Origin of the sequence: Gallalistipes aquisgranensis, assembly GCF_014982715.1 — a bacterium.
Classification (GTDB): domain Bacteria; phylum Bacteroidota; class Bacteroidia; order Bacteroidales; family Rikenellaceae; genus Gallalistipes; species Gallalistipes aquisgranensis.
On record NZ_JADCJY010000001.1, the window covers coordinates 1,556,358 to 1,613,271 of the forward strand.

Below are 56,914 nucleotides of genomic sequence, written 5' to 3' on the forward strand. Positions count from 1 at the left end.
ATTGTTCAACCGGTGCAGTCCGTGCCGGGAGAAAAGGGCGTCTTCCCCTCCCGCCAGCACCAGCGAACAGCGGGGGAAAGCGCAGGCGATCCGGTAGAGCAGGTCCGGAGACTGGAGCATGACGCTCAGCGGCGCCGTCATGCCGATCAGCGGACGTGGAATACCGTACAGCGGGGACGGTTTGCGGTAGCGGTGTCCCGGATCGAACCCTTCCAGATCGGTGCCCCGGCCGATGGCGTAGGTATCGTAATTGTAAGCGCGCACCTGTTCGGCCAACATCACGTCTGCCGTCACCACCAGGTCGCTCTTGCGTACGAGCCGGGGCTCGAGCCGTTCGCCGTGCCGCCGCCAGAAATCGACCTGCTGCAAATCGAAGCGGCGGTAATAGACCGTAAGTTCGGGATCGAGGTATTCCTTCAGGTAGAGCCCCCGGTAAAAGTCGTTTTCGATCAGCAGGTAATGCTCTCCCATCCCCAGATGATCCATCGCCCAACGGATCACCTCCGCAAAGCGGCGTCCGTTGCGGCGGTTCAGCAGGTCGAACACCAGATCGGAATAGATTTTCGAAAACGAGGAGACCACCAGCGGGGGTTCGAGCACCCACAGCGAAGAGCCGGCCCGGCGGATGGCCGGTTCGCTGCCCCGCAGCACTCGGTTCTTGCGCTCCGTCTCCCGGTTTCCGCCACCGCCCAGCAGGGCCATCCAGTCGACCGGAGGATTGACGTAAAGCACACGGTTCTCCTGCGCAAGCTCCCGGGCCATCGCCTGACCCGGGGAAGCCTCCGTATCGCTCCACGACCGGAGCGCCGCCACCACGAACGTCTTATCTCGCACCATCTCCTCAGGGATTACCGATACCGCCGCCCGATAAAGACGACACCCGCAGCCGTGGCCGCGGGTGAAGCATAGGTATCAACAATCGTGCAAAGAGGTGCGTCAGCGGGGGAGGAATCGCCCGAGCAGGGTCTCCATCTGGCGCTGCATCTCGGCGGCCTTCGCCCCGGCCGCCTCGGCAAACCGCTCCGTGCGGTCGGCATAGATGATTCCGCGCGAGGAGTTGACCAGCAGGCCGCACCGCTTGTTCATCCCGAACTCGGCCACCTCGGCCAGGCTTCCGCCCTGCGCACCCACCCCGGGCACCAGAAGGAAGTGATGCGGCACGATCTTGCGGATGCTCCGCAGCATCCGGGCCTGCGTAGCCCCCACCACGTACATCGTGTCATCCGTCGTACCCCAGCTGCGCGACACCTTGAGCACCTGCTCGTAAAGGTAATCGCCGTTCTCCAGCCGCAGCATCTCGAAATCGGAGGCACTCGGATTGGAGGTCAGGGCCAGGATCACGGCCCAGCGGCCGGGATAGTTGTAAAACGGCTCCACCGTGTCGCGCCCCATATAGGGCGACAGGGTCACGGCGTCCACCAGCCCCTCGTCGAAAAAGGCACGCGCATACATCTGCGACGTATTGCCTATGTCGCCCCGTTTGGCATCGGCGATGACGAACATCTCCGGATAACGCTCCCGCAGATAGCGGCACGTCTTCTCGAAACTGGCCAGCCCGGCCGGTCCGTTCTCCTCGTAGAAGGCGAGGTTCGGCTTGTAGCACACGGTATAGGGAGCCGTCGCGTCTATTACGGCCCGGTTGAACTCGAACTGGGGATCGTCCGCCCCGGAGAGGCACTCGGGAGTCTTTTTCAGGTCGGTATCCAGACCCACGCAGAGGAAACTGCGTTTTTTCTCGATCTGCTCGAAAAGCTGATTGGCGTTCATCGTATGTCGGTTGGATTCTCTTTCGTTTCCTTCCCCTACTCCTCGCTGGCACGCAGGCGCTCGGCATTCTCGGCCACGATCAGATGGTCGATGCAGTCCTGGATGTCGCCGTCCATGAAAGCGGAAAGGTTGTAAATCGTGTAGTTGATCCGGTGGTCGGTGATCCGGCCCTGCGGATAGTTGTAGGTGCGGATCTTGGCGCTCCGGTCGCCCGTCGAGACCATCGTCTTCCGCTTGGAGGCGATCTCCTCCAGATACTTCGCGTATTCGAGGTTGAAGATACGCGTACGCAACTCCTCCAGCGCCTTGTCGAAATTCTTGAGCTGCGACTTCTGGTCCTGGCACTGCACCACGATCCCCGTGGGGATATGGGTCAGCCGGATGGCCGAATAGGTCGTATTGACCGACTGTCCGCCGGGTCCCGACGCACAGAAGGTATCCTTGCGGATGTCGTTCATGTTGAGGTCGATGTCGAACTCCTCGGCCTCGGGCAGCACGGCCACCGATGCGGCGGAGGTGTGGACGCGCCCCTGCGTCTCGGTCTGCGGCACGCGCTGTACGCGGTGCACGCCCGACTCATACTTGAGCGTTCCGTACACACTGTCTCCCGTCACCTTCAGCACCACCTCCTTGAAGCCTCCGGCGGCCCCCTCGCTCATGCTGTTGACCTCGTATTTCCAGCCTTTCCGCTCGATATATTTGGTGTACATGCGGAACAGGTCGCCCGCGAAGATGGCAGCCTCGTCGCCGCCCGTACCGCCGCGGATTTCGAGGATGGCATTCTTCTCGTCCTGGGGGTCCTTCGGGATGAGCAGCAGTTTGATCTCCTCCTCGAGGGCCCCGATGCGGGGTTCGAGTTCGGCGATCTCCTGGCGGGCCATCTCACGCATCTCCTCGTCCTTCTCGGTGGCATAGAGGTCCTTGGCCTCCTGCAGATTGGCCACGGCCGTACGGTAGCGGCCGCCAGCCTCGACGACGGGCTGCAACTCCTTGTACTCCTTGTTGAGGGCCACGAATCTCTTCATGTCGGCGATCACCTCGGGGTCGGTCATCTGCTGTCCGATCTCCTCGAACTTCAGTTTCAGTCCCTCCAGACGGGAAAGCAAGCTGTTCTCTGCCATAATCCTGTTTTTTTAGGCGACAAAGATAATCAAAAAAAATCAATCCGGCCGCCTTTTACCGGTTCGCCGCAAGATTCCTCCGTTCCGCGGGCCAGAGGACGACTTCCCGGGCTTTCCGCTGATTCTCTTCGGCCAGTTTCAGAATATGCTCCATGACGTATGCTCTTACCGGACAAAGGTAAGCAAAATCCGGCCACGGAACAATCGCCCGGGGAGAGGCGTGCCCGATTTCATAATTCGGATTAATAATTGTACCTTTGTCCGGTCAATCCTCCCCCGGGCGGCACCGCCCGGAAGAACATTCAGAGCCATGTCCGAAACCAGACACCTCACCCTGCAACAACTCCAGGCCCGGATCAAGGAGAGCCTCGACGGGGCGTTCCCGCTGCCCGTGTGGGTCGTGGCAGAGATCAGCGAACTGAAGGTGAACTACTCGGGCCACTGCTACATGGAGCTGGTCGAGAAGGGTGGCGACAACCAGGTGCCCCGCGCCAAATGCAGCGCCATCGTGTGGCGTTCGACATGGGGCGCCCTTTCCTCCTATTTCGCATCGGCCACCGGAAGCCCGCTGGGCGCAGGGATGAAGGTACTGCTGAAGGTCTCGGTCAACTATCACGAACTGTACGGACTCTCGCTCACCGTAAGCGACATCGACCCGCTCTACACCCTCGGCGACATGGAACGCCAGCGGCAGGAGACCATCCTGCGTCTGCAGGAAGAGGGGGTTTACGACATGAACCGGAGCCTCGACATGCCGCCCGTCATCCAGCGGATCGCCGTGGTCTCCTCGCGCAACGCGGCCGGTTTCCAGGACTTCATGAAGGAGCTGGGACGCAGTCCCTATGCCTTCGACGTGACGCTCTTCGACGCCTTCATGCAGGGAAACGAGGCCGAAGCCTCGATCATCGCCGCATTGGAACGTGTGGCGGACGAGGCCGACCGCTTCGACGTGGCAGTGGTGATCCGGGGAGGCGGTTCGCAGAGCGACCTGGCCTGCTTCAACTCCTACCGTCTGTGCAGCCACCTGGCCCAGTTCCCGCTGCCGGTGCTCACGGGCATCGGCCATGACAAGGACCAGAGCGTGGCCGATCTGGTGGCGGCCCTCGCCCTGAAGACCCCGACCGCCGTGGCGGCCCATCTGGCCGACGGCCTGGCCCGGTTCGACACGTGGCTCGACACGCTCCGCGACGAAGTGACGGGGCAGACCGTCACCATGCTCGACCAGGCCCGCCGCTCCCTTCAGGAATACGGCTTCTCCCTCTCCCGGACGGCCACGGAACTGACCCGTTCGCTGGAACTGCGCCTGGAGCGCCTTTCCGGAGAGGTGGTCCGCCGCAGCGAAGCGCTTCTCACGGCAGGCCGCACCCGCACGGACGGCTTCCGGACGCTGCTCGCCGAACGGACGCACACGCTGCTCACCGCACGTGGACGCCACATCGCCATGCTGGAATCCCTGACCGAAAGCCGCAGGCCGGAGAAAATCCTCGCGCTGGGTTTTTCCGTGGTACGCAGCGGAGGGAAAGCCGTCAAGGACGGTGCAGCGCTCCGGGAAGGCGACCCCGTGCGGATCACCTTCGCACGCGGCGAAAAAGAGGCGATCATACGATAGAACGAAAAAACGAAATACGTCAATGGAAAGCAAAGAGACGAAACCCACTTACAGCGAGGCGATCCGCGAGATCGAGACGATCCTCGACCGGTTCAGCCGGGAGGAGTTCGACGTGGACGCGCTGGCCGCACAGGTGAAACGGGCGACGGAGCTGATCCGGCTCTGCAAGAAAAAGCTGAAAAAGGCCGAGGACGACGTGGCCAAGGTGCTGAAAGAGGAATAGGGCGATGAAACGAGCGATCCGATACGTACTGAACCACGTTCCGCGCCGCCACATCCAGCGGGTAGTCCACCTGGTGACCCCGGTGCTGGGGCTGGCCTATGCAGGACGGGGCTCGGAGTGTCCCGTGTGCGGGGCGCATTACCGCAGATTCCTGCCTTACGGATATGTCACGCCACGCGCCAATGCGCTCTGTCCCCGCTGTCTCGCGCTGGAGAGACACCGGCTCATGTGGCTCTATCTGGTGCGGGAGACCGACTTTTTCACCGCCCGTCCCCGGGTGCTGCACGTGGCTCCGGAACACTGTTTCATCAAAAGGTTCGAGCGGGCGCTGGGCGACCGGTACGTGACGGCCGACCTGGAGTCGCCGCTGGCCAAGGTAAAAATGGACATTCAGCGGATTCCCTTTCCGGACGACAGTTTCGACGTCATCTTCTGCAACCACATTCTGGAACACGTGGAGGACGACCGGCTGGCTCTGCGCGAAATGTTCCGGGTGATGCGCCCCGGCGGGTGGGGCATCCTGCTCTCACCGGTCAATTACGAACGGGAGGTCACCTACGAAGACCCCTCGATCACCGACGAGGCGGGCCGAGAACGGGCTTTCGGCCAGAAAGACCACGTGCGCGACTACGGCAGGGACTACCCCGACCGGCTGGCCGAAGCGGGTTTCTCCGTCGAGTCGATCGACTACGCCGCCACCCTCACCCCCGAAGAGGTCGCCCGGTACGCCCTGCGCCACGAAATCGTCTACCTCGTGCGCAAACACAAATAACAAGGACAACGACGGCTCAATATTTCGAACGTTCATCCACCGGAACCCCTTCAGCTCTCAACTCCGCAGCAATCCGAGGGATCTCACCGGCATCTACCAGGTAGAGTCTCCATAACTTGGTATTGTCAATACCTCCGATCTTCCATGTCAATTCGAGACCGAGAGCGTTCGGCGACAATTTTCTCAATCCGACCCGGACAATATCTCCGTACAAAACTTCCTCGGACTGTTTAAACACGCCGTTCGACACACATAGCCGATCATTTCCAATCGACAAATACCATGCACAGGCAAGACCGTAAAGCATCGCACAAAAAGCAGGCACACCTCCCAGCAGACATGACAGAATCGGCCTCAACGGCTCCCGGAATCCCGGCAATATCTGGCTTGCGAAGCATCCGACCACCAGCAACACGCCGCTCAACAAAAAAGAATCTCCTGCATTGCGGCGAGCGAAATATCTTCATCTTATACACCATTCCGCACACATTATCGTCGTGACTTCAATTTCAAGAAAGATTCCATATTCCGGGCTTCCACTTTCACGCCCCGTTCCTGCAGATCGAGCATCAAAGGCCGTAGCCGGTCGGGAGCAACCAATTCGATAAAATAACGCCGGGTGCGCCCTCCGTTCGTGTAGATTCGCATATAAGGATACCCCATTTGTCCCGTCCGATTCACAAATTCGATCTTTCGGATCTCCGAATATTCGTAACTATCATTGACAAACCGATAGAACACTCCCCTTACAGTGAACCCTTTATCCCGGACGATCACATAGTTGTAATATGAAAAGCCGTACAATACTACCGCCAAACACAAACCCGCCAGAAACATGGATATCACACCGCCCACCGGCGACATGCTCCAATGTTTCACCGCATACGGAATCATCCATATTTCCCAAGCTATAATAGGAACGATATGAAACCATGTCTTTTCCAATCCCCACGGATTACGCCAGTACTTTTTCAGCATCTCCTGCACAAACATTAAATATATACTAGGGTGTGTTCAGGGACGATGATTCTGCTCCCGGAAGTCCCGGTCCAGATAGCGTTTCCGGGCCCGGTTCACCGCGGCGACCAGAGCGTCGGGATCGGGGCAGCTCACCACGTACTTCTGTTCGTAGATGTCCTCGACCTGCACGAAATCGTCCCATCGTTTGGCATACACCTTGATCGTCTGCCACTCCCGCAGGTCGTAATAATAACCGTAATAGCCGAAAAAGCCGTAACTGCCCAGCAGGGGGAAAGCGTAGCGCATGGCGTCGGCATCGAGCCGGACCGCCGACTTCACATCCCCGATATGGATGCGGGTCAGCTCCACCACGCAGTGTATCTCGAACGCTTCGTCATCCACCCTCACGTATCGCGGAATGGAAAGGATATAGAGCGCCGCCACCGCCAGCACGAAAAAGAGGAACCACGCAGAGAGGTAGCCCCCCACACCGAACCACAGGATCACGCAGAAAGCGGCCGTCACCGCCACGATCACCGCTGCGGTGATGCGCTTGCTGCGCCTGTCGAACTTATATCTGAAAATCTCTTCCATAGCATCGTCTTTTTCCGGGCCGCCGAGCCTATGGCTCCGTACGGCCGATCCAGGCCCCGGCGACCACCATGTCGAACGGCGTGGTGATCTTGATATTGCTCCGCTCGCCCTCGCACAGGGCGATCCGTACTCCGGCACGCTCCACGACCGTCGCATCGTCCGTGAAGGCGGCACACCACGGCTGCCGATAGGCCTGCCGGAGCAGTTCCCCGCGAAAACCCTGCGGAGTCTGCACGGACCTCAGCGAAGAGCGGTCCACGGCCGCGGAAACACCCTCCGCATCCACCCGACGGAACGAATCGGCCGGTTCGGCCACAGGAACGGCAGCTCCCGTCCGGCGTGCCGTATCGAGCACACGGCGGATCAGCTCTCCGCTCGCCAGCGGCCGCACGCCGTCCTGCACCAGGACGAAATCCGCATCGGGAACCATCGCCAGCCCGGCCTTCACCGAAAGGAAACGGTTCTCCCCGCCCGGACATACCCGGTGTGTTCCCTCCAGGGCGTACTCCCGGCAGATCGCCTCCCAGCGGGTCGTCTCCCCGGCAGGAAGCACCACCACGACATCGGCCCGCGGAAGCGTTGCGAGAAACCGCTCCAGCGTGTGCACCAGCACCGGACGTCCCGCCAGCGGCAGGAACTGTTTGGGAACCTCCGATCCCATACGGGTACCGGAACCTCCGGCCACGATGATGACCGCCGTCTTTTCCATACTATCTCTTTTTTCTGTCTTCTCTGTACAAGGCCACCAGCCGGGCGACGCTCCGCTCCGGAGACGTATAAACGAACGAAGGAAGATAACGGCCGATTTTACTGCCGTCGTAGCGACAGCTGCGGGAGAGAATATCCGCCAGCTCCTGCGAAAGGAGAGCCCTTCCTCCGAATATCCGGGCCGTTTTCACCGCCGCAGCCAGCAACTTCGGGCCCGCCTTCATCTTCGGTCCCCTCCGGCCGGCGGCCCGGGCTCCGGCTTCGAGCAGCTCCCGGTAGGAGAGATTGCCTCCGCAGAGGATGAAACGCTCTCCGACAGCTCCCCCGCATCCGGCCAGATCGGCCAGCGCCCGAGCCACATCGTGCACGTCAACGAATCCGGTCGCCCCCTGCGGGTAGAAAAAGGAACCGCCGGCGAGCACGGGAACGATCGCGGGACTGCCCGTACGCCAGTCGCCGGCCCCGAGAATCACGGCCGGGTTGACCACCACGGCCCGCAATCCCTCGGTCACGCCCCGCCAGACTTCGTTTTCGGCGAAAAACTTGCCGATTCCGTAGGGGGAGGTTCCTGCCAGACTCTCCAGCGTCGCGGTCTCATCCGTCAGGCCGCCGTCGGGCGCCGTGCCGAGTGCCGCGATCGAACTCACATGCATGAAACGCCTCACCCCGCACGTCAGCGCGGCATTGACCAGGTGGGCCGTCATCTCCACGTTGGTCTCGATCATCTCCTCCGCCCCGCCGCCGTCCAGCGACACCCGGGCCGCACAATGGAACACGGTGTCCGTACCTTCCAGCAGTCCGGCCAGTTCGAGCGGATTGTTCAGCGCAGCCTCCACGATACGCAACGCCCCCGACGAAGAGATCACCCCTTCGCGCTCCAGCGTGGCGTACAGCCGTTCCGCCCGCGCCGGATTCCGGACGGGCAGCACCAACTGCGAACAACCCCGCCGCAACAGTTCCGCCACCAGATGACTGCCCACCATGCCGGTCGCCCCGGTCACGATGATTTTCGCCCCGGGAGCGAAAACGTCCCCGGCGGCATCTTCCGCTCTACTCTGCATATCCGAACGATCCATCTCCCCATTCCGGCCGTACGAGGCCGCCCCTTTGTTCTGCATCCTACTTCTCCTCCCCGGCGGACGCGACCGGAACCGCCCGGTAGACATCCAGCGAATCGAGCTGGGTGACCACCCTCGCCGAATCGGCCGAAGCCCCGTTCAACTCGGCCAGCACGAGCTGCCGGATCATGTCGAAATCGGCCCGGTTCTCCGCCGAGATCGGCTCCGTCGGCTCCGACGGCACCTTCAGCGGGTCGATCGGCTGGCCGTTGCGCCACAATCGGAAATCGAGGTGCGGCCCCGTGGAGATACCCGTAGAGCCCACATATCCGATCAGGTCGCCCTGCGCCACACGTTTGCCCGAGACCAGTCCCTTGGCGTATCCCCTCAGGTGGAGATAACCCGACATCAGCCCTCCGGCATGTTTGATCTTGACCATATTGCCGTTTCCGCCCTTGTAACCTTTATAGACCACCACCCCGTCGGCCACGGCATGCACCGGTGTCCCCGAAGGGGCGGCGTAGTCCACCCCGTAGTGCGGACGGCGTATCTTCAGCACGGGATGCAGCCTCGAACGCGAAAAACGGGAACTGATCCGGGAGAATTTCAGCGGGGCCTTGAGCAGGTTTTTCCGCAGGGAGTTGCCCTGTTCGTCCCAGTAGGTGATCTTGGTTCCCTGTTTGAAGGGGATGGCGTAATAACTCTTTCCCGCATGGTTGAAAATGGCCCCCCAGATACGGCCCACGCCCACCGACACGGAATCGACATACCGCTCGTCGTAAACCACCGTAAAGCCGTCGCCTTCCTGCAGGCCGAAGAAGTCGATCGTCCAGGCGAAAATATCCGACAGGTCCATCGCCAGTGCCGGGCTCAGGTCGTTGTCTACCATGCAGTTCCACAGCGAACTGGAGATCGTCGCCGTACAGCGCCGCCGCTCCACCCGCACCTCCTTGCTGCCGGAAGTCACCCTCACCGAGTCGCCGTCGAGCGAAATGACCACGAAATCGGTCAGACTTTTCTCATAGGCGAAATGCTCCAGCGCGCGGGTCGAATCGGCCCGCAGGAAAGCCGTATAGGCATGTCCGGCCCGCATGTTGCGCAGGGGGAAGACCTCTTCCGCCGCCCGCGCCACGCGATCGACCACGACGGGCCCGATTCCGTAGCGGGCGAAAATCGTGGATAGCGTCTGCCCGCTCTCCACCTCGCCCTCTTCGATGATATATTGCCCCTTGTCGATACCGTACAGCAGCTCGGCCGAAGCCACCTCCCCGGGCTCCGCCTCCTCGGAGGCCGTCCCGCCGCGGTCCGCCACGACGCTCCACACCGCGGCGATTACGACCAGCGCCGCCACGGCGGCGGCGCCCCAGATAATCCATTGTTTCTTTCCCATGACCTCAAAGTTACATTTTTCTTCTTTCAGAAAAAAACCCGCACCCCTCACTTTTATTGTATTTTTATCAACATTCCCATTCCGAACGGTCCGAATCGTCACCCGAACCGCTTTCCGGGACACAATCGCACTTGCGTTTCCGGGATTAGTTTTTAACTTTGCCCGTCGTACCCAACTGTCAAACATACGGACTCTATGAAAAAAACCTTGACCCTTCTCGTGTCGGCGCTCCTGCTCTCGGCCACCGGCCTCAACGCCCAGACCACCCTGAGAGCCAACCTGCCCGGATGGGCGATCGCCATCGGCAACCTCGGCGTGGAAACCGCCCTGGCCAGACACTTCACGCTGGCGGCCGAAGGATACTATTCGCCGTTCTGGAACGTGAAGAACTTCCGGATGCGGGGTTACATGCTTACGCCCGAAATCCGTTATTATTTCTGCGAAAAGTTCAACAAGCACTACCTCGGTCTGCACGGCAACTACGCCAACTACGACCGCCTGCAGCCCAGCAAGCTCCAGAACATCCGCCAGGGACACGCCTGGGCGCTGGGTCTGAGCTACGGACACCAGTGGATTTTCAACCACCACTGGTATTTCGACCTGTTTATCGGCGCGGGCTGGTGGCGCTTCGACAACGACGTCTACTGCAAGCACGAGCCCGACTACAAGATCCGGGAACACGTGAAAGAAAACAAATTCGGCATCACCCGCGGCGGAGCCTCGTTCGCCTATCGTTTTTAGCCATGAAAAAGACCCTGTTCATTCTGGCGGCTGCCGCCGCACTCCTGAGCTCCTGCAAAGAGGAGACATGCGACATCTCGTTCTGCGACATGACCTTCCGCTTCACCGCCGCGGGCGACGGCACGGGGGAATTCCCGGTCGGGAAACTCCAGCTTTTCCTGAAAGACAACGTCGGGGGACGCATTTCGGGTCCGGTGACCTTCGACCCCGAAACACTGAAGGCGTCCGCCGTGGAGGAGGCCGACGGCTCCTTCCGTTTCTCCGCCACGCAACGCATTCCGCGGGGCGACTACACGCTCTGGTGCTGGGCCAACGTACACGACGAGTCGGTCTATTCGTTCGACCGTTATTCCATCTCGATGAAGGACAACATCACCGGGTCCGGCTATCTGCTGGGCAAGTCCGCCGGGATGCAGATCGGAAGCCGGCTCATGGAGACCTCCTTCGACCTGGTCCCCGTCACCGCCCGGGTCCCCGTCACGGTACACCCGGACTTCGACCAGGCCGTTTCGCTCTACATCGCAGACGTGGCCCGCAGGGTCGATGCCGACGGCAACTATTCCGAACCGGGAACGATAGCATTCGAAGCCGACCGTTTCGAAAACATGCCCCCGTCGCTGATCTACCTCTTCCCGACCCTGTCCGACGGATCGGCCGGCACCCCGGCCCGCCCCAGCGAATTCACCCTGACCTACCGGATCGGCACGACCGACTACGTGGAGCGCGCCGAAGCGCTCCTTCTGGCCGGAGAAACCGTCCCGGTCACATTCGGAGCGCCGTAACCAACACTACGATCCAACGCTTACGAAATAATCTCCCCGCAGAACGGATTACCGCAGCAGGAATAATCGGTCATCACGGAAACCGTTTTTCCCAAAACATCATTACCTTTGCGGCAAATTAGATGTTTCGTATGACGCAAGACCGTCTGGTTACGCCGAGCTACTGCTTCATCCTCTCGGCGAATTTTCTGCTCTATTTCGGGTTCTACCTGCTGATGCCCGTCCTGCCGTTCTACCTCACCGAAGTGTTCCGTACGGGCAACGCTACGGCGGGAATCGTGCTCAGCTGCTATACTGTCGCGGCGCTTACCGTCCGCCCATTTTCGGGCTACCTGCTCGACACGTTCGCCCGCAAGCCGCTCTACCTGTTCGCCTTCTTCATCTTCACGGCGATCTTCGCGGGATACCTGCTGGCCGGATCGCTCACGCTGTTCATCATCCTGCGCGTGCTGCACGGAGTGGCTTTCGGCACGGTCACCGTGTCGGGCAACACCATCGTGATCGACATCACCCCCTCCTCGCGCCGGGGCACGGCGGTGGGTTACTACGGTCTCTCGAACAACATAGCCATGTCGATCGGCCCGATGGTGGGGCTTTTCCTGCACGACTTCTATTCGTTCACGACCATCTTTCTCTGCGCCCTGGGGTCCTGTTCGCTCGGTTTCGTCATGGCCACGCTGGTCAAAACCCCGCCCAAACAGCCCGTGAAACGGGAGCCCGTATCGCTTGACCGGTTCATCCTGCTGAAGGGCATCCGGGCCGGTTTCGCCCTGCTGCTGCTCTCGATTCCCTACGGCATGACCACCACCTATGTGGCCATGTACGCCCGCCAGCTGGGTATCACAGGGGGCTCGGGGCTCTTCTTCACGCTGATGGCCGTCGGCATGGCCGTATCCCGGATCTTCTCCGGACGCCAGGTCGACAAGGGCCGTATCCCGCAGGTGATCTCGCTGGGCATGTATCTGGCCTGTGTCTGTTTCTTCGCCCTCTCGGCCTGCGCTTTCCTCGCCCAGTGGGACGACCGGGTAAGCACAGGTGTCTATTTCGGCGTCGCCCTGCTGCTGGGCGTGGGATTCGGCACCATGTTCCCCGCCTTCAACACCCTGTTCGTCAACCTCGCCCCCAACAGCCAGCGGGGAACGGCCACTTCGACCTACCTCACGTCGTGGGACGTGGGCATCGGTATCGGACTGGTGGCCGGCGGCTACATCGGCCAGATCAGCACGTTCGACACGGCCTACCTGTTCGGCGCCTGCCTGACGGTCGTTTCGATCGTCTATTTCCGGCTGCGGGTCGCCCCCCACTTCGAAAAGAACAAGCTGCGATAAACCCGCAAAAAAGCGGATGAAGATTAGGATATGTTCCGGAAATTCCCTACTTTCGGAATACCAATACCTTAATCCGCTACCTATGAAAAGAATCCTGCTTCTGTCATTCGTCATGGCGCAGGCACCGGCCGTCATGGCGCAGTATCCCACCGGGCACCCTTCGGAGCGGCCGAACATCGAATCCCGGACCGACAGACCCGATCTCCCGGTTGAAATCGTGTCCAAACGCAACAAGGACAACAGCATCTCCTTCTGGGCATCCAAGAGACGGCCGGGCACCTACACGATCTTCCTGAATTTCGAGAATCTGGAAAACTGCACGGAGCCGAGAAACATCATGATACCGGTCCGGTACGAAGGACTGATCTACACGCTCCGCCCGGAAAACAGCGACCGCCCCATCCGTTATCGTTTCCGTTACCTGCCGCAGCAGGGGGTCATCAATCCCAAACAGGTGGACGAACGGTTCGTCTACCGGCTTCCGTTCAGCCTCCACCGTCCCGATTCGGTCACTGTGAGAACCCTGCGGATGCGGGTATCGAAAGACCGGATGCCTGTTGACCGCCGCAACGAAGCGGTCAGTCACCAATTCATCCTGCAACGGGGCGACACGGTATTCGCCATACGGCGCGGCACGGTCGTCGCCACGAGCGACCGCCCCGGCACAAACAGACTGAAAGACGGGGAGATCGGCAGCACCACCAGCAACGGGATTCTGGTGGAACACGCCGACGGTACGCTGGCCTACTACTGCGTGCTGGAACCGGGCTCCCATCAGGTAAATCCGGGCGACGACGTCTACCCCGGCACCGCACTGGGATGTGCAGGCTCGCTCGACGGCAGCCGGCACGAAGTCCGTGTTCGGCTCTACTACAAGACTTTGGGCAAAGAGGATTTCGAGAGTTTCAAGCGTCTGACGGCCAATGTGTACCTGAACCCCGTATTCGCCACGGAGGAGGGCCATGTCCGGCTCGTATCCGGCCGCAGCTACCGCGCCGTGCAGACAGACGAGATACTCCAGGCAGAAATGAGCAAACGCGAACTCAAACAACTGAAAAAAACCGGACGGCGGAAATAGGAAAAATTCACCTTTCGGCAGGCACCGGCCGCACCTTCAGGGAAGGGCACGGCACTGTTTTCCGCCGGGAATCCGGCAAACACCCCCGAAATGCCCCGCCGGAATACATTCCGGCGGAGATTGAAACCGGATTTGTCGGACAGGCACTTTCCGGTAGCGGCCGGAGCGGCTCAGAATTCGGACGTGAAATAGAAGCGGATGTCCGGAAATTTCTCCTGCGCCATAGCCAGTGCATAGGAGGTATCGGCCAGAAAGACCTCGCGGCCGTGTTTATCGAGGGCGAGGCTGTTGTACTTCCGTTTGCGGAAATCCTCCAGTTGGGCCTGATTGTCGGACTGAATCCAGCAGGCCTTGTAAATCTGGATCGGTTCCCATTTGCAGATGGCATTGTACTCGTGCTCCAGCCGGTACTGGATCACCTCGAACTGCAGGGCACCCACCGTACCGATAATCTTGCGGCCGTTCATCTTGCTGGTGAAGAGCTGGGCCACACCCTCGTCCATCAGCTGGTCGATTCCCTTGGCCAGCTGCTTGAACTTCTGCGGATCGCCGTTCTCGATGTAGCGGAACAACTCGGGCGAAAAGGAGGGAATTCCCGTGAACTTGAGTTTTTCGCCTTCGGTGAAGGTATCGCCGATCTTGAAATTGCCCGTATCGTGCAACCCCACGATGTCGCCGGGGAACGCCTCGTCGATCACCGATTTCTTCTCGGCCATGAAGGCCGTGGGCGACGAGAACTTCATCGACTTTCCGCTGGGCACGTGCAGGTAGTTCCTGCCCCGCTCGAAACGGCCCGAACAGATCTTCATGAAGGCGATCCGGTCGCGGTGGTTGGGGTCCATGTTGGCGTGTATCTTGAAGATGAAGCCGGTCATCTTCTCCTCGTAGGGGTCGATCTCCCGCTGTTCGGTCCGGGAAGGACGCGGCGAAGGGGCGATCCGGATGAAACACTCCAGCAGCTCCCGCACGCCGAAATTGTTGATCGCGCTGCCGAAAAAGACCGGGGCCAGTTCACCCCGCAGATAGGCCTCCCGTTCGAACGGTTCGTAAACACCCTCCACCAGATCGAGGTCCTCCCTCAGCCGGGTGGTGAACGGACGGATATAACCGTCCAGTTCGGGCGAATTGAGCGTCACCTCCACATGGCCGGAAGCCGTCTGCCGCTCGTCCGAGGTGAAGAGCGAGAGGTTGTTCTCATACAGATTGTACACCCCCTTGAAAGTCGGGCCGTCGCTGATCGGGAACGCCAGCGGGCGCACCTTGATCTTCAGTTCCGACTCCACCTCGTCCAACAGGTCGAACGGGTCCTTGCAGGGGCGGTCGAGTTTGTTGATGAAGACCATGACGGGCGTCTTCCGCATCCGGCACACCTCCATCAGCTTGCGGGTCTGGGTCTCCACGCCCTTCGCTCCGTCGATCACGATGATGACGCTGTCCACGGCCGTCAGCGTGCGGTAGGTGTCCTCAGCGAAATCCTGGTGGCCCGGGGTGTCCAGAATGTTGATCTTGCATCCCCCGTACTCGAATCCCATCACCGACGTGGCCACCGAGATTCCCCGCTGGCGTTCGATCTCCATGAAGTCGGAGGTCGCCCCCTTCTTGATCTTGTTGGACTTCACGGCACCGGCCACATGGATGGCCCCGCCGAAAAGCAGCAGTTTTTCGGTGAGCGTGGTCTTTCCGGCGTCCGGATGGCTGATGATGGCGAACGTCCTCCGCCGTTCGATCTCCTCTCTGAGTGTCATGCGGTCTCTCTCCTGTATGGCATTAATATTCGTTCTGTGTGGTGAGCGGATAGTCCAGCGAATAGTGCAGGCCCACGCTCTGCTTCATCTGCTGGGCCTGTTTGATGATCAGATACCCGATGGCGATCATGTTGCGAAGCTCACACAGCTCCTGGCTCAGCGTCGATTTGAGATAGAGTTCCTCGGTCTCCCGGTAGATGATCTCCAGCCTCCGGCGTGCCCGGTCGAGGCGCAGGTTCGAGCGCACGATGCCCACGTAGTTACTCATGATCTGCTGCATCTCCTTGCGGTTCTGCGTGATGAGCACCATCTCCTCCGGATTGCTCGTCCCTTCGTAATCCCAGTCGGGAATCCCGTGCTGAAGCCGGATATCCCCGATCTCCGCCGTCGAGTGGGCCGCAGCCCGGTCGGCGTAGACGGCCGCCTCGATCATCGAATTGGACGCCAGCCGGTTGGCCCCGTGCAGTCCCGTGCAGGAAGTTTCACCCAGCGCATAAAGGTGGCGGATCGAGGTCTCGCCGTTCAGATCGACCCGCACGCCTCCGCAGCAGTAATGGGCGGCAGGGGTCACGGGAATCATATCCTTCGTGATGTCGATGCCGATCGACAGGCACTTCTTGTAGATATTCGGGAAGTGATGGATCACGTCCCGCGCATCCTTGTGCGTGATGTCGAGATAGACGAACTCTTCGCCGCTGATCTTCATCTCGTTATCGATGCTGCGGGCCACCACGTCGCGCGGGGCCAGCGAACCCATCGGATGATATTTCTGCATGAACTCCCTGCCGTTCTGCAGGCGGAGAATCCCTCCGAACCCGCGCATCGCCTCCGTGATGAGGAACGAGGGGCGTTCGCCCGGATTGTAGAGCGACGTGGGATGGAACTGGATGAACTCCATGTTGTCGATCACGGCCTTCGCCCGGTGTGCCATGGCGATTCCGTCGCCCGTGGCCACCGAAGGATTGGTCGTGGTGTGATAGACGTTCCCCACCCCGCCCGTGGCCAGCACGGTCACCTTGGAGAGGACGGTCACGATGTGCCGCTTCTTCAGGTCGAGGACATAGGCCCCGAAACAGGTGATGTCCGACGTGCTCTTGCGGACGAGCTGTCCCAGATGGTGCTGGGTGAGCAGGTCCACCGCGAAATGGTGTTCCAGCACCTCGATGTTGTGGTGGCGCTTCACCTGCCGGATCAGGGCCCGCTCGATTTCGGCCCCCGTCAGGTCGTCGTGGTGCAGGATGCGGTGCTCGGTATGTCCCCCTTCGCGGGCCAGTTCGTATCGCCCTTCGGGTGTCTTGTCGAACTTGGTCCCCCATGCGATGAGGTTCTTGATGAGCTCCGGCGCACGGCGCACCACCAGTTCCACCGCCTCGCGGTTGTTCACACCCGAACCGCACACCATCGTATCGTGGATGTGCTTCTCGAACGTGTCGGGCTCGTAGGTCACCGAGGCGATGCCGCCCTGCGCATAATTGGTGTTGCTCTCGCTGATCTCGCCTTTGGTCACGATCACCACACGCCCGTGTTCGGCCACCTTCAGCGCATAGGTCAGACCGGCAATTCCGCTGCCGATCACCAGATAATCCGTTTCGATACTCATAACGTCAGTTTTTTAAGCTCCGCAAGGTCGCCGGCGAAGACGTTGCGGTCCACGCCGCCACGGATTCCCGCGAGGGAGTGCGAGTCGGTGTGCTGCCAGAACACCCAGTCCAGATGGAACGGGTTTTTCGTATAGTCTGCGATCCAGAGCGTGTATTCGTCCGCAGGAAAATCCTCCTGCAAATAGTGTTCGTAGAATTTCGTCGAACAGTAGATGATCGGATTCACCCCGTAGTAACGGCGTATCTCGCGGCAGAAAGCCTTCGCCTCGCGCACCGACCGCCGGGGGTCTTTCATGAAACGGTGACGCTCGATGTCGAGCACGGGAAAAAGATTGCCCTTTTTCAGTTTGGCCGTCCGGATGAAATTGCGGGCCTGTGCCTTGCCGCTGGTACGATGGCCGAAAAAGTGGTAGGCCCCCCACAGGATACCCGCCTCGTCGAGCGCTTTCGCATGGCGGGCATAGGAAGGATCGGTGATGAGAGTGCCCTCGGTGGCTTTCAGGAAGACGAAATCGGGCCGGTTCTCCTCGGCCACCACCTCCCAGTCCACCCTTTTCTGGTGCTTGGAGACATCCACGCCCCAGAGTTCGTAATCCGAAGACTGAAGTTCGCGGCTGCACCCGGCCAGTACGACGGCACAGAACAATATGGCGACTATCCGTTTCATAGGTCAATGCAGCCGCAAAGTTAATAAATTGTTTTAACTTTGCCAGCCACAACCCTACTTATCGCCTATGAAATACACGCTCCCGCTCCTTTTGCTTCCGCTGACCGCACTGCCGGGCCGGGCGTCGGAGGCCGATTCCGTACGCAGCTACCGCATGGACGAAGTGGTGGTCACCGCCACCCGCGCCCCGCTGCCCCTGAAGAGCGCCCCCGTACTGACACGCGTGATCCCCGCGGCCGAAATCCGCCGTTCGGGCATCCCCACCCTCCAGGGCCTGCTGGAAAAGGAGCTGGCCGGCGTGGAGTTCCACCAGGCCGGCTACGGCCAGAGCCTGTCGTTCCAGGGGCTCGACGCCCGGTACGTACTCTTTCTGGTGGACGGCGAACGGATGGCGGGCGAGACCTACGGCAATATCGACTACAACCGGATTCCCCTCTCCAACATCGAGCGGATCGAGATCGTGCGGGGCGCCTCGTCGGTGCTCTACGGCTCCAATGCCATGGGAGCCGTGGTGAATGTCATCACCCGTATGCCCCGGGAGAGGGTCGAAGTCGGCGCGTCGGTGCGCTACGGCACGCCTTTCCAGCGAAACGGCGGCGAGACGATGGGCTCCGGCGCCTCGACCCACGACCTGGAGACCTACCGCGACCGGCTCGACGTGCCCAATCTCCGCAGCGAGGTGAGCGTGGGACTGAAACTGAACCGGTTCCGTTCGCTCACCACAGCCTCCTACCGTTCGGTGGACGCCTACCGGCTGAGCGGCACGAAAAACGAAGAGCGGCACTACGAACGCCTGATCCCCATGTCGCCCGACATCGCCTCGATGATGACCGGCACACCCTCCTTCAACCCGGGCACTCCCGTCTCCGACACCACGCTCAGCGTCCCGCCCGATTCGCGCGGGCTGAGCGTCAGCGGCTGGCGGGACTGGAGCGTGGGACAGCGGTTCGACTACGAACTCTCGGAGCAGTTCCGCTTCGAACTTTCGGGCAGCTACTTCCGGAAGCAGCGGTTCGATTTCCAGAACAGCATCATGGACGACAACCCCCTCTCGGCGGTTTTCGGCAACAACGACGTGTGGACGTTCGAGAGTTACCGGGGATACAACCTGAAGGCGCTCATGGAACACTCGCCCAACCGCCGCAACAAGATCTACCTCTCCTACGTGCGGGACGAATACCGCCGCGACCTGGACAGCCTCAGCGGCGTGCGCACCCCGAAACAGCGTCACACCTACAACATTCCCCGCCTGCTGTGGACGCTGGAAGCCGGCCGCTCGCACCGTCTCACCACGGGAATCGAGATGACCAACGAGCAGCTCCGGTTCGACCTGAACGCCGACCCGCGCGGGTTCGACGACGTAAAGAGCATGAACACCGGTTCGGCCTACGTACAGGACGAGATACTGACCGGACACCGGGTCAGTTTCGTGGTGGGCGTGCGGGGCGAATACAACGACCGGTTCGGCTGGCAGGTCACCCCGAAAGCCTCGGCCAAACTCACAGCGGGCGACTTTTCCGTACGGGCCAACTATTCGAACGGATACCGCAACCCGTCGCTCAAGGAAATGTACATGGAACTGGACATTCCGGTGGCCAACTCGCCCCGGATCATCGGCAATCCCGGGCTGAAACCGGAAAAGAACCACTATCTGTCGCTCTGCCTGGAATACGACCGGGAGGCGTTCAACCTGTCGGCCTCGGTGAACCAGAGCTATTTCCGCAACAAGATCGACGCCCGCCGCCTGCCGGACGAAGGCACGAGGCAGGTGATGCGCTACGAAAACATCGACCGAAGCCGGTTCGGCAGCGTCGAACTGATCGGCCGGCTGCGGCTGTTGCCGGGCCTCGTGCTCAACGGCAACTACAACTACGTCTACCAGCACGACAACGCGCCCGAAGGCTCCACCCAGTACATCTTTCCCAGCCCCCACACGGCCACCTTCTCGCTCGACTACCGTTTCGCCCGCAAGCGTTTCACGTTCGGCGCCGAAGCCCACGTGCGCTATGTGGGAGCCAAGGAGTACGAGGATTTCATGCCCTACATCGAGATACCCGATGCACTGGCCGGATTCATCCGCGACAAGATCGACGGCAAGCCGGGAGGCCCCACCCCGGAGGTGATCGCCGCCATGCGGCAGTTCAAATACTACACGGGAACCTATACGGCCCGCCATCCTTCCTACGCCGTATGCGGCGTGACGCTGAACGCGGAGTGGAACCGCCGGGTGATGCTCGCCGTGGGCGGCGAAAACCTGTTCGACTACGCCCCGCAGGTGGTCAATTTCAATTCGGCCCTTACCGCCCCGCGCAACTTCTTCGTCCAGCTTTCGTTCCGCTACTGAGGCAAAACGGCTTTCCGGCAGCAGACCACGGCCCAGCCATCCTTCAGGCGCGTAGCCGTCACGGAGAGGCCGAGCGAAACCGCCCGTTCCGAAATCGCGGGAACGTCGCCTTCGAGGATACCGCTCATCAGCAGTTCGCCCCCTTCGGACAGCGTCCCGACATAAGCGGGCATATCGGCCAGCAGGATATTGCGGTTGATATTCGCCAGCACGAAATCGTACCGGCGTCCCGCCAGCAGCGAAGCGTCGCCCAGCAGGGGCGTCACCCGGTCGGCGACACCGTTCACCGCGACATTCTCGCGGCAGTTCTCGTCGGCCCACTCGTCGATATCGACGGCGTCTACGTGCGCGGCACCCCGGAGGGCCGCCACGATGGCCAGCACCCCCGTACCGCTGCCCATGTCGAGCCCCCGTTTTCCCGTCCAGTCCCGGGCAGGATCGGTCAGTTCGGCCGTCATCAGCCAGGTAGTGGCGTGGTGGCCGGTCCCGAACGACATCTTGGGCATAATGACCGCCTCCAGCGGCAGATCGGGACGGGCCTCATGGAACGGGGCCCGAATCATGCAGCGGCCCTCCACTTCGACCGGTTCGAAACGGGACTCCCACAGGGCGTTCCAGTTCACCGTCTCGATACAGACGTAGGTAGCTCCGGCAATGCCCTGCTCCCGCAGGCACTCGTCCACCCCGGCCTTGCAGTCGGCCAGGCGGTCCTTGGGGATATAGGCCTTCAGCACCCCTCTCTCTTCCGTGAAACTCTCGAAGGGGAAATCGGCCAGGAAAGCCGTCACGATCTCCGCCTGCGCGGCATCCGCCACGGGAACGGAAAGTTCGATATAGTCCATTTTTTCGGAATATTATGCGTATTTTTGCGTAAAGGTAGCGATTAATCACGGAATATGGCAACGAACCGGAGCGAAAACTGGGAGAGCCTGCTCCCCGAGTACGAAACATACCTCACGATCGAAAAACACCTGTCGCCGAACAGCGTGGCGGCTTACATGCGCGACGCACGGGAACTGGCCGGATTCATCGGCCGGGAGTTCGGACTGGGACCGCTCGAGGTGGAAGCGCCCCATCTGGAGGCCTTCATGGCGGAGCTTTACGACCTGGGCATGAGCAAGAGCAGCCAGGCCCGGAAACTGAGCGGGGTGAAGAGTTTCTACCACTTTCTGGCCGTCACCGACCGCATCGAAAATCTGCCCACCGAATTCATCGACCCGCCCAAACCCTCCCGTCATCTGCCCGACGTGCTCACGGTGGAGGAGATCGACCGGATCATCGGCACGATCGACCTCAGCCAACCGCAGGGACACCGCAACCGGGCCATGTTGGAGACCCTGTACAGCTGCGGCCTGCGCGTGTCGGAACTGGTAACGCTGCGCATCTCCGACCTCTTTTTCGACGACGGATACATACGGGTCACGGGCAAGGGCGACAAACAGCGGCTGGTGCCGGTGAGCGACCAGGCCCGTAAGTCCATCGGACTGTATCTCGGACAGCGGGCCGCCATGAAGGTTGCCCGGGGCTGCGAGGAGACCCTGTTCCTGAACCGCCGGGGAGAGGAACTCACCCGCGTCATGGTCTTCACCATCCTGAAACGGTGCGCCCAGGAGGCCGGAATCGTCAAGCGGATCAGTCCCCACACCCTGCGGCACTCGTTCGCCACCCACCTGCTGACCGGCGGGGCGGGTATCCGCCAGGTACAGGAGATGCTCGGACACGAATCGGTCACCACCACCGAGATATACACCCATCTCGACACCTCCCACCTCCGCGAAAGCCTGAAAGAACACCACCCGCTCGGAAAGGCCGACAAGACGGACCCGAAATCCAGGTAAAAACCGCAGAGGTTCCCCGCCCATGAAAAGCCATGCCATGATCCCCCGACTCGCCGCCCTCTTTCCGCTGCTCCTTCCCCTGATGCTGTTTGCCGCTTCCCCGGCAAAAGAGGTGAAAACCTCGGACGGAAAGACATTCGTCATCGAGAAAGGCCGTAATTCCTGTCGAATAACCGACAAGGTCGGGTATCGCCCCGGTCAGGGGAAACAACCCTGCTATTTCACCAGCGTCGTACCGCCGTATCCCTTTTCGGAGATGCTTTCGGCACTGCAAATGACCACACGGGCCACGCCGTTCTCGATGGCACGGAAAGCGTTGTCGAGCTTGGGCAGCATACCGTCGGCCACGACACCCCCGGCCTGCAGGCGGGCATATTCCGCCCGGTCGATACGCGGAATCACGGAGTTCTCGTCGTCCACATCACGCAACACGCCCCTTTTCTCGAAACAGTAGATCAGCTCGACCTCCCGTCCGGCTGTACACGCACCGTCCGGCACGCTTTTCCCCGGCTGGCCGCCGGCCATGGCCACGGCCAGTGCGGAAGCCACGGTGTCGGCGTTCGTGTTTAGCAGCTCGCCCCGGTCGGGATCGAAAGTGATGGGAGCGGCCACGAGCGTAAAACCTGCCGAAAGCAGTTTGCCGGCCAACTCCGTATTCACGGCCGCAGGATCGCCCACATAGCCGTAATCGACCGGCCGGGGAGCCCGGCGTACCGAACGGATCAACTGTCCGTCCGCCCCGCAAAGGCCGAGGGCGTCGCACCCTGCACGCTGCAACTTACCGACAATGGTTTTGTTGATAAGTCCGGCATAGACCATCGTTACCACTCTCAGCGTCTGTTCGTCCGTCACCCGCCGGCCCTTTATCATAACCGTCTCTATGTCAAGCGAACGACAGATCGTAGTAGCCACTTTGCCTCCGCCGTGCACCAATATCTTGTCGCCTTCGAGCGCGGCGAAATCGGTCAGGAAACGGTCCAACTTTTCCGGGTTATCCACAATGTTTCCCCCGATCTTTACGATTTTCAACATGGAATAAACGGTTTATGAACAGATTTCAATGGATTTTCGACAAGACTTTCCGCAGTTATCAACAACGCCGTTGTCGATAACTTCAGTTTCCGGACTCCTTCAGCACTTTTTCGAAAGCCGCGAGGAAGCGGTCGGCATGCTCGCGCGTGATGTTGAGCGCAGGAAGCAGGCGGATCACCTTCGTTCCCGAACTTCCGACGAAAACGTGTTCGTCGAAAAGCAGCTTTTTCCGCAGGGGAGCCGTCTCGACCGGCAGTTCAATGCCGATCATCAGACCCCGTCCGCGCACCTCGGCGATACCGGGCAGGGAGCGCAGACGCTCCATCAGGTAACCGCCGATTTCGGCCACGTTTTCGATCAGGCCGTCGCGCCCGATCACTTCGGCCACGGCGATGGCGGCGGCACAGGCCAGGTGGTTGCCGCCGAACGTGGTGCCGAGCATGCCGTAGGTGGGCGCGATATGCGGAGCGATGGAGATGGCCCCGATCGGGAAACCGTTGCCGATACCTTTGGCCATCGTATAAATATCGGCATCGACACCGGCCCAGTCATGGGAATAATACTTGCCGCTGCGTCCGCATCCGCACTGCACGCTGTCGGCTATGTAAACAGCCCCGTACCGGTCGCACAGACGGCGGATCGCCTGCAGGAATTCCGGCGAAGCGACCCGGATGCCGCCCACGCCCTGAATCCCTTCGACGATGACCGAAGAGACCTCTCCGCCGCGCCCGGCGAAGAACTTTTCCAGCGCCTCCGTATCGTTGAAAGGCAGAAAAACGACATGGTCGGTACGGTTGACCGGGGCCACGATCTTCGGATTGTCCGTCGCGGAGACGGCCAGCGACGTACGCCCGTGGAAAGCACCCGTGAAGGCCACCACCAGCGAACGGCCGTTATGGAACGAAGCCAGCTTCATGGCATTCTCGTTGGCCTCGGCCCCCGAATTGCAGAGGAAGAGCTGATAATCGGTCTTCCCCGAAAGACGGCCGAGTTTCTCGGCCAGTTCCCGCTGACGGGCGATGATCACGGAGTTGGAATAGAACCCGATCTGTTCCAGCTGACGGGTGACGGCCTCCACATACTCCCGTCGGGTATGGCCGATGGAGATCACGGCGTGTCCGCCGTACATATCGAGATAACGGGTCCCCTTGTCGTCCCACACGTAGGAACCTTCGGCCCGGACGATACAGATATCGTTCAACGGGTAGACGTCAAACATTTTCATACTGCACAGATTTTTATTCCATTCACAAATAAGTCGTTCGCATGCCGGAGCTAAAACGCCACCGGCTTGAGCAGCAGGCCTGCCCGCTCGTCGAGCCCGAACATCAGGTTCAGGTTCTGGACCGCCTGGCCGCTGGCCCCTTTCAGCAGATTGTCGATCACACTAACGATCAGCAGCTTATCCCCGTGTTTCTCCACCGACAGGAGGCATTTGTTGGTGTTGACCACCTGTTTGAGATTCACGTTCCGGTCGCTCACGAAGGTGAACGCGGCATCGCGGTAATACTCCCTGTACAGCTCCAGGGCCTGTTCCTGCGTCAGATCGGAATCGGTATAGACCGAAGCGATGATTCCCCGCGTGAAATCGCCCCGGTAGGGAATGAAGTCTATCCCGGACGAAAAGCCCGGCATGAGCGAACGGATGCTCTCGCCGATCTCCTTCAGGTGCTGGTGTTCGAACGCCTTATAGACGGAGAAATTGTTGGCGCGCCAACTGAAATGGGAGGTCGGGGCGAGCTTCTGTCCGGCCCCGGTGCTTCCCGTGGCGGCACTGATATGCACGTCCGAGGCGAGCAGTCCGCCGGCAGCCAACGGCAGCATGGCCAGCTGAAGACAGGTGGCGAAACAGCCCGGATTGGCGATGTTCCGGGCCGAACGGATTTTCTCCCGGTTCATCTCCGGCAGACCGTAAACGAAATTCCGGTCGCCGAACGTCGCCCCGGCCGCCAGGCGGAAATCCTGGCTCAAGTCAATCACCCTCACGCTCCCGGGCAGCGGATGAGCCTCCATCCACTTGCGGGCATCGCCGTGCCCCACACAGAGCATCAGCAGGTCGACGTCCGTGCTCAACCGGTCCGTGAACCGCATATCGGTTTCACCGAACAAATCGGCGTGCACGTCGCTCAGGAGGTTTCCCCCGTTACTGTTGCTATGCACGAAAACGAGTTCCACCTGCGGATGCCGCAACAGAATACGGATGGCCTCGCCCCCCGTATAACCGGCCCCGCCTACGATTCCGACTCTTACCTTCATCAATGTACGCTTTTCGAAAACAGGTTAATGACTACGACCCCGGCCACGATCAGAGCCATGCCCGCCACAGCGGCCGCATCGGGCTTCTGGCCGTAGAGCAGGGCCGCCACCAGCGTGACCAGCACGATCCCGGCACCGCTCCAGATGGCGTAGGCGATCCCCACGGGAATCGACCGGAGCACCAGACTGAGGAAATAGAACGCCACGGCATAGCCGGCCACCGTAAGCACGGAAGGCCACAGCCGCGTAAAGGATTCGGAGGCTTTCAGCGCGCTGGTGGCGACGATCTCGGCGAGAATCGCCACCAGCAGGAATACCCACTTCATCGACTACTCCTTTCCTCCGTTCACCTTATAATAAATACGATTCTGATTGCCGAAAATCTTGCCGAAGCCCTTCACGTCGTCGCTCGTCCAGTCGCTCATGGTCTCACCGTAAGCGCCGAACTTGTTGCTCATCAGGTCGTGTTCGCTCTTGATGCCGACCAGCACGAAACGATAGGGATGCAACTCTACATACACGTCGCCCGTGACGTTCCGCTGGCTCTTCTCGAGCATCGCCTCCATGTCGCGCATCACGGGATCGTAATACTGCCCCTCATGCAGGTGATTGCCGTAGAACGCCGAAATCTGGTCTTTCCAGAAGAGCTGCCACTGGGTCAGCACATGTTTCTCGAGCATGTGGTGAGCCTTGATGATAATCATCGGGGCGGCGGCTTCGAAACCTACACGCCCCTTGATGCCGATGATCGTATCGCCGACATGCATATCCCGCCCGATGGCGTAGGGCGCGGCTACGGCCTGAAGCGCCCGGATCGCCTCGACCCGGTCATCGTAACGCCTGCCGTCGAGCCCGACGAACTCCCCCCTTTCGAACGTGAGGGTGATCCGGCGGGGTTCGGTCTGCGTCAGCTGCGAAGGATAAGCCTCCTCGGGCAGGGTTTCGGAAGAGGTAAGGGTCTCCTTACCGCCCACGGAAGTACCCCAAAGGCCCTGGTTGATCGAATATTCGGCCTTCTTGAAATCGAAATCCACGCCGTGCGAACGCAGGTAGGCGATCTCCTCCTCGCGGCTGAGACGCTTCTCGCGGATCAGGGCGATCACCTCGATCTCGGGCGCCATGATGTCGAAAATCATGTCGAAACGCACCTGGTCGTTACCGGCCCCCGTACTGCCGTGGCAGAGATAGTCGGCGCCGATGCTCCGTGCATACGCGGCAATGGCCGTGGCCTGCGAAATGCGTTCGGAGCTGACCGAAATGGGATAGGTCCCGTTTTTGAGCACATTGCCGAAAACCATGTACTTGATGGCATGGTCGTAGTAGTCCTGCGCCACATCGAGCGCCACGTAACTCTTGACGCCCAACCCCTTGGCCCGTCGCTCGATCCGCTCCAGCTCCTCGGGCGAAAAACCGCCCGTATTCGCCAACGCAGCATGGACTTCGAGGCCCATCTTCTTGGCCAGATAGATAGCGCAGTAAGACGTATCGAGGCCTCCGCTAAAGGCCAGAACCACTTTTTTCATCGTATTTCGGTTTTAAAACGTTAGATTACAGATTGGGATCGTCGGGCTTGGAGACCTTGACGGTATCCACCGACGGATCGAACAGCATGGCCGTGCAGAGACAGTTCTTGTGCCCCTTGCTCAGCAGGATCGGATAATTCACACAGCTTTCGCAACCGTGCCAGAACATCTGGTCGTCGGTCAGTTCGGAAAAGGTGACCGGACGGTAACCGATCTCGGAATTGATCTTCATGACGGCCAGCCCCGTGGTCAGGCCGAAGAGCTTGGCTCCGGGAAAGCGTTTCAGCGAGAGAAAGAACGTTCGGATTTTGATGGCTTTGGCGAGCCCCAGCTTGCGGAACTGCGGATTGATGATCAGACCCGAGTTGGCCACGTAGTCGCCGTGGCCCCACGACTCGATGTAGCTGAATCCGGCCCACCGGCCGTCCTTGTGGAAGGCGATCACGGCTTTCCCCTCCCTCATCTTGGAAGAGACGTACTCTGCCGTACGTTTCGCGATACCGGTCCCGCGGGCTTTGGCCGATTCGGCCATTTCGTCACAAATTGCCTGCGCAAAAGGAGTGTCCTCCTCGGTGGCGACCCTCACCACAAAATCTTCGATTGTCATTTCAACCAGCTAAATGTAAATTATCAATATACGTTTAGGGTACAAAAGTATGAAAATTTACCAATGTAGGTATCCGAAACGGGAGATAATTTGAATTTTCTTAAAAAACCGGACGCCGGGAGGGTCATGAAGCGCCCCCCCGGCTCCGAAACGGGAAAACGGACGGCCGCGACGGAAGAAGGTCCCTTACGGTTCGTAACCTCACCGGCCGCACGGGAAACCTCTTCTCGGCCGCACATTCTTCGGAACGATTTTCCTTCCCGTTTCAATTTCATTACAAAATCTAATGACTAAATTTGTCGTATGAAAATCCTGATCGTAGAAGACGAGCCCTCCCTGCGGGAGATCATGCAGCGGGCGCTCCTGCAGGAGCGCTACGTGGTGGAAACGGCGGCGACCTTCGCCGAAGCCGACGCCAAAATCGCAGGATACAGCTACGACTGCATCCTGCTCGACATCATGCTGCCGGACGGCAATGGTCTCCGGCTGCTCGAACGTCTCAAAGAGTTGAACAAGCGGGAAAACGTCATCATCATCTCCGCCCGCGACTCGATCGAGGACAAGGTGCTCGGACTGGAGCGGGGGGCCGACGACTACCTGCCCAAGCCGTTCCACACGGCGGAACTGCTGGCCCGTATCCGGAGCGTCCTGCGGCGCGGACGCTCCGGCGGGGAGCTGGTACTGACGTTGGGCAACGTATCGCTCGAACCGGAAAACGGCCGCGTGCGGGTGGAAGGACGGGAACTGCCCCTGCTGAAAAAGGAGTTCGACATCCTGCTCTATTTCATGCAGCGGCCGAACCACCTGGTAGACAAGAGCGTGCTGGCAGAGGCCGTCTGGGGAGACCATGCCGACCAGGCCGACAACTTCCATTTCGTCTATGCCCAGATGAAGAACCTGCGCCGCAAGCTGGCCGAAGCGGGAGCGACCCTCGAATTAAAAGCCGTTTACGGATTCGGATACAAACTCGTCCCCCCGACGGAAGAATAACCGCACGCCATGAAACTGATCTACCGTATCACCCTGCGCCTGTCGCTCGTCCTGCTGCCGCTGCTGGCCCTGTGGGCGGCGCTGTTCTATTTCACGATGGTGGACGAGATCAACGACGAGGCCGACGACGCGCTGGAAGACTATTCGGAACTGATCATCGTCCGCATCCTCGCCGGCCGGGAACTGCCCCGGCCGAACAACGGTTCGAACAACAGCTACTCGGTCACGCCCATCGACGAGGCCCAGGCGGAGAGCCGGCCCCATATCGAATATTACGACGCCGAAGTGTACATTCCCGAAAAGGAGGAGACGGAACCGGCCCGTATCCTGACCACCATTTTCCGGGACGGAGAGGGCCGCTATTACGAGTTGAAAGTGGCGACCCCCACCTTCGAAAAGGAGGACCTGCTCGGTTCCGTCCTCTGGTGGATCGTCATTCTCTACTGCACGCTGCTGCTGACGATCACGGGAGTAACCGTCTGGGTTTTCCAGCGCAACATGCGCCCGCTGTACGCCCTGCTGCACTGGCTCGACGGATACACGCCCGGATGCAAGGGCGCTCCCCTGCCCGACGACACGAACGTCACGGAATTCCGCCGGCTCAACGAAGCGGCACAGCAGGCCATGGCGCGTTCGGAAGAGCTTTTCGAACGGCAGAAACAGTTCATCGGCAACGCCTCGCACGAGTTGCAGACCCCGCTGGCCGTACTGGGCAACCGGATCGAATGGCTGCTGGATAACACCGCGCCCACCGAAACCCAGACAGAAGAACTCCTCAAGATACAGCGTACCCTGGGCGACATCGTGCGGCTGAACAAGACCCTGCTGCTGCTCACCCGCATCGAGAACGGACAGTTCCCCGAAAGCACCGAAATAGAGATCGCCTCCATGCTCCGCGAACAGGCCGACCTCTACGCGGAGATCTACGGACACCGGAACATCCGCTGCCGGACGGAAGAGAGCGGGCCGCTGACGGTGAGGATGAACCGGTCGCTCGCCTCGACGCTGGTTTCGAACCTGCTCAAAAACGCCTATGTCCATACGCCGGAGGAAGGCCGGATCGAAATCAGCCTCCGGAACCGGACGCTGACCGTAGCCAACAGCGGCGAAAAGGCGCTCGACGGAGAGCGCATCTTCGAGCGCTTTTACCAGGGCAGCAAAAAGGAAGGGTCCACCGGGCTGGGTCTCTCGCTGGTCAGCGCAGTGGGAAGATACTACGGTCTGCACATCGGATACGCATTCGAGGAGGGCATGCACCGTTTTTCCGTGACCTGGCCGTAATATCGGGGCAAAAAAACGACTTTTTTCCGCCGGAAGGCGGAAATTTCAAATCCGTTTCAAAATCGTCCCCGTACTTTGTACCAGAGATCAAAAACAATGTCTGACAAATAAAAACGAAAAAAAATGAAAAAGTTCCTGTTTCTCGCCCTCGCGGCACTGACCCTGGGTTCCTACACGGCATGCGCCGACAACGACCGTCCCATCAGCGTGGACCAGCTGCCCCAGAAGGCACAGCAATTCATCAAACAGCACTTCCCCAAGGAAAAGATCGCCTTCGCCAAGCAGGAGCGCGACTTCATGGAGATCACCTACGAAGTGGTATTCACGTCCAGCTCGAAAGTGGAATTCACGAAAGACGGAAACTGGAAAGAGGTGGACTGCAAGTATTCGACGGTGCCCGTTGCGATCATTCCCGCCCAGATCAAGAACTACGTCTCGCAGCATTATCCCGACACCTCGGTGGTTCAGATCGACCGCGACAAACGGGATTACGAGGTGAAACTCACCAACGGGCTCGAACTGACGTTCGATCTGAAATTCAACCTGATCGACATCGACGACTAACCGTTTCCGACGGAAAGAAGTCGTCCGACCCCATTTCAGAAACAGCCGTCACCCCTGCCGGAACGATTCCGGCAGGGGTGAAAGCATAACAGGCGGACCGGACGGCCGGACCTCTCCCGCAGTGCACGGCCCGCCCGCAGGGAAATCCCGCGGCGGCCGGACAGGCCTCCGGGATCAATAGGTCGTCTCCTGCGCTATCTCGAAGAAAGCCTGCGGATGGCCGCAAACGGGACATTTTTCGGGAGCCAGCTTGCCTTTGACACGGTAACCGCACTTGCGGCAGATCCACTCCTGCGGCTCGTCCGAACGGAAAACCGTACCGGAAGCCACCTTATCGTAAAACTCGCGGTAACGCTTCTCGTGCATCTGCTCGACCGAAGCGATCATCCGGAAAGCCCGGGCCACATCCCTGAACCCCTCCGCCTCGGCCACGCGGGCATATTCGGGGTAGAGCTCCTCCCATTCGTCGTACTCGCCCTGCGCGGCGGCGGCCAGATTGTCGAGCGTACCGGAGATCACCCCGGCCGGATAGGTGCCCGTGAATTCGAGCATGCCGCCGTCGAGAAACTTGAAGAACACCTCGGCATGTTCCTTTTCGTTGGCCGCGGTCTCTTCGAAAATCTGGGCGATCTGTTCATATCCCTCCCTGCGTGCCACCGAAGCGAAAAACGTGTAACGGTTCCGTGCCTGAGACTCGCCGGAAAAGGCTTTCATCAGATTCTTTTCGGTTTCCGTTCCTTTTAAATTCTTTAATCCCATAGTTTTATTATATTTGTTAGGTGGTATAATATTTGCCGTTCAACGGATAAAAAACCGATCCGCCATGACGACTTTATTACTCATTTTAAATCTTATGACCATGACACACGAATTGCCTAAACTGCCCTATGCGCTGGACGCTCTGGCACCCCAGATCAGCGAGGAGACCATGCTGTACCACTACGGCAAGCATCACAAAGCCTATGTCGACAACCTCAACCGGCTGATCGACGGCACCCGGTGGCAGAACGCCACGCTGGAGGAGATCGTCCTCGGCGCGGACGGAGCCATTTTCAACAATGCGGCACAGGCCTGGAATCATACCTTCTTCTTCCTTTCCCTCTCCCCCGATCCAAAATCGGTGCCAACGGGCGCTCTGGCCGAAGCGATTGATCGCGATTTCGGTTCTTTCGAGAGTTTCAAAGAGACCATGGGCAAGGCGGCCGCCGGCCAGTTCGGTTCGGGCTGGGCATGGCTGGTACAAGACAAGGACGGGAAACTGTCCGTCGTGGCCGAATCCAACGCGGGCAATCCGATGACCCGCGGGCTCAAACCGCTGCTCAACATCGACGTGTGGGAACACGCCTACTACATCGACTACCGCAACCGCCGTCCCGACTTCATCCAGGCCGTCTGGGACCGAGTGGACTGGAAGACGGTCGAAAAACGCTTCGGAGAGAAATAGGAACCGGACGGGATTTCCCGGAAAACGGAACGGCCCGGAAAACCCGCCGCAACGATTTCGCCCCTGTCGGAGTTGTCTCCGACAGGGGCGATTCTCTTTTCCGGAGAACGGAGGGTCTCCTCCGTTCGTCCGCCGCGGCATGAAGCAGACCGCAGAACGGCCGGGAGAACCTCCGCGTCAACGCCGGATGCGGTCGCCCAACCTCCGGCCCCGGATGGTATATCCCAGGCTCCAGTAGAGATACTGGGCCTGGCTGAAATGGGTGGCCCGGATGCCGAAAGTGCCGAACAGGTTCTCCTTCAGGTAGATTTTGACGCCCAGCACCTGATAGAGACGAAAATCGCGCTTGTTGCCGTGCAGGACGTTCCAGCCGAGGTTGGCGAAGATCGAATAGTGGGGAAGCACCATCTCCCCCTTGGCCGAAATACCGAGGGAGAGCCTCTTTCCGAAAGGAGCCAGTTTCACCCGGTCGTAATAGTTGCCGTCGGCAGGATTCAGTTCGCGCCACATGCGGGCCCCCGAGCTCTCGTCGTAGAGCAGGTCGAACGAAAGCCCGTACTTGTATTTATAGCCCGGCGCGTACATGGCCGCATAGCTGAGACCGTAGACATTGAATTTCCGGTCCACATACCCCGAAGGGAGTCCCGTCCCGGTCGTGTCGATGTCGATCTGGCGGACGGAGATATTGACCAGCAGGTCATGGTCGATCCGCCGGACGAAACGGGGGGGGACAGCCAGTGGATTGAACTCCTCGATCACCCGGTCGCGGTTGAAATTGTAGGCCACCTCCAGGAAGATTCCGCCCATGTTCATGCCGTGGTTGGGCTGACGGGTCGAACCGTTGGAAAAATGGGTGAGTCCGGCCCCCAGATGAACGTCCAGCCGGCGCGAAAGGTAGAATTTCAGATAGAGGTTCACCCCGACATGGGCGTTGACCGAGGAGCCGAGCGCCACGTTTTCCGGATTGTCGAAAGGATCGTAATATTTCCAGTTGGCCGACATGCCCAGATTCCACTCGTAATTGAGACCCACGCGCCGCGAGAGCTGGGAGAGCGTGGCTCCCTGGAAAAGATACAGGGAGAACGGACGTCCCAGGTCGTCGTTCCGCCCGAACCAGGCCGTATAGGCCCCCACTCCATAGTAGGGCATGCCGTAGGCGATATCTTTCCAGTCGGAACCCAACGAACAGAAGGCGTATTTGACCGAAGCCGAACCGTAGAGGGGAATCCGGCGGTTTCCCTGCACGAACTCGTTGGTGCCGAACACCGTACCCGCCGTGCCGTTCAGCGCCAGGTAGGAGGGACGGCGCAGGGAATCGGGCCGGCGTTCCGCCCGTCCGGAGAGGGACAGACCGACGCATGCCAGCAGGACAAGGGAAACGATATACCGCTCGGGGCTCTTCATGGTTCGGGTCTCGGCCGGCTTTCCGGAAAAAACGATCCGCGGCACCGGCCGTTATCGGTTCTACAAGTGTTCCTTCGTGTATTCGATCAGTTTCTTCAGCACGTGATGGCGGCCCGTGGGACGCATGCCGTGGTTGTCGTCGGGATAGATCATCATGTCGAACGGCCTGCCCGCACGTACGAGGGCCGAAGCCATCTCGTAACTGTTCTGCACGTGGACGTTGTCGTCCCCCGTACCGTGCACCAGCAGCAGACGCCCGCGCAGGCTGTCAGCGTAGTGGATCGGCGAATTGTCGTCGTATCCCCGGGGATTCTCCTGGGGGAGCCCGTTGTAAATCTCCGTATAAATCGTATCGTAAAACCGCCACGAGGTGACGGGCGCCACCGCCACGGCCATCTTGTAGATGTCGTTCCCTTTCAGTATGCAGTTCAGTGCCATGAACCCGCCGTAACTCCAGCCGTAGATACCGATCCTTCCCGGGTCGGCCCACGGTCGGGAGGCCACCCAGCGGGCGGCGGCGATCTGGTCTTCGGTTTCGAGACGGCCCAAATTCCCGTAGGTGCACTTCTTGAACTCCTCGCCCCGGAAACCGGTACCCCGGCCGTCCACGCACACCACCACATAACCCGACTGAACCAGCACGTCCGTCCAGTCCATTCCCCAACTGTCGGCCACCTGCTGGGAGCCCGGCCCGCTGTATTGAATCATCAGCACGGGATACTTCACCGCTCCGGCCGCATCGAACCCGGCCGGGACGAGACGGTATCCGTTCAGTTCGGTCCCTTCCGGCGTTCGGAACGTGAAGAACTCCTTCACGGGCACCTCCAGCCGGCGAAGCGTATCGCGCAGGGAGGCGTTCTCCTCAAGCGTGCGCACCACACGGCCGTCCGAAGTATGAAGCCGCACCACGGTCGGCGTGGAGACGTTGGAAAAATAGCTGAGGAAATAGCGGAACCCGCGCGAAGGGGCGATACGGTACGTACCCTGTTCGGCAGCCATGCCCTTCTCCGCCACACCGGTCAGGCGGCGTTTACCCCGGCCGTCGATTCCGATCTCGTAAAGGCTGCGGCGCAGGGGGGACTCCTCGGTGGAGAGATAATAGACCCTGTCGCCCTCCACGCCCACTACCGAGGTCACCTCCCACGGACCGGAAGTGACGGGACGCGGCTCCCCGCCCTCCACGTCGCACAGGTAGAGGTGCATGAACCCGTCCCGTTCGCTGCGCACGAGGAAACGGCGGGAATCGGGCAGGAAAGTGACGGTCTGGTCGTCCACCCGTTCCACATACCGGTCGGAGGTCTCCGTATAGAGGGCCCGGGCCGGAACCGGCTCCCCGCCGCCGGAACAAAGGTCGTCGCACCCGGCCAGCATCAGTTCGAACCGGTTCTGCCGGCGGTTGACCCGGTAGAACCAGAGGTCTCCGCCGGACGTCCACCCGATGCGGGGCAGGTACTGATCGGTTTCGGTGCCGGTATCCACCCGCCGCACGACGCCCGAACCGAGGTCGCAGAGACGAAGTTCGACAGAGGCATTCTTCCCGCCCGCCTTGGGATATTTATAGGTATAAGGTTCCGGGTAGAGTTTGCCCTGGAAACGCATGAAGGAAAACTCGGGCACCTCGCTCTCGTCGAACCGCAGGAAAGCGATCCGGCGACTGTCGGGCGACCATTCGAAAGCGCGCGAAAAGGCGAACTCCTCTTCGTACACCCAGTCGGGCACGCCGTTGATGACATGGTTGATGCGTCCGTCGGATGTGATCCGTTCCAGGGAATAATCCTCCAGATTCACGACATAGAGGTCGTTGTCCCTGACGAAGGCGACCCGGCGGCCGTCCGGCGAAAAACGGGCGGCCCGCTCCCGCCCGGCCCCGGAGAGACGGTGCAGGGAGTCGGCATCCCGGTCGTATATCCAGTAATCGGCCGTGAAGGAGCGGCGGTAGATCGGTTCGACCTTCGTCGCCAGCAGGATTTTCCGCTCGTCGGAACTGAACGCGTAACCTGCGAATTTCCCTCCGGGCAGTTCCGACCGTTTCGCATCGAAAACCACACCGGCCTCCCCGCCGTCCCGGTACCGGTAGCGGACGATACGACCCTCCTTCACCGCAGTATAGTGCTCCCCGTCGGCCATCGAACGCACTCCGGCGACCGTCTTCGGCACGAATTTTTCCGACAGCGTCCCGTAATCGAACGCAGGCCCGGCCGAAACCGAAGCCGCGCAGAAGAGCCCCGCCGCGGCGAACAGGCCTCCCCACCTATGTTTCCAATCGGTCATGTCGGATTCGTTTAACAGGCTTTCAGACTCAGGTCGAGACTCTTGATCTGATGAGTCAGGGCACCGACGGAGATGAAATCGACGCCGCACTCGGCATACTCCCGGAGCGTGTCGAAAGTGATTCCTCCCGACGACTCGATCTCGCAGCGCCCCCCGATCTTCTCCACGGCCCGACGGGTCAGTTCGGGCGTGAAGTTGTCGAGCATGATGCGGTCGGCGCCCCCGGCCCGGAACACTTCGTCTATGTCTTCGAGCGTGCGCACCTCCACCTCGATCTTCAGATGTTCCCGGTGTGCCTTTTTCAGGTACTCGCGCGTCCGGACGATCGCCTCGTACACCCCTCCGGCGAAGTCGATGTGGTTGTCCTTCAGAAGCACCATATCGAACAGGCCCATGCGGTGATTCTCGCCGCCGCCCAGTTTCACCGCCATCTTGTCGAGCACACGCATCCCCGGAGTGGTCTTGCGCGTATCGAGCACCCTGCACCGGAGCCCCTCGAGCCGTTTCACGTAACGGGCCGTCTGGGTCGCCACACCGCTCATGCGCTGCATGACGTTGAGCAGGATGCGTTCGGCCTGCAACAGCGACTGTTCGCGCCCTTCCACGTAGAAAGCCACGTCGCCGGGCCGCACGGGCGTACCGTCCTCGATCTTGCGTTCGAACCGGACCTGCGGGTCGAGCCGCCGCAGAATCATCTCGGCCACCTCGACTCCTGCCAGCACGCCCTCCTGCTTGACCAGCAGCTTCATGCGGCCCCGGGCCCCGCCCGGAATGCAGGCCAGCGACGAATGGTCTCCGTCGCCGATGTCCTCCTTAATGGCCAGTTCGATCAGTTCCTCCACAAAAGGCTTATATTCCTCTTTCATATTGCATGTTTTTATGGGGTTTCCATTCCCCGTTCGGGGTAACAAAATTGCAAAAAATTATCCACCCGGCCAAATTCACGGCTCCCGGAAAGGAAAACCGCTCCGCAGACGGAATCAAAAAAGAGTTTTGTTTTTTTCATTGTTTTTGTAAAATTTTCTACCTTTGCGAGATAAAATTAACACCACGCACCGTACCAGTGTTTTGCCATAGTGGATCGGAACACATATTGCAATGATCCGCAATGCCTTACACCTCAAACCCTCCGGTTGGGCGTCACAACCCGGACGGACAGACGGCTGGAGAGACCGGAGCGATGTACTATTTTGTGACGAACCGAAAGAGAAGCAACAAGATGAAACCACTCAGAAGCAGCATCACGACACAAGGCCGTAAAATGGCAGGGGCACGCAGCCTGTGGAGGGCCAACGGCATGAAAGAGGAACAGATCGGGCAACCGGTCATCGCCATCGTCAATTCGTTCACCCAGTTCGTTCCCGGACACACCCACCTGCACGAAATCGGACAGCAGATCAAGGGGTGGATCGAACAGGAAGGCTGCTTCGCCGCCGAATTCAACACAATCGCCATCGACGACGGCATCGCCATGGGACACGACGGCATGCTCTACTCGCTCCCCTCCCGGGAGATCATCGCCGACAGCGTGGAATACATGGTCAACGCCCACAAGGCCGACGCCATGATCTGCATCTCCAACTGCGACAAGATCACCCCCGGAATGCTGATGGCCGCCATGCGGCTCAACATCCCCACGGTGTTCGTATCGGGCGGAGCCATGGAGGCCGGCAGGGTGGGCGACCGGGAGTACGACCTGATCGACGCCATGGTCAAGGGCGCCGACGAAACGGTGTCCGAAGAGGAACTGGCAGCCGTGGAACGCGGAGCCTGCCCCACCTGCGGATGCTGTTCGGGCATGTTCACGGCCAACTCCATGAACTGCCTGACCGAAGCGCTGGGCCTGGCCCTGCCGGGCAACGGAACGGTCGTGGCCACCCACGCGCAGCGGACGGAACTGTTCCGCAAGGCGGCCGCGCTGATCGTCAGAAACGCACGCGAATACTATTTCAACGATAACGACCAGGTTCTGCCGCGTTCGATCGCCACGCGGCAGGCGTTCCTCAACGCCATGAGCATGGATATCGCCATGGGGGGGTCGTCCAACACGGTGCTGCATCTGCTGGCCGTAGCCTATGAAGCCGGCGTGGACTTCACGATGCGGGACATCGACGCCCTTTCGCGCCGGATTCCCGTGCTGTGCAAGGTGGCGCCCAATTCGCACTACCACATCCAGGACGTGAACCGCGCCGGAGGTATCATGGCCATCCTGGGCGAACTGCGCCGGGCGGGAGCGATCGACGGCAGCGTGCTGCGGGTGGACTACCCCTCGCTGAATGCCGCGATCGACGAGAACGACATTCTCAGCCCGAAAGTCTCGCAGGAGGCTCTGCGCCGGACGCTGGCCGCACCGGGCGGCGTATTCAACATCACGCTCGGATCGCAGGACAACTATTACGGAGAACACGACACCGACCGCACCGCCGGGTGTATCCGCGATGCGGCCCATCCCTATCTCAGAGACGGCGGACTGGCCGTGCTTTTCGGCAATATCGCCCCGCAGGGGTGTATCGTCAAAACGGCCGGGGTCGATCCCTCGATCCTCCATTTCGAGGGGACGGCCCGCGTATTCGAATCGCAGGAAGAGGCTTGCGCAGGGATTCTGGGCGGCAAGGTACAGGCCTCGGACGTGGTGGTGATCCGCTACGAAGGCCCCAAAGGCGGGCCGGGCATGCAGGAGATGCTCTATCCCACGTCCTACCTCAAGTCGGTCAGGCTGGACAAGGCCTGTGCGTTGGTGACGGACGGACGTTTCTCGGGCGGCACCTCGGGACTGTCCATCGGGCACGTGTCGCCCGAAGCGGCGGCAGGCGGCCCGATCGCCCTCGTCGAAGACGGCGACCGGATCGTTATCGACATCGCGTCGAGAACGATCGACGTACGACTGTCCCAGGAGGAACTGGACCGGAGACGGGCCGCGCTCGCCTCCTTCGCACCCCGGCACCGCGACCGCACGGTAAGCCGGGCGCTGAAAGCCTATGCGGCCATGGTGGCATCGGCCGACAAGGGCGGAGTACGGATCGTGGAGTAACAAACGGAAAGACGACATGGCAAACAAACAGAGAGTGAAAGGAGGGGAGGCGCTGCTGCTCTCCCTGATCGAAGAGGGGGTGGACGTGCTGTTCGGTTATCCGGGCGGACAGGTGATCCCCGTCTATGACCATATCTACGACTACAAGGACCGCATCCGGCACATCCTCACCCGCCATGAACAGGGTGCGGTGCATGCGGCACAAGGCTATGCGCGGGCCACGGGACGCGTGGGCGTCTGCCTGGCCACCTCGGGCCCGGGCGCGACGAACCTCATGACAGGTATCGCCGACGCCATGCTCGACTCGACCCCGCTGGTCTGCATCACGGGACAGGTTCCCTCTTCGCTGCTGGGATCGGACGCTTTCCAGGAGGCCGACACGATCAGCATGACCATGCCCATCACCAAGTGGAACTACCAGGTGACGACCGCCTCGGAAATCCCGAAAGCCGTCGCCAAAGCCTTCTATATCGCCCGGTCGGGCCGGCCGGGCCCCGTGGTGATCGACATCGCCAAGAACGCGCAGGTAGAGGAGATGGAGTTCGCCTACAAGCCCTGCATCAGCCTGCGCAGCTATACGCCCCACCCCGCCCTCAATCCGGAGACGATGGCCCGGGCCGTGGAGATGCTCAACGCCTCGGAACGTCCGCTGGTGCTGGTGGGCCAGGGCGTGAAGCTGGCCGGTGCCGAACGGAAGATGATCGAACTGGCCGAGACGGGCAATCTGCCGATGGCCGCCACGCTGATGGGCATTTCGGCCGTGCCGAACGACCATCCGCAGTTCGTGGGCAACCTGGGCATGCACGGCAACCTGGCAGCCAACCAGATGACCCAGCACAGCGATCTGATCCTCGCGGTCGGGATGCGCTTCAGCGACCGGATCACGGGCGACGTGAAGCAGTACGCCCCGAATGCCAGAATCATCCACATAGACATCGACCCCGCCGAGCTGGGCAAGAACCTGCGGGTGGACCTGCCGATCAACGCCGATGCCGGCGACGCGCTGGAAGCGCTCAAGGTGGGGCTGAAATACAGGGACCGCAGCGAGTGGTACGCCTTTGCCCGGGAACAGTGGGAGATCGAGCGCGAACGGCTGGGCGCCACCCCCTGCGGCGCAGACGGCAGCCACCTGTCGATGGCCGAAGTGATCCGCCGCCTGGCCGAGACACAGGGGGGCGACGCCGTGATCGTGACGGACGTGGGCCAGAACCAGATGTTCGCCGCCCTCTATTCGAAATTCAACCGCACACGCAGTTTCATCACCTCCGGAGGGCTGGGGACCATGGGCTTCGGACTTCCCGCGGCACTGGGCGCCAAACTGGGCGTTCCGGAGCGCGAAGTGGTGGCCGTGCTGGGCGACGGCGGTTTCCAGATGACCATGCAGGAACTGGGGACGATCATGCAGAACCGGATCGGAGTGAAGATCATCGTGATGAACAACACCTACCTGGGCATGGTCCGCCAGTGGCAGGAACTCTTCTTCAACCACCGCTACTCGTTCACCGAGTTGGAAAACCCCGACTTCCAGCTCATCGCCCGGGCGTACGGCATCCCTTCGGAACGCGTGATGCGGGCCGGAGAGCTGGAGGGGGCGCTCGAACGGATGAAACGGGCCGAAGGCTCCTTCCTGCTGGAGGCAGTGGTGCTGCCCGAGGAGAACGTCTTCCCGATGGTGCCCGCAGGAGCATCGCTGTCGGACCTGATCTTCCATTCGTAGGCGGACAAAAAACGAAGATACATGAACAAGGAATATATCATCATCGCATTCACGGAGAACCAGATCGGCGTACTGAACCGGATCACGAGCTGCTATCTGCGCCGCAAGATCAACATCGAGAGCCTGAAGGTTTCCGAATCGCCGGTCAGGGGAATCAGCATGTTCGTCATTTCGGCCTTCACCACGGCCGAGACGATCGAGAAGGTCGCCAAGCAGATCCGCAACATCATCGACGTGCTGCAGGTCGATTTCTACGACGAGGCGGAGCTCATCACCCAGGAGATCGCCCTCTACAAAATATCCTCGCGCCCCTTCCGCGAAAACGGCCGGGTGGACGCCCTCTCGCGCCAGTGGGGTACCCGGCTGATCGAATTCTCGCCCAAGTACGTGGTGCTGGAGAAAACGGGCACCCGCGAGGAGATCGAGGAGCTGAAACGGGAACTGGAAGAGAACGGCCTGCTGCAGGAGTTCACCCGTTCGGGCAGCGTCATCATCCACCGCGACTCGATCTTCGACCGGCTGCACGAAACGATCGGGGACCGCTCCGGACAACAATGAAACATCAGGTAACAACACATAATTTGAAAAGAGTATGGCAAAAATGAATTTCGGGGGAGTCGAAGAGAACGTCGTAACCCGTGAAGAGTTTCCCCTGGCAAAGGCCCGGGAAGTGTTGAAGGACGAGACCATCGCCGTGATCGGATACGGCGTGCAGGGTCCCGGACAGTCGCTGAACCTGAAGGACAACGGTTTCAACGTCATCGTCGGCCAGCGCAGGAATTCCAAGACGTGGGACAAGGCCGTAGCCGACGGCTGGGTTCCCGGAGAGACGCTCTTCGAGATCGAAGAGGCCTGCCGGCGCGCCACCGTCATCCAGTACCTGCTGTCGGACGCCGCGCAGATCGCCATGTGGCCCACGGTCAAAAAGCACCTCACGGCGGGCAAGGCGCTCTACTTCTCGCACGGATTCGCCATCACTTATAAGGAACGGACCGGCATCGTGCCCCCGGCCGACGTGGACGTCATCATGATCGCGCCGAAAGGATCGGGCACTTCGCTGCGCCGCCTCTTCCTCGAAGGCCGCGGACTGAACTCCAGCTACGCCGTCTTCCAGGACGCCACGGGCCGTGCCCGCGACCGCGTGATCGCGCTGGGGATCGGTGTGGGATCGGGCTACCTGTTCGAAACCGATTTCAAACGGGAAGTCTATTCCGACCTGACCGGCGAACGGGGTACGCTGATGGGTGCCATCCAGGGTATTTTCGCCGCCCAGTACCAGGTGCTCCGCGAAAACGGACACACGCCTTCGGAAGCCTTCAACGAGACGGTGGAAGAGCTCACCCAGAGCCTGATGCCGCTGATCGGGGAGAACGGCATGGACTGGATGTACGCCAACTGCTCGACAACGGCGCAGCGCGGCGCCCTCGACTGGTGGAAACCTTTCCGCGACGCGACGCTGCCCGTCTTCAAGAAACTCTACGCCGAAGTGGCCGCCGGCAACGAGGCCCAGCGCTCGATCGACTCGAACAGCAAGCCCGACTACCGCGAAAAACTGGATGCCGAACTGCGCGAGATGCGCGAGAGCGAAATGTGGCAGGCCGGCGAAGCCGTACGTGCCCTGCGTCCGGAACGCAACAAATAGAGACGCTTCCACTGATAACGAATCATATCTCTCCGGGACCGGTCGGTCCCGAAATCCGGATTCACCCCTGCCGCACTTTGTTTTGCGGCAGGGGTGAATCCTTTAAAAGCCCGGCATCGGTCCTCGTTTTCCGCCCTCCGGTCCGAAACAGGAGGACTTTGCCGGATTTTACCTATCTTTGCCCGTAGCCAAAAAGCAACAGGACATGCAGACAGCCGTACTTTTCCTCATATTCAACCGGCCGGACACCGCCTCGCAGGTGTTCGAGGCCATCCGCCGGGCACGCCCTCCCCGGCTCTACGTGGCGGCCGACGGCCCGCGCAAAGAAAGGCCGGGCGAAGCGGAACTCTGCCGCAGGACGCGGGAAATCGTAAACGGCGTCGACTGGGAGTGCGAAGTGCACACCCTTTTCCGGGACGAGAATCTCGGTTGCGGACGGGCCGTCAGCGGGGCGATCGGATGGTTCTTCTCCCAGGAGCCGGAAGGAATCGTCCTGGAGGACGACTGCCTGCCCCACCCCGACTTCTTTCCCTACTGCGAGGAGCTGCTCGCCCGTTACCGCGACGACCGGAGGGTCGCTTTCATCTCGGGCAACAATTTCGATTTCGGAACCCCGGACCGCCGGACGTCCTACTATTTTTCGGCATACAGCCACGTATGGGGATGGGCCGCATGGCGCAGGAGCTGGGAACTGTACGATTTCAGCCTCGCCGGCAAGACGCTGCCGGAATTCCGGGCTGTCCTCCGCAACCTGTTCCTCACGCCGACGGAACGCCGCCACTGGGAAAATATCTTCATGAAGATGAAACTCGGAAAGATCGACACGTGGGACTACCAGTTTTCGATCTCCCTCATGTCCGCAGGGGCGCTCTGCATCATTCCGGCCGTGCCGTTGATCCGCAACATCGGTTTCACCCCGGATGCCACCCACACCACGCAGGAAGACCTCCGGCTGTCGCAGCGACTGACGGGCCCCATCCTCCCCCTGGTACACCCCGACCGCGTGGAACAGGACAAGGAAGCCGACCGCCGGTACATGCACGATTACCTCCGGCGCCGCATCTCCCTGCTGCACCACCTCAAACGAAAGGCGTTCTACGCCCTCGCCCGGGCACGGAAAAGGGAAGGCCGGACGCAATAATTCCATCGCGTTTGCGAAAAAATCAGCGGAAACGAAACTTTTTTAACATTTTTGTTCTATATTTGCAAAGTCGACCAACGACAAAAAGACCATGAAGAAATTTTCGCCGTTTTACGCATTCTTTTATTACTTCTACTTTACGGACAAGGTAGACGGGGTTTTGCGTATGCAGGCGTAGCATGAAATAAAGACGTAGAATATGAAAATCCCGATCTCGCACGAGACCGGGATTTTCGCTTAAAAGGACCGAACTATGAGAGTCGCCATTCAGGGTTACGAGGGATGCTTCCACCAGATCGTCGCACGCCATTACTTCGGGAACGAAGTCGAAACCGTTCCGTGCGCCACGTTCCGGGAAGTAGCCCACAAGGTAGAGCGGGGAGAGGTGGACTACGGCGTCATGGCCATCGAGAACTCCATTGCGGGAAGCATCATCGCCAATTACAGCATCCTCCAGAACAGCCGCCTGCAGGTGGCGGGTGAGGCCTACCTGCTCATCCGGCAGAACCTGCTGGTGCTTCCCGGAACGGAGATGGAGGATATCCGCGAGGTGCACTCCCACCCGATGGCCCTGCTCCAATGCGTGGACTACCTCGATCCCCGGGGCTGGAAACTGGTCGAAACGGAAGACACGGCCCTAAGCGCCCGGATCATCGCCGAAAAGGGATTGAAGAACGTGGCGGGAATCGCCAGTACGCTGGCCGCCGAACTCTTCGGACTGAAGGTGATCGCCCCCGACATCCACACGATCAAGAACAACTACACCCGTTTCATGATCCTCAAACAGACGGACCACCTGGTGCCCGAGGGGGCCGACAAAGCCTCCCTCTACATCAAGACCGACCACCGGCGGGGCTCGCTGCTGCGGGTGCTGCGCCAGATGGAGGATTCGGGCATCAACATGAGCAAGCTCCAGTCCTATCCCATCCCCAGCGAACCGTGGCACTACCTGTTCCACACCGACATGGAGTTCGACTCGCTGGGCGACTTCAACTACACGCTGGAAAAGATGCGCCGGGCGGCGGAAGAGGTCTATGTCTACGGCGTCTACAAAAAGGGAGAGAACATCTGACGAAAATCCAAAAACACGATAACGACATGAACGAAAAAGGTTTACAGATCGAAGTGGCGGAACGGCTCTCGGGAGTGGGCGAATACTACTTCTCGAAGAAGCTGCGCGAGATAGACCGGATGCGGGCGGAGGGAACGCCCGTCATCAGCCTGGGCATCGGAAGTCCCGACCAGCCGCCCCACCCCTCGGTGGTGGAACGCCTGGCGGCCGAGGCAGCCCGGTCCGACACCCACGCCTACCAGCCCTACAAGGGGGCGGCCGTCCTGCGGCGGGCCTTCTCGAAGTGGTATGCGGAACGTTACGGCGTGGCGCTCGACCCCGAAACGGAAATTCTTCCGCTCATCGGATCGAAAGAGGGCGTCATGCACATCTGCATGACCTATCTCAACCCGGGCGACCGGGTGTTGATTCCCAATCCCGGATACCCCACCTACCGCTCGGCGGCCACCATCGCCGGAGGCGTGTGCGTGGACTACCGGCTGACGGCGGAGAACGACTGGCTGCCCGACTTCGGACAGATCGAGGCCGCGGGACTGGAAGGCGTGAAAATGATGATCGTCAACTATCCCCAGATGCCGACCGGAGCACATGCCACGCCCGAGCTTTTCGCCCGGCTGGTGGAGTTCGCCCGGCGGCACGGCATCCTGCTGGTGCACGACAATCCGTACAGTTTCGTGCGGAACGACCGTCCGCTGAGCCTGCTCTCGGTACCCGGCGCCAAAGAGGTGGCGCTGGAGCTCAATTCGCTGAGCAAAAGCCACAACATGGCCGGCTGGCGCATCGGCATGATCGGCGGCAGCGCCGAACGGCTCAATGAGGTGATCCGATTCAAAAGCAACATGGATTCGGGCATGTTCTACCCGATGCAGGCGGCGGCGGCCACGGCCCTCTCGCTGGGCGACGAGTGGTACCGTTCGCTGAACGACCTCTACTACTCCCGCGAGGCGCTGGGCTACGAACTGCTCGATGTGCTGGGCTGCACCTACCGCAGGGGGCAGGCGGGACTGTTCGTCTGGGCGGCGCTGCCCGAAGGGTTCGACGGCGACTGCTACGCCTTTTCGGACCGGATACTCTACGACTGCGGGGTGTTCGTCACGCCGGGCGGCATCTTCGGCAGCGAAGGCGACCGTTACATCCGCATCAGCCTCTGCGCCTCGGAAGAGACCCTGCGGGCGGCCATCGGAAAAATCAGGGAGGGCCTGCGATGAAGACGGCGATCATCGGTATCGGGCTGATCGGGGGCTCTTTCGCCCTGAGCCTGAAGGAACACGGCCTGAGCGACGAAATATGGGGCGTGGACAAATCGGAAGCCAACCGGGACAAGGCGCTGGAAATGGGGCTGGTGGACCGGATCGTCACGCTGGACGAAGCGGCTGCGGGAGCCGACCTGATCGTGCTGGCCACGCCGGTGGATACCATTCCGCTGCTGGCCGTGAAACTGCTCAACAAGGCGAACGAACGGCAGGTGATCATGGACATGGGTTCGATCAAGGCGGAACTATGCGAGGTGATCGAACGGCACCCCAACCGGGGGCGTTTCGTAGCCACCCACCCCATGTGGGGCACCGAATACAGCGGTCCAGAAGCGGCCGTGAAAGGTGCCTTTACGGGACGTACCGTGGTGATCTGCAACCGGGAGCAGAGCGATCCGGACGCCCTGGAACGGGTCGAAGGCATCTACCGGACGATCGGTATGCCGATCACCTACATGGCGGCCGAGGACCAGGACCTGCATTCGGCCTACATCTCCCACATTTCGCACATCACCTCGTTCGCTCTGGCGCTCACCGTGCTGGAAAAGGAGCGCGAGGAGGAGCACATCTTCGACCTGGCGGGAGGCGGCTTCGAGAGCACGGTGCGTCTGGCCAAAAGTTCGGCCCGCACGTGGGCGCCCATCTTCCTGCAGAACAAGTACAACGTGCTCGACGTGCTGCGCGAGCACATCCACCAGCTGCAGATCTTCCGGCGGATGCTCGAACGCGACGACGTGAAGGGACTGACGGCCGCCATGGAAAAAGCCAATACGATCAAACGAATTCTCAAATAATCCCATACCTTTGAAACCATGGAAACAAACTTTTCACTCGATAGGAAACGCCCCCTTATCATCTCCGGCCCGTGCAGCGCGGAGACGGAACAGCAAACCCTCGACACCTGCACCCGGCTGGCCGCCACCGGACTGGTGGACGTCCTGCGGGCCGGCATCTGGAAACCCCGCACACGGCCCGGCACGTTCGAGGGCATCGGTCTGGTGGGCCTGTCGTGGATGGCCAGGGCCAAGGAGCTGACCGGACTGCCGTTCGGCGTGGAGGTGGCCAATGCCAAACACGTGGAGAGCGCGCTCGAATTCGGCGCAGACATGGTCTGGATCGGGGCCCGGACCACGGGCAACCCCTTCAGCGTGCAGGAGGTGGCCGACGCCCTGCGCGGCTCGCAGGTGACGGTGCTGGTCAAGAACCCGATGAATCCCGACCTCGACCTGTGGGCAGGCGCCGTGGCCCGTCTGACCAACGTGGGAATTCCCCTGGAACGTATCGGACTGATCCACCGGGGCTTCTCCTATTTCGGACACAGCGAGTACCGCAACGCCCCCATGTGGCATCTGGCCATCGAGATGCGCAGCCGGTTTCCGGAAATGATGATGATCTGCGATCCGTCGCACATCTGCGGCAGCCGCCCCCGCCTGCTGGAAGTGTCGCAGAAGGCGGCCGACCTGCGGTTCGACGGACTGATCGTGGAGAGCCATATCTGCCCGGACAAGGCCTGGAGCGACGCCTCGCAGCAACTCACCCCGTCCGATTTCGAGACCATGATCCGCAGCATCAACTGGCGGGCCGACAGCACCGACAATCCCGAATTCGTGAAGGCGCTCTCCGGACTGCGCGACCAGATCGACCAGATCGACTCGGAGGTGTTCGACCTGCTGAGCAGGCGGATGAAGGTGGCCGAAAAGATCGGCGAAGTGAAAAAGGAGAACAATGTGGCCATCCTGCAGGGAGGCCGCTGGTCGAGCATCGTGGAAAAGGTGACGGCACAGGCACCCAAGCTGGGACTGAGCGAAGAGTTCCTGAAAACGGTGCTGGAAGCGATCCACATCGAGAGCATCAACCGTCAGAATGACGTGATGAACAAATACAAATAAACGTTTCCGTGAGGCTCCCCACCATCGGTCAATACGTCGAAAGCGTCGCCCAGCCCTTCGGACTGTTCCGCACGCTGAGGGGATACGAGGCGGAACGCGACATGTTCGGCGAAGTCCGTATCCGCGCAGGCAACAACGCGGCCGTATTCCGGCTCGAAGGAGCGGACGGCCCGCTGGCCCTCAAATGCTACATCAAGCAGGGGCGCTTCACGAAAGAGATCTACGACTACATCCGGTCGCACCCGTCGCCGCTTCTGGCCGGAGGTGCGCGCCGGTTGTGCGACGAACTGTTCGTCTACGACCACTGCGAACGGGGCCGCTATTACGACGTAACGGTCGCCGAATGGGTGGAGGGCGAGAGCCTCGACCGGATGATCCGCTCGGCCGCCCTGCGGGAGGACCGCGACCGGCTGCAGGCACTGGCCGGGGGATTCGACAGGCTGGCCCTCGGTCTCCTCGCACAGGAATGGGCCCACGGCGATCTGAAACCGGAAAATATCGTCGTCCGTGAAGACGGGACGCAGGTTCTCGTCGATTACGACGCCATGTTCATCCCGCCGCTGGCCGGCGAGCAAACACAGGAAGTGGGAACGCTCAACTACCAGCATCCCCTGCGCGACACCTCGATGTACGACAAACATATCGACGATTATTCCATCGTGCTGATCTCGACCAGTCTTCACGCGCTGGCGCTCGATCCGGGGCTCTACCTGCGGTTCAACGACTCGGACAATATCCTGCTCTCGCCGGCCGAGACGGTCGCGGGCAGAAGCGCCGCCTACGACGAAATCGTGGAAACGGCCCTGCGGGCCGGCCGCCATGCCCTGGTGAACATGGCCCGGACACTGACCTCACCCGTTCCGGTCATCGACCGCGTGGCGCTCCTGCTGCACGATCTGGCACAGACTGCCTGCAGGCCCCGTATCGCGCCCGAGGAAACGTGCCTGTTCGAACGGAACGGGAAATGGGGTTATGCCGGTCCCGACGGCAGGACCGTGATCGAGCCGATCTACGAAGATGCGGCGGAGTTCAGCGAAGGATTGGCATCCGTCCGGCTGGAGGGCCGCTGGAGTTTCATCGACGTCTCGGGCCGTGTGGAGATCGACTGCGGCCGGTACGAACGTGTCCAGTCGTTCCATGAAGGCCGCGCCGCCGTCAGACGGAACGGCGCATGGGGTTACATAGACATCCGGGGCGAGGAGGTGATCGCCCCCGGATTCGAGATCGCAGGCGCCATGCGGGAAGGGGCGGCCGTAGTGAAACAGGGCGGCCTGTACGGATACATCGACCGCGACGGCCGCTGGATCATCACGCCCCGGTTCGAATATGCCGTCAGTTTCCGGAACGGGACGGCCCGGGTACAGAAAGAGACAAAAACATACCAAATAGACAAATCAGGCCGTACGCTATACGTTATTGCATAAAAAGCGTTATCTTTAAGGTGTAAAAAAACTGTCTGTCTTTATGTATTCTGCGAGGATAACCCGGCTTAATCCCACGGCATTTATCATACTGATCGACCAGTCCGGTTCGATGGAGGAGCGGGTCCTGTTCAATGCCACACGAATGACCAAAGCCGACTCCGTGGCACTGGTAACCAACCGGCTCATCAGCGAGCTCATTCTGCGTTCCTGCCGGGAAGACGGCGTAAGGGACTATTTCGACATCGCCGTGATCGGCTACTGCGGCGACAGGGCCACCTCCCTGCTCGGCGAGAAGGGACAGTTCGTCCGCCCGTCGCAACTGGTGCAGATGGACTGCCCCAAACGGAAAATCACCCGGGAAAGAATACTGCCCGGAGGAGAGAGCGTCATCACCACGCTGGAACAGAAATACTGGATCAGTCCCCAGGCCGGCGGCAGCACTCCGATGTACGCGGCCCTGCTCTCCGCCTACGATCTGGCCGGACGCTGGTGCCGCCGGGCCCACAACCGCCATTCCTATCCGCTCACCATCTTCAACATCACGGACGGAGAGGCTTCCGACGGCGATCCGGAACAGCTGCAGGAGATCGCCGAGAAGATCAGGGCCCTGCGTACGGACGACGGCAACGTCCTGCTGCTCAACATCCATATCTCCTCCCACGAGGGCACTTCCCCGGTCATCTTCCCCGCCTCCCCGGAGGAGTTGCCGCAGGACCGGTATGCACGGCTGCTCTACGACATGTCCAGCACGATGCCCGCCGCCTACAACGAAACCATTTTCCAGATACGCGACAACCCGACCGATCCACCGTTCCGCGGCATGAGTTACAACACCTCGATCACCGACCTGATCGCCATGATGAACATCGGATCGCTCAGCGTAAACCTAATCCAGTAATCCCATGCCGACGAACCTGACCAACTATCTGGAGAGCATCCTCAACCCCAGGGGATGTTTCAGAACACTGGACGGAATTTTCGCCCGGTGCGGCGAAAACGGCGAACCTCTTTTCTCCTCGGCGGAATATACCGTCAAATTCGAAACGGAATGGCAGAACCGCAGGTACCGGCTCATCTGTTTCCTGCAAGAATCGCAGTCATTGCTCAACCGGGTGCGGGCGCTGGTTTCCAATCCGGTAATACAGCAATGTCCCTACCTGGCGCCGACCCGCTACCTCGACCGGGAGATGCTGGTGTTCGACGACATGGGACACGCCGCCTACCACGACGTCGTACTGCAGGAGGCGGACGAAGGCATCAGGCTGGACAAGGTGCTGCTCGAATGCAGCATGAAGAACGATGCGGAAACTCCCGGCAAACTGCTCCGCGCCCTGTACGACCTCTCCTGCTGGATGCACGGCCACGGAATCGTACACAACAACATCCGGCTCGTCAACGTACAGGTACTGAGAGGAGAGACCCTGCGGCTCATCAATTTCGAATCCGCACAGGCCGTCAGCGACGACAGGAAGGAACATACGACAGATCCCTATGCCATCGACAACCTGGCCCTGGCGAATCTGGCCATCGTACTCTATCTCGCCTCCTGCAATCCGCGTCTTTACGGTCAGCTCCGACATACCATCCTGCATCGTTTGCACGACCTGCGCAAAATCCTGCCCGAACTGTGCCGGAGAGCCGAAAGCATGGGACACGAAGCCCTGTTCGAACTGACCTGCACCATTCGGAACAACAACGGGAAACTGAAAGGACGGGAACGTCTGAATTCGCTGCTCAAAAGGCTGATCGACCACGGTCCCGTGCAGGACGAGCAACTGCGGGAGATATTGCTCTCTCCGCTCGACAAGGGTAAAGCTCCGCAGCGTGATCTCGCTTTCCGCCCGATCGCGCCGAAACAGGAGGGTGTAGGAGAGGGCTTCCCGGCCTATGACTGGAAAAGCGGCGTATACGACACGCTGGTGAGGGTGGAGCACCGGGGCAAATATTTCTATACGGACCGCAACGGCAAACGGGCCATCGACCGGGAATACGATTTCGCATACGACTTTTACGAAGGCCGGGCCGTGGTCGTAGTCGGGGACAATTACGCTCTGATCGACCGGGAGGGCACGCCGGTCATCCCCTTCATCTGCGAAGATCTGGAATGGGACCCCTTCACGGGCACGGCCAAAGTGATGATCGACGGGAAATGGGGTCTGTTCGACCGTAGCGGACAACCGCTCGTCCCGATGAAATACGACTGGATGGGCGGTTCGGGCGACGGGCTGATCGTGGCCCGGATCGGCGAACAGTACGGCTATATCCGCAAGGACGGCAGCGAAGGTATCCCGTTCATCTACGAAGACGCCTTCAGTTTCGAAAAGGGGAAGGCGCTCGTGGAGCTGAACGGAGAGCAGTTCAGCATAGACACGGAAGGACACCGCATCTGACCCGGGAAAATCCGGCAGACGAACGGCATCCCACCACCGATCAGAGGCCCGGAGTTCATCCGGGCTTTTATTCGTTCCGGCCTGTCCGGAACGGCCGCAAAACGGTCCCGCATATCTTGGCGACCGCTTATCCGCAACCGGCCCGGCAAAACGGGGAGGGACCGGAATTCAGTTCCGGTCCCTCCCCGTTCACTTCACGGCTCCGCCGCTACCGAATCCGGTCGAGCGATTTGACCAGCGTCTCGTCGTGGATAATTCCCCTCATGGCCATATAGGCAAGAACGATTCCGATCAGCGGGAAGACATCGACCAGCGTATAGCTCACGGAATGGATTTCGAAACCGGCCACGCTGCGCCATGCCCGGAAAATATAGTAGCATACGAATATCTGTACACCGACCAGCAGCACGATCTCCACCACGCACAGACGCATCTGGAGCCAGCGCCGTTTGTAAAGGAAGATATTGACAAGGGGCAGGACGGCGGCCAGCACGAGCAGCACCCCCATATAGACGGTCGAAGCCACATAGGGCGAAACGGCCCCGGGCCCGGCAGGCTCCCCGAGGCTTTTCACCCCGAAAGCCATGAGGCGGAACTCTTCGGTCCCTCCCAGGAAGCGGGCCAGCGGGGTAAAGAGCATGGCCGCTATCAGCGCCGTCAGCACGAACAGGTAAATGGTCTGAATACGTTGTATCATAAGCGTCTATTCTTTTTTGTTTTCGATTCGCTCGTCGATCAGGTAACGGTTGCGGTCGGAGGAGCCGCGGCCGATCAGTTCGCCCAAAAATCCGGCCAGAAAGAGCTGTACGCCCAGAATGACCGCGACGATGGCGATGTAGAAGAGCGGCTGGTCGGTCACCCCGCGCACGGCCAGACCGTGGGCCTGTTTCCAGAGTTTTTCCGCGATCAGCCACACGGTCGTGGCTCCGCCCACCAGAAACATCAGCGTTCCCATGCCTCCGAACAGGTACATCGGGCTCTTGCCGAACCGGGACATGAACATCACGGTAATCAGGTCGAGATACCCTTTTATCATGCGCTCCCAGCCGAATTTCGACACACCGTACTTGCGGGCCCGGTGGTGTACCACCTTCTCGCCGATGCGGCTGAAACCGGCCTGTTTGGCCAGCACGGGAATAAAACGGTGCATCTCGCCGTAGACCTCGATGCTCTTGACCACCTTGTTGCGGTAGGCTTTCAGACCGCAGTTGAAATCATGGAGCCGGATACCGGTCGCAAAGCGGGCGGTAGCATTGAAGAATTTGCTGGGAATAGTCTTGCCCAGCGGATCGTAGCGTTTTTTCTTCCAGCCGGAAACCAGATCGTATCCCTCTTCGGCCACCATGCGGTAAAGCTCCGGGATCTCGTCCGGCGAATCCTGCAGATCGGCGTCCATCGTGATGACCACACGTCCGCGGGCAGCCTCGAAACCGCTGTACAGGGCAGCCGATTTCCCGTAATTGCGCAGGAAGCGGATCGCCCGCACCGAGGGATTGCGGCGGGCCAGATCGGACACCACGTCCCACGAACCGTCGCGGCTGCCGTCGTCCACGAAGATCACCTCATAGACGAAACGGTTCCCGTCCATCACCCGCTCGATCCACGCCAGCAGTTCGGGCAGGGACTCCTCCTCGTTGTAGAGGGGAACGACCACCGATATGTCAATCGTACTATTCTCCATTTCTCGTCAGGGTACCCTCCGGGCGTTTGATGAAAACCGAGGCCACGAGACCGATAAAGACCCCGTACACCACGATATTGAACAACGTGCTGAAAATGATGACCAGCGGACTGTTCATCACCGTCCGGATCATCTCCTCCCCGCCTTTCGGCAGGGCCGTTCCCATACCGGCGGTCACCGCACCCAGATATTCGTCGATATAGTTCGCATAATAGTCGGCGATCACCCAGCGGTAGGTGACGAAATTGCCCACCCCGGCGATAAATCCGGCGAAAAGCATCATCGAGGCGATGAAGGCAAGGCTCTGCCCGTAGCTGAACCCCCGCTCCCCGTAACGGACCGCCCGCCGCTGGCCGAAGACATAGACCGAAACGGCAATCGCCGCAAAATTGAACGTACTGATCGCCCACGGAGCCCGTTCATAGAGCCCGAGCAGGCCGGCGGCCACCGAAAACAGCGCGATCGCCACCCCGAGCGAGGCCCCTCCGGCCGCCGCATCCCTCCAATGTGATTTCGTATAATTCTCCATCGTTTCGTTTTACCATTTCAGTTCGCCCTTCCCCTCCCGCAGGATTTCGGGCTCGTCCCCGGTCAGGTCCACCAACGTCGTGGGCCGGTTGTCGCCGTACCCTCCGTCGACCACCAGATCGACCAGCGCACCGTAACGCTCGTGGATCAGCTCCGGATCGGTCGTGTATTCCACCACCCGGTCGTCGTCCTTGACCGAAGCGGTCAGCATCGGGCATCCCAGCTCCGCCACGAGGGCCCTTGCGATCGGATTGGCCGGAATGCGCACCCCGATATTCTTCCGCCGCTCCAGCACCTTGTCGGGCACTTTCGACGAGGCTTTCAGAACGAACGTAAAAGGCGCCGGCAAATTGCGCTTGAGTAGCTTGAACGCGGCGTTGTCCACCCGGGCGTAATCGGCGATGTGGCTCAGATCGTCGCACACCATGGCCAGTTCGGTCTCCTTTTTGCCCCTGATCTGCTTGATACGCTCCAGCGCCCGGGGACTGCGGATCGAACACCCGAAGGCATAGACGCTGTCCGTAGGGTAGATGACCACCCCGCCCCGCGCGAGCACTTCGGCCACCCGGGCCACCTGCTTCTCGTTGGGATTTTCGGGATATATCTTGACGATCATGGGCGAAAACTTAAATGACGGGGATAAAGTTACAAAAATTCCGCAATTCCGGAAAAAGGGCAATAAAAAATGGGTAAGCTACTTACATCGCACCGCTACGACCGCCTACCCTTGCTGCCTTCCGGCCCTGGGGGATTCAGCAGGAGCTGGTCGTGTAAGACTTACCCGGCACAAAGTTAAACAAAATTCATATCTTTGCAAATCTACGACGAATTATATTTTGAAGACGAAAGACGAAATGAAACTGGCCACGCGCATCTTCCGCATCTCGGTCGCGGTGTGCCTCGCGGCGGTGGCCGCCTCCACGGCCGCCTTCTACCTGAGCCAGCGGGGGAGCGCCGTCGTGCACGACACCGATCTCTACCTCCCCACGGGAGCGGACTATGCCACCCTGCTCGACTCGCTGGGACGCAGCGGCGAGAAAATCCGGCAAATGCCCAAATTCCGCAACCACGCTCTGCTGGCCGGGCTCCATAAGGGAGTGCATCCGGGCCGTTACCGGCTGAAGGAGGGCATGAGTTACGGAGAGGTCATCGCCATGCTCAGGCAGGGGCATCAGACGCCGGTGCGGGTCACGTTCAACAACATCCGGACCCTGCCCCAGCTGGCAGGCGCCGTCGCCCGGCAGCTGGAACCCGACTCGGCCTCCCTGGCGGCACTTTTCACCTCCGACTCCGCAGCTGCGGCCTACGGATTCGCACCTGCGGAATTCCTGGGAATGTTCGTACCGAACACCTACGAATTCTACTGGAATACGTCGCCCGCCGGATTCCTCGCACGCATGAAAAAAGAGTACGACCGTTTCTGGGACCGGGAAAGGAGAGCGCTGCTCGACTCGGTGGGCCTGAGCCGCACGGAAGCCGTCACGCTCGCCTCGATCGTGTACGAAGAGACCAAGATGAGCGACGAGATGCCCACGGTGGCGGGAGTCTACATGAACCGTCTCCGGATCGGGATGCCCCTCCAGGCCGACCCCACGGTGAAATTCGCGGTCGGAGATTTCACCCTGCGCCGGATTCTGAACCGCCACCTCACGGTGGACTCCCCTTACAACACCTACAAACACACGGGACTGCCTCCCGGCCCGATCTGCATGCCCTCGATCCGCGCCGTGGATGCCGTACTGAATTACAGACACCACAAATACCTCTATTTCTGTGCGAAACCCGACTTTTCGGGCTATCACGTATTTTCCGCCACGCTGGCCGGCCACAACCGGAACGCACAAGCCTACGCACGGGCGCTCAACGAGGCGAAAATCTACCGGTAAACGAACGAAAGAGCCCCGGACGCATCCGGAGCTCTTTCATTTCATAAGAATCGGGGCACACGTGCCGGTTCATTTCCAATACCGGACCACGAGCCATCCGGCCAGCACCTGCAACAACATACCCGGCCAGCTGATGAGCAGGTCGGCCCACGACGTCTCCCAACCGAACATCAATCCTCCTTCGGTGAGGAAACAGAACGCCTGGCAAAACAGCACCAGCAGGACGATCGCAGGCAGGGTAAAAGCCCTGTGCGTCTCTTTCCAGAGACCGAAAACCAGCGCGATAACCGCCGATTTGGCCAACACGGCCCCCAGCATCATGCCGGACGGCATGCCGAACAGCAACGTGCTGACCAGAGGCGAGGCTACCGCCGTCAGCAGGGCACATCCCACGCCGAAACGTACCGCAGCCACCAGCGTGAACAGCATGATGGGCAGCAGGGCTTTCCCGCCCCACGGAACGAGATGGCACAACTGGGGAAAAAGAACGTTGGCGGCCACGAACAGGGCACTCCACAGATAAACGGCAGGCTGACCCAGAGTCAGCGTCTTAACATTCGCATTCATAATCACTTACATTCTATGTAAAACCCGTTGATTATTGAAGACAAAGATAAGTTTTTGCGTCAAAAAATCAAACGGCACACTAAAATAAGGCGTAAATCAGTTTTAATGGTAGCCGAATCTCTTTTTTTATCGTATATTTGCACGATACAACATATCGTTCAACCGTATTCAATTACCCTTAAAACTGAAAACACCATGTTAGCAGCCATGTTGCCGTTAGGCGTTATAGGTCCCTGGCAGATCGTCGTGATCGTCCTTCTGGTAGTCCTTCTCTTCGGCGGACGCAAGATTCCCGAACTGATGCGCGGAATGGGCCGGGGCATGAAAGAGTTCAAGGACGCCCTCAACAAGGATTACACCGCCGAGGACGAGAACCAGAAAAAGACGACTTCGGACAAGGACGGCGCCGCACAATAGTACGGAAACCGAAAATTCAGACGGCCCATGTCCGAGAAAATGAAAAAGTCATCCGATGAGATGACTTTTTTCGAACATATCGACGCCCTGCGTCCCCATCTGGTGCGGGGGGTCATGGCATTGCTGGTCATGATGGTGGTCGCCTTCCTGGCCAAGAAGTTCATCATCGACCTGGTGCTGATGGGACCCCAGTCGCCGGATTTCCCCACGAACAGGTTCCTGTGCCACATGTCCCACCTGCTGATGGGAGACGACACGCTGTGCATCAACCAGATCAAGTTCAACATGGTGAACACGGCGCTCTCGGGACAGTTCAACCTGCACATGCAGGTAGCGTTCGTCGCGGCCATCGTGGTGGCGGTTCCCTATCTTCTGTGGGAGATATGGCGTTTCGTACTGCCGGCCCTCACGCCGCGGGAGCGCCACAAAAGCCGCATGTTCGTACTTTACGTCTCGCTCTGTTTCTTCACGGGACTGCTGTTCGGCTACTACATCATCACTCCCCTTTCGATCAACTTCTTCTCGACCTACCAGGCGAGCACCGAAATCACGAACATGATCGACGTGAAGAGCTACCT

The 56,914-nt window shown here is 60.2% G+C and carries 55 protein-coding genes and 1 other RNA gene (2 of these 56 only partly in view); 28 read left to right on the top strand and 28 right to left on the bottom strand.

Annotated elements, in window-relative coordinates; translation table 11 throughout:
* The 3 genes from INF32_RS06280 to prfA form a co-directional block, all read right to left on the bottom strand.
* Positions 1-837: the 5' portion of a glycosyltransferase family protein gene (locus INF32_RS06280; RefSeq protein ID WP_226387504.1), read on the bottom strand. 408 nt of this gene lie to the left of the window's left edge; the window shows 837 of its 1,245 coding nt (coding positions 1-837); it begins with the start codon at positions 835-837; its stop codon lies off the left edge, out of view.
* A 99-nt stretch (positions 838-936) separates the two neighbouring features.
* A complete protein-coding gene (pyrF, locus tag INF32_RS06285; protein ID WP_226387505.1) occupies positions 937-1,767 on the bottom strand; it encodes an orotidine-5'-phosphate decarboxylase in 831 nt (276 codons plus the stop codon).
* 35 nt (positions 1,768-1,802) lie between these two features.
* Positions 1,803-2,888 carry a peptide chain release factor 1 gene (gene prfA / locus INF32_RS06290; protein WP_226387506.1) on the bottom strand — a complete coding sequence of 362 codons (1,086 nt, stop codon included), beginning with the start codon at positions 2,886-2,888 and terminating at the stop codon, positions 1,803-1,805.
* Positions 2,889-3,198: 310 nt separating this feature from the next.
* Between prfA and xseA the strand changes: the two genes are divergently transcribed.
* Genes xseA through INF32_RS06305 form a run of 3 tightly spaced genes read left to right on the top strand, consistent with a single transcriptional unit; the run spans position 3,199 to position 5,492 of the window.
* Positions 3,199-4,497 (top strand): exodeoxyribonuclease VII large subunit, encoded by a 1,299-nt coding sequence (xseA, locus tag INF32_RS06295; protein ID WP_226387507.1) that lies wholly within the window; start codon positions 3,199-3,201, stop codon positions 4,495-4,497.
* Positions 4,498-4,519: 22 nt separating this feature from the next.
* Positions 4,520-4,720, top strand: coding sequence for an exodeoxyribonuclease VII small subunit (gene xseB / locus INF32_RS06300; RefSeq protein ID WP_226387508.1), 201 nt, complete (start codon positions 4,520-4,522; stop codon positions 4,718-4,720).
* A 4-nt stretch (positions 4,721-4,724) separates the two neighbouring features.
* Complete coding sequence (locus INF32_RS06305) at positions 4,725-5,492, top strand: class I SAM-dependent methyltransferase (protein WP_226387509.1); 768 nt, start codon at positions 4,725-4,727, stop codon at positions 5,490-5,492.
* A gap of 489 nt (positions 5,493-5,981) precedes the next feature.
* On the opposite strand, the gene INF32_RS06310 is transcribed toward INF32_RS06305, so the two are convergent.
* From INF32_RS06310 to INF32_RS06330, 5 genes are read right to left on the bottom strand one after another with little or no spacing between them, the layout of a single operon-like run.
* Positions 5,982-6,479: a hypothetical protein gene (locus tag INF32_RS06310; RefSeq protein ID WP_226387510.1), complete on the bottom strand. Its 498-nt coding sequence runs from the start codon at positions 6,477-6,479 to the stop codon at positions 5,982-5,984.
* Positions 6,480-6,506: 27 nt separating this feature from the next.
* Positions 6,507-7,046, bottom strand: a complete 540-nt coding sequence (locus INF32_RS06315) for a PH domain-containing protein (RefSeq protein WP_226387511.1) — start codon at positions 7,044-7,046, stop codon at positions 6,507-6,509.
* Positions 7,047-7,074: 28 nt separating this feature from the next.
* Positions 7,075-7,755 (bottom strand): 2-C-methyl-D-erythritol 4-phosphate cytidylyltransferase, encoded by a 681-nt coding sequence (locus INF32_RS06320; RefSeq protein WP_226387512.1) that lies wholly within the window; start codon positions 7,753-7,755, stop codon positions 7,075-7,077.
* 1 nt (position 7,756) lies between these two features.
* On the bottom strand, positions 7,757-8,815 hold the full coding sequence (locus tag INF32_RS06325) for an NAD-dependent epimerase/dehydratase family protein (RefSeq protein ID WP_226387513.1): 1,059 nt from the start codon (positions 8,813-8,815) through the stop codon (positions 7,757-7,759).
* A 58-nt stretch (positions 8,816-8,873) separates the two neighbouring features.
* The gene (locus tag INF32_RS06330; protein ID WP_226387514.1) at positions 8,874-10,202 is read right to left on the bottom strand and encodes a M23 family metallopeptidase; all 1,329 of its coding nucleotides are present in this window, start codon (positions 10,200-10,202) and stop codon (positions 8,874-8,876) included.
* A gap of 195 nt (positions 10,203-10,397) precedes the next feature.
* On the opposite strand from INF32_RS06330, the gene INF32_RS06335 reads away from it, so the two are divergent.
* The 4 genes from INF32_RS06335 to INF32_RS06350 all read left to right on the top strand — a co-directional run bounded on the left by INF32_RS06335 (position 10,398) and on the right by INF32_RS06350 (position 14,131).
* Positions 10,398-10,943, top strand: coding sequence for a DUF3575 domain-containing protein (locus INF32_RS06335; protein ID WP_226387515.1), 546 nt, complete (start codon positions 10,398-10,400; stop codon positions 10,941-10,943).
* Between the two features lie 2 nt (positions 10,944-10,945).
* The gene (locus tag INF32_RS06340) at positions 10,946-11,725 is read left to right on the top strand and encodes a hypothetical protein (RefSeq protein WP_226387516.1); all 780 of its coding nucleotides are present in this window, start codon (positions 10,946-10,948) and stop codon (positions 11,723-11,725) included.
* A gap of 131 nt (positions 11,726-11,856) precedes the next feature.
* Positions 11,857-13,053 carry an MFS transporter gene (locus INF32_RS06345; protein ID WP_226387517.1) on the top strand — a complete coding sequence of 399 codons (1,197 nt, stop codon included), beginning with the start codon at positions 11,857-11,859 and terminating at the stop codon, positions 13,051-13,053.
* Positions 13,054-13,135: 82 nt separating this feature from the next.
* The gene (locus tag INF32_RS06350) at positions 13,136-14,131 is read left to right on the top strand and encodes a M23 family metallopeptidase (RefSeq protein ID WP_226387518.1); all 996 of its coding nucleotides are present in this window, start codon (positions 13,136-13,138) and stop codon (positions 14,129-14,131) included.
* Between the two features lie 170 nt (positions 14,132-14,301).
* Here the strand turns inward: INF32_RS06350 and INF32_RS06355 are convergent, their stop codons facing one another.
* The 3 genes from INF32_RS06355 to INF32_RS06365 are packed head-to-tail and all read right to left on the bottom strand — an operon-like array spanning position 14,302 to position 18,144.
* The gene (locus INF32_RS06355) at positions 14,302-15,876 is read right to left on the bottom strand and encodes a peptide chain release factor 3 (protein WP_226387519.1); all 1,575 of its coding nucleotides are present in this window, start codon (positions 15,874-15,876) and stop codon (positions 14,302-14,304) included.
* A 22-nt stretch (positions 15,877-15,898) separates the two neighbouring features.
* Positions 15,899-17,476: an L-aspartate oxidase gene (gene nadB, locus INF32_RS06360; RefSeq protein WP_226387520.1), complete on the bottom strand. Its 1,578-nt coding sequence runs from the start codon at positions 17,474-17,476 to the stop codon at positions 15,899-15,901.
* Positions 17,473-18,144, bottom strand: coding sequence for a glycoside hydrolase family 25 protein (locus INF32_RS06365; protein ID WP_226387521.1), 672 nt, complete (start codon positions 18,142-18,144; stop codon positions 17,473-17,475). Before INF32_RS06365 ends, nadB begins: the two co-directional genes overlap by 4 nt.
* A 67-nt stretch (positions 18,145-18,211) precedes the next feature.
* Between INF32_RS06365 and INF32_RS06370 the strand changes: the two genes are divergently transcribed.
* Positions 18,212-20,488 carry a TonB-dependent receptor plug domain-containing protein gene (locus INF32_RS06370; protein WP_226387522.1) on the top strand — a complete coding sequence of 759 codons (2,277 nt, stop codon included), beginning with the start codon at positions 18,212-18,214 and terminating at the stop codon, positions 20,486-20,488.
* On the opposite strand, the gene prmA is transcribed toward INF32_RS06370, so the two are convergent.
* Positions 20,482-21,330, bottom strand: coding sequence for a 50S ribosomal protein L11 methyltransferase (gene prmA, locus INF32_RS06375; protein ID WP_226387523.1), 849 nt, complete (start codon positions 21,328-21,330; stop codon positions 20,482-20,484). The two genes, INF32_RS06370 and prmA, sit on opposite strands and share 7 nt — an antisense overlap.
* A 54-nt stretch (positions 21,331-21,384) precedes the next feature.
* On the opposite strand from prmA, the gene INF32_RS06380 reads away from it, so the two are divergent.
* A complete protein-coding gene (locus INF32_RS06380; protein ID WP_226387524.1) occupies positions 21,385-22,326 on the top strand; it encodes a site-specific tyrosine recombinase in 942 nt (313 codons plus the stop codon).
* Between the two features lie 216 nt (positions 22,327-22,542).
* On the opposite strand, the gene INF32_RS06385 is transcribed toward INF32_RS06380, so the two are convergent.
* From INF32_RS06385 to INF32_RS06410, 6 genes are all read right to left on the bottom strand, one after another.
* Positions 22,543-23,358: an acetylglutamate kinase gene (locus INF32_RS06385; RefSeq protein ID WP_226387525.1), complete on the bottom strand. Its 816-nt coding sequence runs from the start codon at positions 23,356-23,358 to the stop codon at positions 22,543-22,545.
* A gap of 82 nt (positions 23,359-23,440) precedes the next feature.
* Complete coding sequence (locus tag INF32_RS06390; RefSeq protein WP_226387526.1) at positions 23,441-24,583, bottom strand: aspartate aminotransferase family protein; 1,143 nt, start codon at positions 24,581-24,583, stop codon at positions 23,441-23,443.
* Between the two features lie 50 nt (positions 24,584-24,633).
* A complete protein-coding gene (gene argC / locus INF32_RS06395) occupies positions 24,634-25,614 on the bottom strand; it encodes an N-acetyl-gamma-glutamyl-phosphate reductase (protein WP_226387527.1) in 981 nt (326 codons plus the stop codon).
* A complete protein-coding gene (locus INF32_RS06400) occupies positions 25,614-25,940 on the bottom strand; it encodes a DMT family transporter (RefSeq protein ID WP_226387528.1) in 327 nt (108 codons plus the stop codon). Before INF32_RS06400 ends, argC begins: the two co-directional genes overlap by 1 nt.
* A gap of 3 nt (positions 25,941-25,943) precedes the next feature.
* Positions 25,944-27,137 (bottom strand): argininosuccinate synthase, encoded by a 1,194-nt coding sequence (locus INF32_RS06405; protein ID WP_226387529.1) that lies wholly within the window; start codon positions 27,135-27,137, stop codon positions 25,944-25,946.
* A 25-nt stretch (positions 27,138-27,162) separates the two neighbouring features.
* Positions 27,163-27,744 carry a GNAT family N-acetyltransferase gene (locus INF32_RS06410; protein WP_226387530.1) on the bottom strand — a complete coding sequence of 194 codons (582 nt, stop codon included), beginning with the start codon at positions 27,742-27,744 and terminating at the stop codon, positions 27,163-27,165.
* Positions 27,745-28,047: 303 nt separating this feature from the next.
* On the opposite strand from INF32_RS06410, the gene INF32_RS06415 reads away from it, so the two are divergent.
* From INF32_RS06415 to INF32_RS06425, 3 genes are all read left to right on the top strand, one after another.
* Complete coding sequence (locus tag INF32_RS06415; protein ID WP_226387531.1) at positions 28,048-28,734, top strand: response regulator transcription factor; 687 nt, start codon at positions 28,048-28,050, stop codon at positions 28,732-28,734.
* Positions 28,735-28,743: 9 nt separating this feature from the next.
* Complete coding sequence (locus tag INF32_RS06420) at positions 28,744-30,015, top strand: sensor histidine kinase (RefSeq protein ID WP_226387532.1); 1,272 nt, start codon at positions 28,744-28,746, stop codon at positions 30,013-30,015.
* Positions 30,016-30,138: 123 nt separating this feature from the next.
* A complete protein-coding gene (locus INF32_RS06425) occupies positions 30,139-30,579 on the top strand; it encodes a PepSY-like domain-containing protein (RefSeq protein WP_226387533.1) in 441 nt (146 codons plus the stop codon).
* Positions 30,580-30,753: 174 nt separating this feature from the next.
* Here INF32_RS06425 and rbr read toward each other — a convergent pair whose 3' ends face one another.
* A complete protein-coding gene (gene rbr, locus INF32_RS06430; RefSeq protein ID WP_226387534.1) occupies positions 30,754-31,338 on the bottom strand; it encodes a rubrerythrin in 585 nt (194 codons plus the stop codon).
* Between the two features lie 64 nt (positions 31,339-31,402).
* On the opposite strand from rbr, the gene INF32_RS06435 reads away from it, so the two are divergent.
* The gene (locus INF32_RS06435; RefSeq protein WP_394368319.1) at positions 31,403-32,023 is read left to right on the top strand and encodes a superoxide dismutase; all 621 of its coding nucleotides are present in this window, start codon (positions 31,403-31,405) and stop codon (positions 32,021-32,023) included.
* Between the two features lie 177 nt (positions 32,024-32,200).
* Here INF32_RS06435 and INF32_RS06440 read toward each other — a convergent pair whose 3' ends face one another.
* The 3 genes from INF32_RS06440 to nadC are packed head-to-tail and all read right to left on the bottom strand — an operon-like array spanning position 32,201 to position 36,564.
* Positions 32,201-33,427 carry an acyloxyacyl hydrolase gene (locus INF32_RS06440; protein ID WP_226387536.1) on the bottom strand — a complete coding sequence of 409 codons (1,227 nt, stop codon included), beginning with the start codon at positions 33,425-33,427 and terminating at the stop codon, positions 32,201-32,203.
* Between the two features lie 60 nt (positions 33,428-33,487).
* Positions 33,488-35,698, bottom strand: a complete 2,211-nt coding sequence (locus INF32_RS06445) for a S9 family peptidase (protein WP_226387537.1) — start codon at positions 35,696-35,698, stop codon at positions 33,488-33,490.
* 11 nt (positions 35,699-35,709) lie between these two features.
* Positions 35,710-36,564 (bottom strand): carboxylating nicotinate-nucleotide diphosphorylase, encoded by an 855-nt coding sequence (gene nadC, locus INF32_RS06450; protein WP_226387538.1) that lies wholly within the window; start codon positions 36,562-36,564, stop codon positions 35,710-35,712.
* Between the two features lie 353 nt (positions 36,565-36,917).
* On the opposite strand from nadC, the gene ilvD reads away from it, so the two are divergent.
* The 12 genes from ilvD (at position 36,918) to INF32_RS06510 (ending at position 51,257) form a co-directional block, all read left to right on the top strand.
* Positions 36,918-38,729: a dihydroxy-acid dehydratase gene (gene ilvD / locus INF32_RS06455; protein ID WP_226387539.1), complete on the top strand. Its 1,812-nt coding sequence runs from the start codon at positions 36,918-36,920 to the stop codon at positions 38,727-38,729.
* 16 nt (positions 38,730-38,745) lie between these two features.
* Positions 38,746-40,446: a biosynthetic-type acetolactate synthase large subunit gene (ilvB, locus tag INF32_RS06460; RefSeq protein WP_226387540.1), complete on the top strand. Its 1,701-nt coding sequence runs from the start codon at positions 38,746-38,748 to the stop codon at positions 40,444-40,446.
* Between the two features lie 21 nt (positions 40,447-40,467).
* A complete protein-coding gene (ilvN, locus tag INF32_RS06465; protein WP_226387541.1) occupies positions 40,468-41,004 on the top strand; it encodes an acetolactate synthase small subunit in 537 nt (178 codons plus the stop codon).
* Positions 41,005-41,038: 34 nt separating this feature from the next.
* Positions 41,039-42,088, top strand: a complete 1,050-nt coding sequence (gene ilvC, locus INF32_RS06470) for a ketol-acid reductoisomerase (protein WP_226387542.1) — start codon at positions 41,039-41,041, stop codon at positions 42,086-42,088.
* A 205-nt stretch (positions 42,089-42,293) separates the two neighbouring features.
* On the top strand, positions 42,294-43,229 hold the full coding sequence (locus INF32_RS06475; protein ID WP_226387543.1) for a nucleotide-diphospho-sugar transferase: 936 nt from the start codon (positions 42,294-42,296) through the stop codon (positions 43,227-43,229).
* A gap of 253 nt (positions 43,230-43,482) precedes the next feature.
* Positions 43,483-44,301 (top strand): prephenate dehydratase, encoded by an 819-nt coding sequence (locus tag INF32_RS06480; protein ID WP_226387544.1) that lies wholly within the window; start codon positions 43,483-43,485, stop codon positions 44,299-44,301.
* A 26-nt stretch (positions 44,302-44,327) separates the two neighbouring features.
* Positions 44,328-45,509, top strand: coding sequence for a pyridoxal phosphate-dependent aminotransferase (locus INF32_RS06485; protein WP_226387545.1), 1,182 nt, complete (start codon positions 44,328-44,330; stop codon positions 45,507-45,509).
* Positions 45,506-46,348, top strand: a complete 843-nt coding sequence (locus INF32_RS06490; protein ID WP_226387546.1) for a prephenate dehydrogenase — start codon at positions 45,506-45,508, stop codon at positions 46,346-46,348. Before INF32_RS06485 ends, INF32_RS06490 begins: the two co-directional genes overlap by 4 nt.
* An 18-nt stretch (positions 46,349-46,366) precedes the next feature.
* Positions 46,367-47,443 (top strand): chorismate mutase, encoded by a 1,077-nt coding sequence (locus INF32_RS06495; RefSeq protein ID WP_226387547.1) that lies wholly within the window; start codon positions 46,367-46,369, stop codon positions 47,441-47,443.
* A gap of 8 nt (positions 47,444-47,451) precedes the next feature.
* Positions 47,452-48,867 (top strand): WG repeat-containing protein, encoded by a 1,416-nt coding sequence (locus INF32_RS12110; protein ID WP_226387548.1) that lies wholly within the window; start codon positions 47,452-47,454, stop codon positions 48,865-48,867.
* A 40-nt stretch (positions 48,868-48,907) separates the two neighbouring features.
* Positions 48,908-49,765: a vWA domain-containing protein gene (locus tag INF32_RS06505; protein ID WP_226387549.1), complete on the top strand. Its 858-nt coding sequence runs from the start codon at positions 48,908-48,910 to the stop codon at positions 49,763-49,765.
* Between the two features lie 4 nt (positions 49,766-49,769).
* Positions 49,770-51,257: a WG repeat-containing protein gene (locus INF32_RS06510; protein ID WP_226387550.1), complete on the top strand. Its 1,488-nt coding sequence runs from the start codon at positions 49,770-49,772 to the stop codon at positions 51,255-51,257.
* Between the two features lie 208 nt (positions 51,258-51,465).
* Here the strand turns inward: INF32_RS06510 and INF32_RS06515 are convergent, their stop codons facing one another.
* The 5 genes from INF32_RS06515 to ffs form a co-directional block, all read right to left on the bottom strand.
* Positions 51,466-51,954 carry a DUF4293 domain-containing protein gene (locus INF32_RS06515; RefSeq protein ID WP_226387551.1) on the bottom strand — a complete coding sequence of 163 codons (489 nt, stop codon included), beginning with the start codon at positions 51,952-51,954 and terminating at the stop codon, positions 51,466-51,468.
* Positions 51,955-51,960: 6 nt separating this feature from the next.
* Entirely contained in the window at positions 51,961-52,938 is a 978-nt protein-coding gene (locus INF32_RS06520; protein ID WP_226387552.1) for a glycosyltransferase family 2 protein, read from the bottom strand.
* The gene (locus INF32_RS06525; RefSeq protein ID WP_226387553.1) at positions 52,928-53,467 is read right to left on the bottom strand and encodes a DUF4199 domain-containing protein; all 540 of its coding nucleotides are present in this window, start codon (positions 53,465-53,467) and stop codon (positions 52,928-52,930) included. The genes INF32_RS06520 and INF32_RS06525 overlap by 11 nt, the downstream gene beginning before the upstream one ends.
* A 9-nt stretch (positions 53,468-53,476) precedes the next feature.
* Positions 53,477-54,082 carry an L-threonylcarbamoyladenylate synthase gene (locus INF32_RS06530; protein WP_226387554.1) on the bottom strand — a complete coding sequence of 202 codons (606 nt, stop codon included), beginning with the start codon at positions 54,080-54,082 and terminating at the stop codon, positions 53,477-53,479.
* Between the two features lie 69 nt (positions 54,083-54,151).
* Positions 54,152-54,249, bottom strand: an RNA gene (gene ffs, locus INF32_RS06535) — signal recognition particle sRNA small type.
* A gap of 53 nt (positions 54,250-54,302) precedes the next feature.
* On the opposite strand from ffs, the gene mltG reads away from it, so the two are divergent.
* A complete protein-coding gene (mltG, locus tag INF32_RS06540) occupies positions 54,303-55,352 on the top strand; it encodes an endolytic transglycosylase MltG (RefSeq protein WP_226387555.1) in 1,050 nt (349 codons plus the stop codon).
* A 69-nt stretch (positions 55,353-55,421) separates the two neighbouring features.
* Here mltG and INF32_RS06545 read toward each other — a convergent pair whose 3' ends face one another.
* Positions 55,422-55,919 (bottom strand): ECF transporter S component, encoded by a 498-nt coding sequence (locus INF32_RS06545; RefSeq protein ID WP_226387556.1) that lies wholly within the window; start codon positions 55,917-55,919, stop codon positions 55,422-55,424.
* A 195-nt stretch (positions 55,920-56,114) separates the two neighbouring features.
* Here INF32_RS06545 and tatA point away from each other — a divergent pair, with 195 nt between their 5' ends.
* Positions 56,115-56,336 carry a twin-arginine translocase TatA/TatE family subunit gene (gene tatA / locus INF32_RS06550; protein WP_226387557.1) on the top strand — a complete coding sequence of 74 codons (222 nt, stop codon included), beginning with the start codon at positions 56,115-56,117 and terminating at the stop codon, positions 56,334-56,336.
* Positions 56,337-56,396: 60 nt separating this feature from the next.
* Positions 56,397-56,914, top strand: partial view of a twin-arginine translocase subunit TatC gene (gene tatC / locus INF32_RS06555; protein WP_226387558.1) — the beginning only. Its footprint extends 544 nt past the window's final position; 518 of the gene's 1,062 nt are visible here — the first part of the coding sequence; the start codon lies at positions 56,397-56,399; its stop codon lies beyond the right edge, outside the window.

What these genes read in the sequence shown, in the direction of transcription:
- INF32_RS06440 (WP_226387536.1), bottom strand. Translation starts at nt 33,427, where the DNA reads ATGAAGAGCCCCGAGCGGTATATCGTTTCCCTTGTCCTGCTGGCATGC.
- prmA (WP_226387523.1), bottom strand. Translation starts at nt 21,330, where the DNA reads ATGGACTATATCGAACTTTCCGTTCCCGTGGCGGATGCCGCGCAGGCG.
- INF32_RS06305 (WP_226387509.1), top strand. Translation starts at nt 4,725, where the DNA reads ATGAAACGAGCGATCCGATACGTACTGAACCACGTTCCGCGCCGCCAC.
- INF32_RS06425 (WP_226387533.1), top strand. Translation starts at nt 30,139, where the DNA reads ATGAAAAAGTTCCTGTTTCTCGCCCTCGCGGCACTGACCCTGGGTTCC.
- rbr (WP_226387534.1), bottom strand. Translation starts at nt 31,338, where the DNA reads ATGGGATTAAAGAATTTAAAAGGAACGGAAACCGAAAAGAATCTGATG.
- nadC (WP_226387538.1), bottom strand. Translation starts at nt 36,564, where the DNA reads ATGAAAGAGGAATATAAGCCTTTTGTGGAGGAACTGATCGAACTGGCC.
- xseB (WP_226387508.1), top strand. Translation starts at nt 4,520, where the DNA reads ATGGAAAGCAAAGAGACGAAACCCACTTACAGCGAGGCGATCCGCGAG.
- INF32_RS06370 (WP_226387522.1), top strand. Translation starts at nt 18,212, where the DNA reads ATGAAATACACGCTCCCGCTCCTTTTGCTTCCGCTGACCGCACTGCCG.
- INF32_RS06445 (WP_226387537.1), bottom strand. Translation starts at nt 35,698, where the DNA reads ATGACCGATTGGAAACATAGGTGGGGAGGCCTGTTCGCCGCGGCGGGG.
- INF32_RS06415 (WP_226387531.1), top strand. Translation starts at nt 28,048, where the DNA reads ATGAAAATCCTGATCGTAGAAGACGAGCCCTCCCTGCGGGAGATCATG.
- INF32_RS06325 (WP_226387513.1), bottom strand. Translation starts at nt 8,815, where the DNA reads ATGCAGAGTAGAGCGGAAGATGCCGCCGGGGACGTTTTCGCTCCCGGG.
- INF32_RS06365 (WP_226387521.1), bottom strand. Translation starts at nt 18,144, where the DNA reads ATGAAACGGATAGTCGCCATATTGTTCTGTGCCGTCGTACTGGCCGGG.
- prfA (WP_226387506.1), bottom strand. Translation starts at nt 2,888, where the DNA reads ATGGCAGAGAACAGCTTGCTTTCCCGTCTGGAGGGACTGAAACTGAAG.
- INF32_RS06525 (WP_226387553.1), bottom strand. Translation starts at nt 53,467, where the DNA reads ATGGAGAATTATACGAAATCACATTGGAGGGATGCGGCGGCCGGAGGG.
- ilvN (WP_226387541.1), top strand. Translation starts at nt 40,468, where the DNA reads ATGAACAAGGAATATATCATCATCGCATTCACGGAGAACCAGATCGGC.
- nadB (WP_226387520.1), bottom strand. Translation starts at nt 17,476, where the DNA reads ATGAGTATCGAAACGGATTATCTGGTGATCGGCAGCGGAATTGCCGGT.
- INF32_RS06475 (WP_226387543.1), top strand. Translation starts at nt 42,294, where the DNA reads ATGCAGACAGCCGTACTTTTCCTCATATTCAACCGGCCGGACACCGCC.
- INF32_RS06350 (WP_226387518.1), top strand. Translation starts at nt 13,136, where the DNA reads ATGAAAAGAATCCTGCTTCTGTCATTCGTCATGGCGCAGGCACCGGCC.
- INF32_RS06335 (WP_226387515.1), top strand. Translation starts at nt 10,398, where the DNA reads ATGAAAAAAACCTTGACCCTTCTCGTGTCGGCGCTCCTGCTCTCGGCC.
- xseA (WP_226387507.1), top strand. Translation starts at nt 3,199, where the DNA reads ATGTCCGAAACCAGACACCTCACCCTGCAACAACTCCAGGCCCGGATC.
- INF32_RS06400 (WP_226387528.1), bottom strand. Translation starts at nt 25,940, where the DNA reads ATGAAGTGGGTATTCCTGCTGGTGGCGATTCTCGCCGAGATCGTCGCC.
- ilvC (WP_226387542.1), top strand. Translation starts at nt 41,039, where the DNA reads ATGGCAAAAATGAATTTCGGGGGAGTCGAAGAGAACGTCGTAACCCGT.
- INF32_RS06420 (WP_226387532.1), top strand. Translation starts at nt 28,744, where the DNA reads ATGAAACTGATCTACCGTATCACCCTGCGCCTGTCGCTCGTCCTGCTG.
- INF32_RS06495 (WP_226387547.1), top strand. Translation starts at nt 46,367, where the DNA reads ATGGAAACAAACTTTTCACTCGATAGGAAACGCCCCCTTATCATCTCC.
- INF32_RS06355 (WP_226387519.1), bottom strand. Translation starts at nt 15,876, where the DNA reads ATGACACTCAGAGAGGAGATCGAACGGCGGAGGACGTTCGCCATCATC.
- INF32_RS06530 (WP_226387554.1), bottom strand. Translation starts at nt 54,082, where the DNA reads ATGATCGTCAAGATATATCCCGAAAATCCCAACGAGAAGCAGGTGGCC.
- INF32_RS06485 (WP_226387545.1), top strand. Translation starts at nt 44,328, where the DNA reads ATGAACGAAAAAGGTTTACAGATCGAAGTGGCGGAACGGCTCTCGGGA.
- INF32_RS06515 (WP_226387551.1), bottom strand. Translation starts at nt 51,954, where the DNA reads ATGATACAACGTATTCAGACCATTTACCTGTTCGTGCTGACGGCGCTG.
- INF32_RS06340 (WP_226387516.1), top strand. Translation starts at nt 10,946, where the DNA reads ATGAAAAAGACCCTGTTCATTCTGGCGGCTGCCGCCGCACTCCTGAGC.
- INF32_RS06510 (WP_226387550.1), top strand. Translation starts at nt 49,770, where the DNA reads ATGCCGACGAACCTGACCAACTATCTGGAGAGCATCCTCAACCCCAGG.
- ilvB (WP_226387540.1), top strand. Translation starts at nt 38,746, where the DNA reads ATGGCAAACAAACAGAGAGTGAAAGGAGGGGAGGCGCTGCTGCTCTCC.
- pyrF (WP_226387505.1), bottom strand. Translation starts at nt 1,767, where the DNA reads ATGAACGCCAATCAGCTTTTCGAGCAGATCGAGAAAAAACGCAGTTTC.
- INF32_RS06385 (WP_226387525.1), bottom strand. Translation starts at nt 23,358, where the DNA reads ATGTTGAAAATCGTAAAGATCGGGGGAAACATTGTGGATAACCCGGAA.
- INF32_RS06390 (WP_226387526.1), bottom strand. Translation starts at nt 24,583, where the DNA reads ATGAAAATGTTTGACGTCTACCCGTTGAACGATATCTGTATCGTCCGG.
- argC (WP_226387527.1), bottom strand. Translation starts at nt 25,614, where the DNA reads ATGAAGGTAAGAGTCGGAATCGTAGGCGGGGCCGGTTATACGGGGGGC.
- INF32_RS06545 (WP_226387556.1), bottom strand. Translation starts at nt 55,919, where the DNA reads ATGAATGCGAATGTTAAGACGCTGACTCTGGGTCAGCCTGCCGTTTAT.
- INF32_RS06405 (WP_226387529.1), bottom strand. Translation starts at nt 27,137, where the DNA reads ATGAAAAAAGTGGTTCTGGCCTTTAGCGGAGGCCTCGATACGTCTTAC.
- INF32_RS06330 (WP_226387514.1), bottom strand. Translation starts at nt 10,202, where the DNA reads ATGGGAAAGAAACAATGGATTATCTGGGGCGCCGCCGCCGTGGCGGCG.
- INF32_RS06480 (WP_226387544.1), top strand. Translation starts at nt 43,483, where the DNA reads ATGAGAGTCGCCATTCAGGGTTACGAGGGATGCTTCCACCAGATCGTC.
- INF32_RS06380 (WP_226387524.1), top strand. Translation starts at nt 21,385, where the DNA reads ATGGCAACGAACCGGAGCGAAAACTGGGAGAGCCTGCTCCCCGAGTAC.
- INF32_RS06520 (WP_226387552.1), bottom strand. Translation starts at nt 52,938, where the DNA reads ATGGAGAATAGTACGATTGACATATCGGTGGTCGTTCCCCTCTACAAC.
- INF32_RS06410 (WP_226387530.1), bottom strand. Translation starts at nt 27,744, where the DNA reads ATGACAATCGAAGATTTTGTGGTGAGGGTCGCCACCGAGGAGGACACT.
- INF32_RS06490 (WP_226387546.1), top strand. Translation starts at nt 45,506, where the DNA reads ATGAAGACGGCGATCATCGGTATCGGGCTGATCGGGGGCTCTTTCGCC.
- INF32_RS06320 (WP_226387512.1), bottom strand. Translation starts at nt 7,755, where the DNA reads ATGGAAAAGACGGCGGTCATCATCGTGGCCGGAGGTTCCGGTACCCGT.
- INF32_RS06315 (WP_226387511.1), bottom strand. Translation starts at nt 7,046, where the DNA reads ATGGAAGAGATTTTCAGATATAAGTTCGACAGGCGCAGCAAGCGCATC.
- INF32_RS06345 (WP_226387517.1), top strand. Translation starts at nt 11,857, where the DNA reads ATGACGCAAGACCGTCTGGTTACGCCGAGCTACTGCTTCATCCTCTCG.
- ilvD (WP_226387539.1), top strand. Translation starts at nt 36,918, where the DNA reads ATGAAACCACTCAGAAGCAGCATCACGACACAAGGCCGTAAAATGGCA.
- INF32_RS06435 (WP_394368319.1), top strand. Translation starts at nt 31,403, where the DNA reads ATGACGACTTTATTACTCATTTTAAATCTTATGACCATGACACACGAA.
- tatA (WP_226387557.1), top strand. Translation starts at nt 56,115, where the DNA reads ATGTTAGCAGCCATGTTGCCGTTAGGCGTTATAGGTCCCTGGCAGATC.
- INF32_RS06505 (WP_226387549.1), top strand. Translation starts at nt 48,908, where the DNA reads ATGTATTCTGCGAGGATAACCCGGCTTAATCCCACGGCATTTATCATA.